At 61.5% G+C, this 56,700-nt stretch carries 48 protein-coding genes and 1 tRNA gene; 21 read left to right on the top strand and 28 right to left on the bottom strand.

Features of this window, described 5'->3' with window-relative positions; translation table 11 throughout:
* The first annotated feature begins 138 nt into the window (after positions 1–138).
* From gntU to I6L37_RS05180, 4 genes are all read left to right on the top strand, one after another.
* Positions 139–1,479, top strand: coding sequence for a gluconate transporter (gene gntU / locus I6L37_RS05195; protein ID WP_216993440.1), 1,341 nt, complete (start codon positions 139–141; stop codon positions 1,477–1,479).
* A 152-nt stretch (positions 1,480–1,631) separates the two neighbouring features.
* The gene (gene pssA / locus I6L37_RS05190; protein WP_216993439.1) at positions 1,632–2,981 is read left to right on the top strand and encodes a CDP-diacylglycerol--serine O-phosphatidyltransferase; all 1,350 of its coding nucleotides are present in this window, start codon (positions 1,632–1,634) and stop codon (positions 2,979–2,981) included.
* Between the two features lie 192 nt (positions 2,982–3,173).
* The gene (gene recG, locus I6L37_RS05185) at positions 3,174–5,243 is read left to right on the top strand and encodes an ATP-dependent DNA helicase RecG (RefSeq protein WP_216993438.1); all 2,070 of its coding nucleotides are present in this window, start codon (positions 3,174–3,176) and stop codon (positions 5,241–5,243) included.
* 142 nt (positions 5,244–5,385) lie between these two features.
* Entirely contained in the window at positions 5,386–7,464 is a 2,079-nt protein-coding gene (locus I6L37_RS05180) for an AsmA family protein (RefSeq protein WP_216993437.1), read from the top strand.
* A gap of 45 nt (positions 7,465–7,509) precedes the next feature.
* On the opposite strand, the gene I6L37_RS05175 is transcribed toward I6L37_RS05180, so the two are convergent.
* Positions 7,510–8,430, bottom strand: a complete 921-nt coding sequence (locus I6L37_RS05175) for a bifunctional GNAT family N-acetyltransferase/hotdog fold thioesterase (RefSeq protein WP_216993436.1) — start codon at positions 8,428–8,430, stop codon at positions 7,510–7,512.
* Positions 8,431–8,481: 51 nt separating this feature from the next.
* Between I6L37_RS05175 and I6L37_RS05170 the strand changes: the two genes are divergently transcribed.
* Positions 8,482–9,162, top strand: coding sequence for a spermidine synthase (locus I6L37_RS05170; protein WP_216993435.1), 681 nt, complete (start codon positions 8,482–8,484; stop codon positions 9,160–9,162).
* Here the strand turns inward: I6L37_RS05170 and dtd are convergent.
* The 4 genes from dtd to I6L37_RS05150 form a co-directional block, all read right to left on the bottom strand.
* The gene (dtd, locus tag I6L37_RS05165) at positions 9,151–9,588 is read right to left on the bottom strand and encodes a D-aminoacyl-tRNA deacylase (RefSeq protein WP_216993434.1); all 438 of its coding nucleotides are present in this window, start codon (positions 9,586–9,588) and stop codon (positions 9,151–9,153) included. The two genes, I6L37_RS05170 and dtd, sit on opposite strands and share 12 nt — an antisense overlap.
* Before the next feature lie 210 nt (positions 9,589–9,798).
* Positions 9,799–10,671 (bottom strand): virulence factor BrkB family protein, encoded by an 873-nt coding sequence (locus I6L37_RS05160; RefSeq protein WP_216993433.1) that lies wholly within the window; start codon positions 10,669–10,671, stop codon positions 9,799–9,801.
* Between the two features lie 163 nt (positions 10,672–10,834).
* Complete coding sequence (locus tag I6L37_RS05155; protein ID WP_216993432.1) at positions 10,835–12,091, bottom strand: malic enzyme-like NAD(P)-binding protein; 1,257 nt, start codon at positions 12,089–12,091, stop codon at positions 10,835–10,837.
* A gap of 179 nt (positions 12,092–12,270) precedes the next feature.
* Complete coding sequence (locus I6L37_RS05150; RefSeq protein WP_216993431.1) at positions 12,271–13,704, bottom strand: DUF2867 domain-containing protein; 1,434 nt, start codon at positions 13,702–13,704, stop codon at positions 12,271–12,273.
* 220 nt (positions 13,705–13,924) lie between these two features.
* Here I6L37_RS05150 and I6L37_RS05145 point away from each other — a divergent pair, with 220 nt between their 5' ends.
* Positions 13,925–15,010, top strand: coding sequence for a hypothetical protein (locus I6L37_RS05145; RefSeq protein WP_216994125.1), 1,086 nt, complete (start codon positions 13,925–13,927; stop codon positions 15,008–15,010).
* A gap of 63 nt (positions 15,011–15,073) precedes the next feature.
* On the opposite strand, the gene priA is transcribed toward I6L37_RS05145, so the two are convergent.
* On the bottom strand, positions 15,074–17,281 hold the full coding sequence (gene priA, locus I6L37_RS05140; RefSeq protein ID WP_216993430.1) for a primosomal protein N': 2,208 nt from the start codon (positions 17,279–17,281) through the stop codon (positions 15,074–15,076).
* A gap of 147 nt (positions 17,282–17,428) precedes the next feature.
* Between priA and rpmE the strand changes: the two genes are divergently transcribed.
* The gene (gene rpmE / locus I6L37_RS05135) at positions 17,429–17,644 is read left to right on the top strand and encodes a 50S ribosomal protein L31 (protein ID WP_005306787.1); all 216 of its coding nucleotides are present in this window, start codon (positions 17,429–17,431) and stop codon (positions 17,642–17,644) included.
* Positions 17,645–17,724: 80 nt separating this feature from the next.
* Here the strand turns inward: rpmE and I6L37_RS05130 are convergent, their stop codons facing one another.
* Positions 17,725–18,375: a chromophore lyase CpcT/CpeT gene (locus I6L37_RS05130; RefSeq protein ID WP_026456862.1), complete on the bottom strand. Its 651-nt coding sequence runs from the start codon at positions 18,373–18,375 to the stop codon at positions 17,725–17,727.
* Between the two features lie 306 nt (positions 18,376–18,681).
* Between I6L37_RS05130 and rraA the strand changes: the two genes are divergently transcribed.
* Entirely contained in the window at positions 18,682–19,167 is a 486-nt protein-coding gene (gene rraA, locus I6L37_RS05125) for a ribonuclease E activity regulator RraA (protein WP_026456861.1), read from the top strand.
* Between the two features lie 272 nt (positions 19,168–19,439).
* Here rraA and I6L37_RS05120 read toward each other — a convergent pair whose 3' ends face one another.
* From I6L37_RS05120 to I6L37_RS05110, 3 genes are all read right to left on the bottom strand, one after another.
* Positions 19,440–20,114, bottom strand: coding sequence for a 7-cyano-7-deazaguanine/7-aminomethyl-7-deazaguanine transporter (locus I6L37_RS05120; RefSeq protein ID WP_216993429.1), 675 nt, complete (start codon positions 20,112–20,114; stop codon positions 19,440–19,442).
* A 94-nt stretch (positions 20,115–20,208) separates the two neighbouring features.
* On the bottom strand, positions 20,209–20,496 hold the full coding sequence (locus tag I6L37_RS05115) for a DUF3630 family protein (protein WP_216993428.1): 288 nt from the start codon (positions 20,494–20,496) through the stop codon (positions 20,209–20,211).
* Between the two features lie 10 nt (positions 20,497–20,506).
* Entirely contained in the window at positions 20,507–21,934 is a 1,428-nt protein-coding gene (locus tag I6L37_RS05110) for a YdiU family protein (RefSeq protein WP_216993427.1), read from the bottom strand.
* 103 nt (positions 21,935–22,037) lie between these two features.
* Between I6L37_RS05110 and I6L37_RS05105 the strand changes: the two genes are divergently transcribed.
* The gene (locus tag I6L37_RS05105) at positions 22,038–22,340 is read left to right on the top strand and encodes a c-type cytochrome (protein ID WP_026456858.1); all 303 of its coding nucleotides are present in this window, start codon (positions 22,038–22,040) and stop codon (positions 22,338–22,340) included.
* Between the two features lie 91 nt (positions 22,341–22,431).
* Here I6L37_RS05105 and recQ read toward each other — a convergent pair whose 3' ends face one another.
* The gene (recQ, locus tag I6L37_RS05100) at positions 22,432–24,267 is read right to left on the bottom strand and encodes an ATP-dependent DNA helicase RecQ (RefSeq protein ID WP_201982617.1); all 1,836 of its coding nucleotides are present in this window, start codon (positions 24,265–24,267) and stop codon (positions 22,432–22,434) included.
* A gap of 132 nt (positions 24,268–24,399) precedes the next feature.
* Here recQ and I6L37_RS05095 point away from each other — a divergent pair, with 132 nt between their 5' ends.
* Together I6L37_RS05095 and I6L37_RS05090 are read left to right on the top strand one after the other, a co-directional pair.
* Positions 24,400–24,864, top strand: coding sequence for a thioesterase family protein (locus I6L37_RS05095; RefSeq protein ID WP_042027294.1), 465 nt, complete (start codon positions 24,400–24,402; stop codon positions 24,862–24,864).
* 124 nt (positions 24,865–24,988) lie between these two features.
* Complete coding sequence (locus I6L37_RS05090) at positions 24,989–25,516, top strand: hypothetical protein (protein ID WP_026457638.1); 528 nt, start codon at positions 24,989–24,991, stop codon at positions 25,514–25,516.
* A 351-nt stretch (positions 25,517–25,867) separates the two neighbouring features.
* On the opposite strand, the gene I6L37_RS05085 is transcribed toward I6L37_RS05090, so the two are convergent.
* From I6L37_RS05085 to I6L37_RS05045, 9 genes are all read right to left on the bottom strand, one after another.
* Positions 25,868–25,944: transfer RNA gene (locus tag I6L37_RS05085), tRNA-Pro, on the bottom strand.
* Positions 25,945–26,098: 154 nt separating this feature from the next.
* Positions 26,099–26,803 (bottom strand): MOSC domain-containing protein, encoded by a 705-nt coding sequence (locus I6L37_RS05080; protein ID WP_216993426.1) that lies wholly within the window; start codon positions 26,801–26,803, stop codon positions 26,099–26,101.
* 45 nt (positions 26,804–26,848) lie between these two features.
* On the bottom strand, positions 26,849–27,691 hold the full coding sequence (locus I6L37_RS05075) for an ABC transporter permease subunit (RefSeq protein ID WP_026457636.1): 843 nt from the start codon (positions 27,689–27,691) through the stop codon (positions 26,849–26,851).
* Positions 27,688–28,593, bottom strand: a complete 906-nt coding sequence (locus tag I6L37_RS05070) for an ABC transporter permease subunit (protein WP_042027291.1) — start codon at positions 28,591–28,593, stop codon at positions 27,688–27,690. Before I6L37_RS05070 ends, I6L37_RS05075 begins: the two co-directional genes overlap by 4 nt.
* Positions 28,590–29,744, bottom strand: coding sequence for a polyamine ABC transporter ATP-binding protein (gene potA / locus I6L37_RS05065; protein WP_026457327.1), 1,155 nt, complete (start codon positions 29,742–29,744; stop codon positions 28,590–28,592). The genes I6L37_RS05070 and potA overlap by 4 nt, the downstream gene beginning before the upstream one ends.
* Positions 29,745–29,822: 78 nt before the next feature.
* Positions 29,823–30,908, bottom strand: a complete 1,086-nt coding sequence (locus I6L37_RS05060; RefSeq protein ID WP_042070603.1) for a polyamine ABC transporter substrate-binding protein — start codon at positions 30,906–30,908, stop codon at positions 29,823–29,825.
* A gap of 119 nt (positions 30,909–31,027) precedes the next feature.
* Positions 31,028–32,125, bottom strand: coding sequence for a polyamine ABC transporter substrate-binding protein (locus tag I6L37_RS05055; RefSeq protein WP_082043388.1), 1,098 nt, complete (start codon positions 32,123–32,125; stop codon positions 31,028–31,030).
* 53 nt (positions 32,126–32,178) lie between these two features.
* On the bottom strand, positions 32,179–33,540 hold the full coding sequence (locus tag I6L37_RS05050) for an aspartate aminotransferase family protein (protein ID WP_061477058.1): 1,362 nt from the start codon (positions 33,538–33,540) through the stop codon (positions 32,179–32,181).
* 139 nt (positions 33,541–33,679) lie between these two features.
* Positions 33,680–35,011 (bottom strand): glutamine synthetase family protein, encoded by a 1,332-nt coding sequence (locus tag I6L37_RS05045; RefSeq protein WP_042027284.1) that lies wholly within the window; start codon positions 35,009–35,011, stop codon positions 33,680–33,682.
* Between the two features lie 465 nt (positions 35,012–35,476).
* Between I6L37_RS05045 and I6L37_RS05040 the strand changes: the two genes are divergently transcribed.
* The 6 genes from I6L37_RS05040 (at position 35,477) to yegD (ending at position 40,675) form a co-directional block, all read left to right on the top strand.
* Positions 35,477–35,863, top strand: coding sequence for a TraR/DksA C4-type zinc finger protein (locus I6L37_RS05040; RefSeq protein WP_026457164.1), 387 nt, complete (start codon positions 35,477–35,479; stop codon positions 35,861–35,863).
* A gap of 183 nt (positions 35,864–36,046) precedes the next feature.
* On the top strand, positions 36,047–36,901 hold the full coding sequence (locus I6L37_RS05035) for a hypothetical protein (protein WP_216993425.1): 855 nt from the start codon (positions 36,047–36,049) through the stop codon (positions 36,899–36,901).
* 69 nt (positions 36,902–36,970) lie between these two features.
* Positions 36,971–37,438, top strand: a complete 468-nt coding sequence (locus I6L37_RS05030) for a CreA family protein (RefSeq protein WP_026457162.1) — start codon at positions 36,971–36,973, stop codon at positions 37,436–37,438.
* A gap of 19 nt (positions 37,439–37,457) precedes the next feature.
* Positions 37,458–38,138, top strand: a complete 681-nt coding sequence (locus tag I6L37_RS05025; RefSeq protein WP_216993424.1) for an SDR family oxidoreductase — start codon at positions 37,458–37,460, stop codon at positions 38,136–38,138.
* A gap of 76 nt (positions 38,139–38,214) precedes the next feature.
* Positions 38,215–39,204, top strand: coding sequence for a 2-hydroxyacid dehydrogenase (locus I6L37_RS05020; RefSeq protein ID WP_026457160.1), 990 nt, complete (start codon positions 38,215–38,217; stop codon positions 39,202–39,204).
* Positions 39,205–39,298: 94 nt separating this feature from the next.
* Positions 39,299–40,675: a molecular chaperone gene (yegD, locus tag I6L37_RS05015; protein ID WP_216993423.1), complete on the top strand. Its 1,377-nt coding sequence runs from the start codon at positions 39,299–39,301 to the stop codon at positions 40,673–40,675.
* A 75-nt stretch (positions 40,676–40,750) separates the two neighbouring features.
* Here the strand turns inward: yegD and I6L37_RS05010 are convergent, their stop codons facing one another.
* Both I6L37_RS05010 and I6L37_RS05005 read right to left on the bottom strand, forming a co-directional pair.
* Positions 40,751–41,572, bottom strand: coding sequence for a formyl transferase (locus I6L37_RS05010; RefSeq protein WP_216993422.1), 822 nt, complete (start codon positions 41,570–41,572; stop codon positions 40,751–40,753).
* Positions 41,573–41,583: 11 nt separating this feature from the next.
* The gene (locus tag I6L37_RS05005) at positions 41,584–42,912 is read right to left on the bottom strand and encodes a DUF4910 domain-containing protein (protein WP_216993421.1); all 1,329 of its coding nucleotides are present in this window, start codon (positions 42,910–42,912) and stop codon (positions 41,584–41,586) included.
* 326 nt (positions 42,913–43,238) lie between these two features.
* On the opposite strand from I6L37_RS05005, the gene I6L37_RS05000 reads away from it, so the two are divergent.
* The 3 genes from I6L37_RS05000 (at position 43,239) to malZ (ending at position 46,409) form a co-directional block, all read left to right on the top strand.
* Entirely contained in the window at positions 43,239–43,655 is a 417-nt protein-coding gene (locus I6L37_RS05000; RefSeq protein WP_042027272.1) for an META domain-containing protein, read from the top strand.
* Positions 43,656–43,724: 69 nt separating this feature from the next.
* On the top strand, positions 43,725–44,573 hold the full coding sequence (locus I6L37_RS04995; RefSeq protein WP_042027271.1) for an HDOD domain-containing protein: 849 nt from the start codon (positions 43,725–43,727) through the stop codon (positions 44,571–44,573).
* Between the two features lie 6 nt (positions 44,574–44,579).
* Complete coding sequence (gene malZ / locus I6L37_RS04990) at positions 44,580–46,409, top strand: maltodextrin glucosidase (protein WP_216993420.1); 1,830 nt, start codon at positions 44,580–44,582, stop codon at positions 46,407–46,409.
* Between the two features lie 126 nt (positions 46,410–46,535).
* Here malZ and I6L37_RS04985 read toward each other — a convergent pair whose 3' ends face one another.
* Both I6L37_RS04985 and I6L37_RS04980 read right to left on the bottom strand, forming a co-directional pair.
* The gene (locus I6L37_RS04985) at positions 46,536–47,069 is read right to left on the bottom strand and encodes an ATP--cob(I)alamin adenosyltransferase (RefSeq protein ID WP_216993419.1); all 534 of its coding nucleotides are present in this window, start codon (positions 47,067–47,069) and stop codon (positions 46,536–46,538) included.
* 86 nt (positions 47,070–47,155) lie between these two features.
* A complete protein-coding gene (locus I6L37_RS04980) occupies positions 47,156–48,298 on the bottom strand; it encodes a DUF5610 domain-containing protein (RefSeq protein ID WP_216994124.1) in 1,143 nt (380 codons plus the stop codon).
* A 170-nt stretch (positions 48,299–48,468) separates the two neighbouring features.
* Between I6L37_RS04980 and trmA the strand changes: the two genes are divergently transcribed.
* The gene (gene trmA / locus I6L37_RS04975; protein ID WP_124238676.1) at positions 48,469–49,602 is read left to right on the top strand and encodes a tRNA (uridine(54)-C5)-methyltransferase TrmA; all 1,134 of its coding nucleotides are present in this window, start codon (positions 48,469–48,471) and stop codon (positions 49,600–49,602) included.
* A 76-nt stretch (positions 49,603–49,678) separates the two neighbouring features.
* Here the strand turns inward: trmA and mglC are convergent, their stop codons facing one another.
* From mglC to I6L37_RS04955, 4 genes are all read right to left on the bottom strand, one after another.
* A complete protein-coding gene (mglC, locus tag I6L37_RS04970) occupies positions 49,679–50,689 on the bottom strand; it encodes a galactose/methyl galactoside ABC transporter permease MglC (protein WP_026456961.1) in 1,011 nt (336 codons plus the stop codon).
* 16 nt (positions 50,690–50,705) lie between these two features.
* Entirely contained in the window at positions 50,706–52,226 is a 1,521-nt protein-coding gene (mglA, locus tag I6L37_RS04965) for a galactose/methyl galactoside ABC transporter ATP-binding protein MglA (protein ID WP_026456960.1), read from the bottom strand.
* A gap of 54 nt (positions 52,227–52,280) precedes the next feature.
* Positions 52,281–53,267, bottom strand: a complete 987-nt coding sequence (gene mglB / locus I6L37_RS04960) for a galactose/glucose ABC transporter substrate-binding protein MglB (protein WP_216993418.1) — start codon at positions 53,265–53,267, stop codon at positions 52,281–52,283.
* Between the two features lie 244 nt (positions 53,268–53,511).
* Entirely contained in the window at positions 53,512–56,571 is a 3,060-nt protein-coding gene (locus I6L37_RS04955) for a beta-galactosidase (protein ID WP_216993417.1), read from the bottom strand.
* Between the last annotated feature and the right edge of the window lie 129 nt (positions 56,572–56,700).

Raw genomic sequence — 56,700 nt, 5'->3', positions numbered from 1 at the left:
ACAGACAGTAACCCATACTCTCCGGCCTCGTGCTAAATGCCACAGACCAAAACATATCTATAAAAAAATCATGATGTTATGTTTGGCGCTGAGTCCTGCGGCATTGCCACTGAACAACTAAAAAAGGAACAGAGAACAATGTCGGATATCTCTTTGATCATGACGGCAGCCGGATCCATCGTGCTGCTGCTCTTCCTGGTGATGAAGGCCCGGTTGCACGCCGTCGTCTCCCTCATCCTGGTCTCCATGGTGGCGGGTCTGGCCGCCGGCATGAACCCGGCCGATATTGCCGCCACCATCCAGAAAGGGATGGGCGGTACTCTGGGCTTCGTGGCCGTGGTGGTGGCGCTCGGCGCCATGTTCGGCAAGGTGATGGAAGTGACCGGCGCCCTCGACCGGGTGGCACATACCCTGCTTGGCAAGTTCGGCGTCAAGCGCGCCAACTGGGCCATGGCGCTGACCGGCTTCGTCTGTGCGCTGCCGCTCTTCTTCGACGTGGCCGTGGTGCTGCTGATCGGGGTGGCGTTTGCCATCGTGCGTCGTGGCGGCGGCAGCGTGGTGAAGATCGGTATCGCCCTGCTGGCGGGTATCGCCACCTGCCAGGCCTTCCTCATTCCGGCGCCGGGCCCCATCCTGGTGGCCTCCCAGCTGGGTGCCGATTTTGGCTACATGATCCTGTTCGGCCTGATCGCCGCCGTGCCGGCACTGATCCTGGCAGGCCCGTTGTTCGGTGACTTCATCAGCAAAATCGTCGACGTGCCGCTGCCCGCCGATGCCCAGAACAGCGTCCATGACGACAGCAAGTCCCTCCCCTCCTTCGGGCTGGCCATGGGCCTCATCGGTCTGCCGCTGCTGATGATCGGTCTCAAGACCATCGTCGGGCGCTTTGTCGAGACAGGTTCCACCCTGCACGGCTGGCTGGAATTTGTCGGCCACCCCTTCACCGCCATCATGGTCGCCTGTCTGGCCGCCTTCTATCTGCTGGGCATTCGTCGCGGCATGTCCCGTGACGAGGTGATGAGTGTCTGCAACAGCGCCATCCAGCCCGCCGGCGTCATCATCCTGGTGACCGGTGCCGGTGGCGTGTTCAAGCAGGTACTGGTGGATTCCGGTGTGGGCGCGGCTCTTGGCAACATGCTGGCGGACTCAGGCCTGCCGATCGTCGCCCTGGCCTTCATCCTGGCCGCCGCGGTGCGGGTCATCCAGGGTTCTGCCACCGTGGCCATGCTGACCGCCTGCGGCCTGGTGCTGCCGATGCTGGAGCCGCTGGGTCTGAACGGTGCCCAACTGGCCGCCGTGACCATCGCCATCGGCGGTGGTGCCATCGTGCTCTCCCACGTCAACGACTCCGGTTTCTGGCTGGCCAACCGCTATCTGGGCCTCTCCGAGAAGCAGACCCTGCAGACCTGGACCGTGATGGAAACCATCATCGGCACCACAGGCGGCGTGATGGCGATGATCATCTACAGCTTCCTCTAAACGTTGCTGTCATCCCCCGGAAAAAGGCCTCCTTCGTGAGGCCTTTTTCATCTTTCTGACGATTCTTTCTTTGGCTGGAAGGGCGAGATTGCTAGAATCGCCTATTCATCGCTCCGAGTGGAACGCTTAACCCCGTGATTTCAGGTTTCTCTATGCATTCATCGGCCCATTATCGACAACTGCTTGCACGCCTGCCCCAGATCGCCGTCGCGGCGGATCAGTTTGAAGTGCTCTACAGTGCCCAGGATTTCAAGCGCCGCATTCTTGCGCTCATCGCCAGCGCTACCCGCCGCATCTATCTGGTCGCGCTCTATCTGCAGGATGACGAAGCCGGACGGGAGATCCTCGCCGCCCTCTACGCCGCCAAACAGCGCAACCCCGCCCTCGACATCAAGGTGTTCGTCGACTTCCACCGCGCCCAACGCGGCCTGATCGGCAAGGGCAAGCAGGGGGGCAACCACCTGATGTATCAGGAGATGGCCGACCGCCACGAGCACAAGATCGAAATCTACGGCGTGCCCGTCAAGGGACGCGAGCTGCTCGGTGTACTCCACCTCAAGGGCTTCGTCTTCGACGACGTGGTGCTCTACTCCGGCGCCAGCCTCAACGACATCTATCTGCACCAGCAGGATCGCTACCGCTTCGACCGTTACCACCAGATTGCCAGCCCCGATCTGGCCCGCAGCCTGGTCAACTATGTGGACGACCAGTTCGTGAAGAGCGAGGCGGTGCAGCGCCTGGATCGCACCGACATCCCCAGCGCCAAGCAGCTGAAGGGGCCAATCCGCCGCTTCAAACAGCAGCTCCGCCGCGGCCAGTACCGCTTCGAAAGCACCCCGGTCAACACCCAGGAGGTGGCGATCACGCCGCTGGCCGGTCTGGGCAAGCGGGGCAACCAACTCAACCAGATGATCCGCAACCTGGTGCGCGCCACCGAGCGGGAGATCTTCATCTGCACCCCCTACTTCAACCCGCCCAAGGAGTTAAACAAGGATATCGAGGAGCTGCTGGCTCGCGGCTGCAAGGTGACGATCGTGGTGGGCGACAAGACCGCCAACGACTTCTTCATCCCGCCGGAGGAGAAATTCTCCACCATCGGCGGCCTGCCCTATCTCTACGAGACCAACCTGCGCAAGTTCGCCGAGCGCAACCAGCATCACATCGATGATGGCCGTCTCAACCTGATGCTCTGGTGCTGCGAGCGTAACTCCTATCACCTCAAGGGGATCTTCGTGGATGACGAGTGGGCCCTGCTCACCGGCAACAATCTCAACCCCCGCGCCTGGGCGCTGGATCTGGAGAATGGCCTGCTGATCCACGATCGTCGCCATCTGCTGCGTCCCCAGTTCAACGCCGAGCGCGAGAACATCCTGACCAACACCAAGCGGATCAGTCACTTCGATCAGGTAGAGCAGATCAAGGACTATCCGGATCAGGTGCGCAAGCTGCTGGCCAGGATCCACAGGGTCAAGGCTCATCTGCTGCTCAAGCGCATCATCTGACGCGAGGCGCTACCGCCCCTTCGCAACCTGTCACAAGGCCTGCCATTCCCGGCAGGCCTTGCTCAAAAACGGCTCCAACCAGCCTCTTTCACCTGTTTCATCCCATCCTTGCCACGGCAACGCGGCTTGCGCCGCAACATCAATAGCCCCTATTATCTGGACATATTTACAGTGTTTTCGGGCATCTAATTGATGAAATTGGATAAAATTCCTCTCGATAGCCTCAAGGGTGTCGGCAGCAAGATGCTGGAGAAACTCGAGCGGCTGGGGCTGGCCACGGTGCAGGATCTGCTGTTCCACCTCCCCCTGCGCTACGAGGACCGCACCCAGGTGTGGCCCATCGGCGATCTGCCGCCCGGCCTGCACGGCGCCGTCGAGGGCGAAATCCAGGATACCCAGCTGGTGATGGGGCGCCGCCGCATGCTGGTCTGCCGCATCAGCGACGGTACCGGCACCCTGACCCTGCGCTTCTTCAATTTCACCGCCGCCCAGAAGAACAGCCTGGCTCAAGGCCGGCTGATGCGCTGCTTCGGCGAAGTGCGCCCAGGCAAGTACGGGCTGGAGATGGCCCACCCCGAGTACAAGTTGCTCGGCGACGATCAGGCGGGCCAGACCGAATCGGCCCTTACCCCCGTCTATCCCACCACCGAGGGGCTGCGCCAGCTCACCCTGCGCAACCTCACGGATCAGGCGCTGGTCCAGCTCGACCTCTACGGGGTGGAGGAGCTGCTGCCCGCCGGCCTCTACCCCCATCAGATTGAGCTGGCCGCCGCCCTGCGCCTGCTGCACCGCCCGCCCCCCTCGGTGGCGCTGCCGCTGCTGGAAAACGGCCAGCATCCGGCCCAGCAACGGCTGGTGCTGGAGGAGCTGCTGGCTCACAACCTCTCGGTGCTCAAAGTACGCGCCCAGTCGCAAACCCAGCTGGCACGGGCTCTCAAACCGGCCCCCAAGCTGGTCGAACAACTGCTCGGCGCCCTGCCGTTCAAACCGACCGGAGCCCAGAGCCGGGTGGTGGCGGAGATAGGTAAGGATCTGCAGCAGAGCCACCCCATGATGCGGCTGGTGCAGGGGGACGTGGGTTCCGGCAAGACCCTGGTGGCGGCCCTGGCCGCCCTGCAGGCCATCGGCAATGGCTGTCAGGTGGGGCTGATGGCGCCGACTGAACTCCTGGCCGAACAGCACGCCATCAACTTCGCCAAGTGGCTGGAACCGCTCGGTATCCAGGTCGGCTGGCTAGCGGGCAAGCAGAAAGGTAAGGCGCGGGAAGAGGCGCTGGCTGCCATCGCCGATGGCAGCGTCAAGATGGTGGTGGGCACCCATGCCATCTTCCAGGAGCAGGTGGTGTTCCAGCGTCTGGCGCTGGTGATCATCGATGAACAGCACAGATTCGGCGTGCACCAACGCCTCGCCCTGCGCGAAAAAGGGGAGCGGGAGGGAGTCCATCCCCATCAGCTCATCATGACCGCCACCCCCATCCCCCGCACTCTGGCGATGACCGCCTATGCCGACCTCGACACCTCGGTCATCGACGAGCTGCCGCCGGGGCGTACTCCCATCACCACGGTGGCGCTGCCGGACAGCCGCCGCCAGGACGTGATCGAGCGGGTCAGGCTCGCCTGTACCGAGGGCAAGCAGGCCTACTGGGTCTGCACCCTGATCGAGGAGTCCGAGGTGCTGGAGTGCCAGGCCGCCGAAGACACTGCCGCCGAGCTGCAAAACTTGCTGCCCGGTCTGCATATCGGCCTGGTGCACGGCCGGATGCGACCGGTCGAGAAGCAGCGGGTGATGGAGGAGTTCAAGGCGGGTATTTTGCAGTTGCTGGTCGCCACCACCGTCATCGAAGTGGGGGTGGATGTACCCAACGCCAGCCTGATGATCATCGAGAACCCTGAGCGGCTCGGGCTGGCTCAGCTGCACCAGCTGCGCGGCCGGGTCGGCCGGGGGGCGGTGGCCTCCCATTGCGTGCTGCTCTATCATGCTCCCTTGTCCAAGACGGCCCAGAGCCGGCTCGGGGTGCTGCGCGAGACCAATGACGGCTTCCTGATCGCCCAGCGCGATCTGGAACTGCGCGGCCCGGGGGAACTGCTCGGCACCCGTCAGACCGGGCTGGCCGATCTCAAGATCGCCGATCTGGTGCGCGACCAGCCGCTTATCCCCCAGGTACAGAAGATGGCGCGCTTCCTGATGGACAAGCACCCAGGTCATGTCGAACCCTTGATCCGACGCTGGATGGGACTGCGGGACCATTACTCCAACGCCTGACCCGGGGATAAGCAGAAGATGGTCAGATTGCCTGATGGACAGGCTCCCGAGTCACGTCGAACCCCTGATCCGCCGCTGGCTGGGGCTGCGGGATCACTACTCCAACGCCTGATCACGCAACAGAAACAGGAGGAAAGCACTCATGAATTCCTGGCTACGCGGCCTGCTCTACACCTTCGCCTTCCTGCTGTTGTTTGTCTGGGTCGCCCTCGGGCTGTTCGACGCCGAACGGGCCAAGGGCCCCATCGCCAGCTGGATCAGCCAGCAGACCGGGGTGCCCGTCAGCATTGGCCGGCTGGTATTCAACCCGCTCCACCCCTATACCCTGCTGGCCGAGCAGGTGCGCTACGGTGATGCGGTCACCCTCGACAAGCTCTATCTGGAGATAGAGAACATTGACTGGCTCAATCGCGACGTGCGCATCGCCCATCTCGATCTCATTCGCCCGGCCATCAAGCTGCCGCTGCCGAACCGGCTGCCAGACTTGCCGATCCGCTCCCTCACCATCGCCGACAGCACCATAGATCGCCTCAGCCTGCAGAGCGATGCCCTGACCCTGCGCGGTCTCAACGCCACCCTGAGCGACTGGGAGCTGATCGACCCGAAACGCCAACCACAGGCTAACCTGACCCTCAACATAGGCCAGCTGGAGACACCGCAATTCACCTTCGCCCGCCTCAACCTGAAGGGGCGGCTGGAAGGGGAGGTACTGTCCAGCGACAAGCTGATCACCAACCTGTTCGACGGCCTGCTGGAGACGGGTCTGGTGCTGGACTGGCCTGCCCGCAGCCTGCAACTGCGCGATCTCAAGGCACGCGGCATGCGGGTCGAGCTGGGGGATCTGGCACAACATCCCTTCCCCCTGCGCCAAGTCAGCCTGGATCGGGGCCAGTTCGACGAGGTGAGCATCAACGACATCAGGCAGGAGCTCGCCTTCAACAACTTCAGCGGCCAGCTCACCGCCTTCAACTGGCAGACGGGCAGCCAGCCGAGCGGCTATCTGGCTGGCACCCTGGGTGACATGGGGCGCGGCCTGTTCCAGCTGGAAGCCATCAAGGGCAAGCTTGCCTTCTCCCCCCAGCAGATCGAGGGCGAACTGCAGGGCAGGGCCTACGAGGGAGAGTTCAACCTGGAGCTGGCCCTCGATAGCCAGCAGCAGAAGCTGACTTTGAAAGACATGGCCCTGAGCGGCATGGACATCAGCCTGCCCCAGGGGTGGTGGCAGGATTGGCAGAGCTGGCGGCCACAGCAGATCGACATCCGCAAGCTGGCGTTTGACAAGCTCAAGGTGCTCTCCTTCGATGACAGACTGCCCCTGTCGCTGACCGGCTGGCAGCTCTACCTGACCGACTTGAGCCTGCGAGGCAACCAGCCCGGCCCCCTGTTCGGCCGCGCCCGCGTCGAGAGCAAGTGGTTCGAGCTGGTATGGGATGGTCTCAGCGCCCGCAACGGCGAGCTGGATGGGGAGCTGACCCCCAGCACCTGGCAGCTCGACAAACTCACCAGTTCGCTGCCGGATGAGGGGAGCCTCAGCCTGAATGGCCAGTGGGGACGGGAGCCGGGCCAGCTCAGCCGCCTGCAACTGAACGCCACCAGGCTGGATCTGGATCAGTGGGGCAAGATACTGCACTCCCCCGTCTCCTTCGCGGGCAAGGCGGATCTCAGCGCCGATCTGCAGGCGACGCACGGCAAGAGCGCCGGCGAGTGGCGCAGCACCCTGCAGGGGAGCTTCGCCCTCGACGCCGACGAGCCCTTCTGGGACAAGGTGAAGATAGATCCCCTGCTGGATGAGTGGTTCAAGGGGGCGACCCCGCCCACTCTCACCCCGGAGCAGCTGTGGCAAGCGATGCAGGAGGGAGATACCCCCTTCTACCGCATCAGGCTGCAAGGGAAAATTGAGAATGGCCAGCTGAGCGTCGAACAGGCGGGCGCCTCCACTATCACCCACCTGCTGGCCCTGCAGGGGGGGATCGACCTGGTCAACGAACAGTGGCAGCTGGATCTGGGCGTGCTCAACGGCAAGCGCTGCGCCGAACTGACCGGTCAGTGGCGCGGACCGCTCTCGGCGCCGACCCTGACCTGGGCCTTCCCGCAGAAACAGGCGTCATGTGGCTGGGAGGTGGGTGTACGCTATCCCGCCCAGGGTCGCAGCGCCCCGCTCTGGCGACCGGCTCCCGCGGCAAAAGCCCAGACCGGGCAGGAAGCGCCGGCAGAGCAGTAAACAACAAGGCCTCATGATGAGGCCTTGTTTGCATCGCACAACCGATTACAGCACCGGCGCCTGACCGCGCCGCTTGATGGGTTGCACCACGTACTGGCCAACGAATTCCACCGCCAGCTTGTCACCGCTGAACAGCTTGATCTTGAGACTGAACTTGGCCGACTCACCGCTTTTGAGCGGCTCCAGCACTGCGGGCATGCCCTCCCGGGCGACCCGCGCCTCCGGCTCCTCGTCGACCGGACGGTAGTACTTGATGTTGCCCTCCGCCAGCACTATGTCCCCCATCAGCCCGGCCTCCTTGAGCTGCAGCCAGATCAGGCCCCAACCCGCCAGCACGCACTGGCTGTAGATGCTGCCGGCAAACATGGTGTCGTGCACATTGAGGTTGGCCGCCAAATTGGCCTTGAGGTGGAAAGTCTGGCCGTCGTAGTGGGTAATGTGAATGCCCATCTTCTCGCTGATGGGAATCCCCCTGGACCAGCGGGTGGTGAGGTCTTGGCACCACTCGGGGCGGTACTGGATGGTCTGCATGGGGGTCAGGGACTTGATCATCTGACGGTGCGGAATGCGACCGAAGGAGACGGGCCCTTCACCCACCTCGAGAAAACCGCACCTGCGGTAGAACTCCACCGCCTCTTGGCGGGCGTTCATCACCAGCCGTTTGACCTTCTCGCTCAGGGCCAGTTGCTCGAGATCTTCCACCATGCGGGCGCCCAGCCCCTGGCCGCGATATTCCGGGCGCAGCGCCATGAAGCGGATCTGCGCCTCGTCACCGCCGACAAACAGACGGCCAACGGCAATGGGAGTACCATCGGGGGCCAGCATCAGACGATGAATGGCTACGGTATCGTATTCATCCCGCTCGGAACCGAGGGGCAGATTGAAGGGTTTACGCAGCAGTTCCCAGCGCAACTGATAATAGGCATCCAGCTCGGCTGCCGTCTGGGGGGTGACCACCCGGTACATAGTTCCATCCTTGAGTTACACTGGTCGAAAACCATCTTGCCGTGCAAATTCATGGACTTCAATCTGCAAGCGTACCAAGCCGATCACTTATTGCACCTCAGCGTCCAGCCCCGGCGCCGCCTCTCGGTGCAGGAAAATGCCCACCATCGCTGGCTCGAAATCGACGGCGTGGTGCAATCCGCCATGTCACTGAACGACCCCGCGGTCCTCTGTCTGCCCCACCAGCAGGTGATCGCCTGCCTGCTGCCACAGCAGGCCGACAACATCCTCGAGCTGGGACTGGGTGGCGGCGATCTGACGCGCCATATCCGGCGCCGCTGGCCCGCGGCCAGGCACGAATGCGTCGAGCTTGACGAGGAGGTGATCACCCTCTATCGCCAGTTTTTCCAGCATCCCGGGGAAGAAGATAACCGCGCCCCCCAGGTGCATCAGGCCGATGCCCTCACCTTCCTCGAGCAGAGCGAGGCCAGCTACGACCTGGTGCTGCTCGATCTCTTCAGCCAGGATGGCAACCCACTACAACTGTTTCAGGAGCGGATCTATCGGGCACTGGCTCCCCGCCTGAGCGGGGATCTCATCGTCAACCTGCTGCCCCGCACCCGGCTCGAGCTGAGCCAGGCCCTGCTGCTGCTGGAGCAGTGGGTCGGCCCCACCACCCCCTATCCGGTGCCCGGCTTCGTCAACGTGATCGTCCACACCCAACCGCGCCAGGGCGACGAATCAGACCTGTAGCCAGAAGGTCACCGGGCCGTCGTTGACCAGCGCCACCTTCATATCGGCGGCAAAACGCCCCGTCTCGGTCGGGATCCCCCCCGCCCGGGCCTTGGTCACGAAGTAGTCATAGAGCCGCTCAGCCTCGCTCGGATGGGCCCCGCCGGAGAAGCTCGGGCGCATCCCCTTGCCGGTATCCGCCGCCAGGGTGAACTGGGAGACCACCAGCAGGCTACCACCGGCCTGGCCCACGTTGAGGTTCATCTTGCCGTTCTCGTCGGAGAAGATCCGGTAGCCGCTCACCTTGTGCAGCAGCTTGTCGGCCTTGGCCTCGTCATCCCCCTGCTCCACCCCGAGCAGCACCAGCAGCCCCCGGCCTATGGCCCCGGTCACCTCGCCCTCTACCGTTACGCTGGCCTCGGACACCCGCTGAATCAATGCAATCACATCCCTCTCCTCTCAAAACAGAACGACCGCCCTTCGAGAAGGGCGGTCGTCGATGCTACCAATAAAACCGCCGGCAAGGCGATGGCTCAGGCCAGCTCATCATTCGCCGGCTTCTCATATTCACCGAGGCAGGCCGTGGTCTCCGCCCCCAGTACCACCAGTCAGCTGGGCTAAGGTATGCCCAGACAAACAGGATCGACATAATGCCGTTCAGCCCAACTCTTCGCTGGCTGGCTTCTCGTATTCACCGAGGCAGGCGGTGGTTTCCGCGCCAAGCAATACCACCAGCCAGCTCAGATACACCCAGACAAACAGGATCGGAATGGTCGCCAGGGCGCCATAGATGGCCTGATAGGAGGGAAAGTTGGTGATGTAGATGGCAAAGCCGCGCTTGGCCAGCTCGAACAGGGTGGCCGCCACCAGGGCACCGATAAAGGCATGCACCAGCCGCACCTTGCAATTGGGCACCACGGTATAGACCAGCAGGAAGGTGAGCACCGAGAAGAGGAACGGCAGGCTGCGCAGCAGCAGGTAGCCGGCGCCGAACAGGCTCTCTTCCGACAGGAAGCGCAGCGACAGTATGTAGGAGGAGATGGCGATGCTGGCCCCGATGAGTACGGGTCCCAGGGTCAGGATCATCCAGTACATGGCGAATGCCTGGGCCAGCGGACGGCTCTGGGTCGAGCGCCAGATGTAGTTGAGGTTCTTGTCGATGGCCGAGATCAGCATCAGGGCCACCACGATCAGGGCGCCGATCCCCACCGCCGTGGTGTTGGTGGCATTGGCCACGAAGCCGTCTATGTACTCCTTGACCATATCGCCCGCAGTGGGCACGAAGTTGTGGTAGACGAACCGCTCCATCTGCTGCTTGATGCTCTGGAATACCGGAAAAGCAGACATCATGCCGAACACCACGGCGATCATGGGCACCAGGGAGAGCAGGGTGACATAGGCGAGATAACCGGCGGTCACCGTCAGCCTGTCCTGCTGGAAGCGGCCCCAGACAAACTGGATAAAGTGGCGGCCATCGTGGCGCAAGAAGGAGAGGGCGTGGGCCAAACGGCCATGAATTTGCTGCTGCATCTTGATTCTCGTAAGCGTCGTCATGCAGACATTGTGTCAGAGGGGAGCGCTGTTTGACCACCTCTGCGCCCGGATTGACCTGTCAACACAGGCCCCCTTCACTCCCTCAGCCCAATCCTGCTTATAAAAAAACGGCCCCGATGACGGGGCCGTTTGCGCTGACTCAAGAGAGCATATAGTCGGTGGGCAGTTCGGTGCGGGCGACGCCGGATTCCACCGCTGCCAACGCCACAGCGCGGGCAACGCGCGGTAACAGACGGGCATCCATCGGCTTGGGAATGACGTAATCCTTGCCGAAGGTGAGCTCGCTCACGCCGGCGGCAGTCAACACCTCGGCCGGTACCGGCTCCTTGGCCAGACCGCGAATAGCCTCGACCGCCGCAATCTTCATGGCGTCGTTGATGCGGCTGGCACGGGCGTCCAGGGCGCCACGGAAGATGAAGGGGAAGCAGAGCACGTTGTTGATCTGGTTCGGATAATCGGAGCGGCCTGTGCCCATGATGAGGTCATCGCGCACCGAGTGGGCCAGGGCGGGCTTGATCTCGGGATCCGGGTTGGAGCAGGCGAAGATCACCGGGTTGGGGGCCATCAGGGCTACCGCCTCGGCGGGCAGCACGTCCGGGCCGGAGACGCCGACGAATACGTCAGCCCCGTCGATCACCTCCATCAGGGTACGCAGCGGGGTGTCGTTGGCGAAGCGCTGCTTGTACTGGTTCAGATCGGTGCGACCGGTGTGGATGACGCCCTGACGGTCCAGCATGAAGATGTTGTGCGGCTTGGCGCCACACTTGATCAACAGCTCCATGCAGGCGGTGGCGGCGGCTCCCGCCCCCATGCAGACGATGCGGCTACTGCCAATCTCCTTGCCCTGCACTTCCAGCGCATTGAGCAGGCCGGCGGCGGTGACGATGGCGGTACCGTGCTGATCATCGTGGAATACCGGGATGTCGCAGCGCTCGATCAGCGCCTGCTCGATCTCGAAACACTCGGGAGCCTTGATATCTTCCAGGTTGATGCCGCCGAAGGTATCGGCAATGGCGGCGACCGTGTCGATGAACTGCTGGCTGGTTTCGTGCTTCACCTCGATGTCGATGGCGTCGATACCGGCAAAGCGCTTGAACAGCAGGGCCTTGCCCTCCATTACCGGCTTGGAAGCCAACGGACCCAGATTGCCCAGCCCCAGGATCGCGGTGCCGTTGGAGATGACGGCCACCAGGTTACCCTTGCCGGTATAACGGTAGGCATCGGCCGGGTTGGCGGCAATCTCGCGTACCGGCTCTGCCACGCCCGGGCTGTAGGCCAGCGCCAGATCGCGGGCGGTCTCGGCGGGCTTGGTGAGGGCGATGGCAATTTTGCCCGGTACGGGCTGGGCGTGGTAATCGAGTGCTTGTTGACGAAGATCGTGACGCTGATCGGACATGGGTGACCCCGATACGGATGTGAATGAGTGGTGCATTGGCTCGCCGATGGCGAGGGCTGGGGATCATAAAGAAAACCGGCGGGCTTTCACAGAGGAAAGTATCGCCATCATGGCGCCAACAAGCCAGTAATCAGCATGTCATACCAGTCAATAATACCCATTTAGTTATAGATATGGTTTCAATCCATGACGGGTATCCCCGCCATCGCCTCCGCCTCCCGGGCAATCGCCTCCGTCATCCCCTGAAAGATGAAGAGGTGGAACGGCAGCATGGCGAGCCAGTAGGTCAGTCCCCAGGCCCCCTGTGGATGCCAGTGGGCCGTCACCTTGAGCCGGGTCAGGCCAGATTCCTCCGGCAGTATGTTGAACTCAAGCCGCCCGACACCGGGCGCCTTCATGTTGAACAGCAGATCCAGCCTGCGTCCCTCGTCCACCCCGAGGATCTGCCAGGAGTCCAGCATGTCCCCCTTCACGAAACGATCCGGATTGGTGCGACCACGGGTCAGGGCCGGGCCACCGATCAGGTGATCCATCCATTCGCGCACCACCCACAGCTGGTTCATGTAGAAGTAGCGCTTCTCGCCCCCCAGCTGTTGCAACACCTGCCACACCACCTCGGGGGCGGCGAGGCAGATGGCCTCCCCGCTGGCGGTGCGGTCATAGAAGCCGTACTCGGGATGGCGCCAGCGCAGGCCGAGCGGCGTCTCCTCCCCCTGCTGTTCGGCCCCGAGCCGCTGTTCCAGCGCCAGGCTCTCCGTCAACGCCTCGTCGAAGCTGAGCAGAGTCTGTGGCAGCAGGGCCCGCAACGGGCCGTCATCCGCCGGGATGTCGTGCTTGAGGCCGCCCACCAGCGCCTTGGCCACCGGCTGCGGTACCGAGGTAACAAATTGCAGCCACCAGGCGGAGAGGCGCGGGCTCAGAAACGGCAGCGGCACTATTGGGCAGCGCTTGCCGATGTGGGCGGCAAACTTCTGCAACTGCTGCTGATAGCTGAGCAGCTCGGGGCCGGCGGCGTTGAAGATCTGGCCGTCCACCCCCTCTGCCTCCACCAGCCCGCCCAAATAGTGCAGCAGGTTGGAAAGCGCAATGGGGGGCGTGCGCGAGCGCACCCACTTGGGGGTCACCATCAGCGGCAGGTTGAACACCAGATCCCGCATCACCTCAAACGCCGCCGAGCCGGGCCCTATGATGATGCCGGCACGCAGCTCTACCGTCGGCACGCTGGCGGCGCGGAACAGATCGCCGCAATGGCGGCGGGAGTTGAGGTGGCGGCTGTTGCACCGCTCCGGCTGAATGGCGCCGAGATAGATGATGCGGCGCACCCCGGCGGCTCGCGCGGCGGCGGCGAAGTTCTTCACCCCCTGCTGCTCCAGCCGGTGAAAATCAGCCCCCGCCCCCATGGCGTGCACCAGATAGAAGACGGTATCTATGCCTGCCAGCGCCGATGGTAGGGTCACGGGTTTGAGACTGTCGGCAAGACGAAACTCTACCCCGGGTGGCAACCGGCAGGGACGACGCGCCCCGGCAACCACCCTGTAGCCCAGCGTTTGCAGATGGGGCACCAAATAAGAACCTATATAGCCCGCCGCCCCCATCACCAGACAATCACGCATCACCACCTCCGTCCCGCTCAATTCAGACGCCGCCCAGCCGTCAGCAGAGCTGATACAGGGCGCCATCTCCATACCCGCATGCGGGCCTCACCATCATGCTGTCTGACGGCCACTTTGCAACATCAAGATAACAGAGTCGCCGCTTAGTGCGATTCGGTGTTAATCCCTCTTCTGCATGCGGTCGATAAATGACCAGGTGGATAGCGCCGAGGGCACAGGGATGCGCATCGATCACTACGACCTCCAGGGGGAGGTGCAATACCAGCAGCAGCAGGCGCAGGCCCGCAAGGTACGCAACCTGGGGCCCGCGGCCGCGGCTATCAACCCGGCAGACACGCAAACGCCCCCCACCACCAGCGAGGCGCGCACCAGCCTCATGCTGACACAGACCAACTCCCTGACACGGCAAGGAACCAGCCGCGCCGCCACCAGTCAGCCGCAGGCCACCCCCACTACAGCGCTGGCCAAACCCGCCGAAACCGGCAAGCGCGAGGAACAGGACGGCATCCCCAACGACGGGCTCGACAACCGCCAGCGCCTCATCAAGCTGATGATCGAAGCCATGGTCGGCCACGAGATCGAGGTGCCCGACCCTATCCAGCAGAGCCATCAGGAGGGGGTAGCTGCCACTCAAAGAGGGTCAACCGGCCAGGCTGCCAGTCAGGATCAAGTAGTGGAGGTGACCGACACCCTGCTGCAACAGGAACAACTCAAGGTGATCGCATCGGCCAGCGTCCAGACCAACGATGGCCAGACCCTGCAGCTGGATCTGGGCTTTGTACTCGACTGGCGTCAGCTGGAGGTGAGCCAGCGCCGCACCACCCTGAATGCCCTCAAGGATCCGCTGGTGCTCAGCCTGGACGGCAAGATAGCCGACCTGACCGACACCCGGGTCAATTTCGACATCGATCAGGATGGCAAGGCGGACAGCCTGCCGGGGCTGAGCGAGGGAAGTGGCTTCGTGGCGCTGGATCGCAACGGCAACGGCACCATAGATGACGGAGGCGAGCTGTTTGGCGCCCGCTCCGGCAACGGCTTCGGTGAGCTGGCGACCCTGGATGAAGATGGCAACGGGGTGCTGGATGGGCGGGACAGCCAGTTCTCGGCGCTGCAGTTCTGGCAGCCGGAACAGGCCCCTATCGCTCTGGTGGAGCTGGGGATCGGCGCCATCCTGCTGCGCCCCCTCGACACCCCCTTCAACCACCTCGGCGAGGGTGGCAGTCAGGGGGTATTGCGCCAGTCCGGCCTCTATGTGACCGAACAAGGCAAGGGGGGCTGGGTACAGCAGATCGATCTGAGGGTCTGAACCCGGATGCAAGATCGCAAGTTTGGCCACTGACGAGACGTGCCAGTGACCGCTTGAATCGGCTTAGCTAAGCTCGGTGGGATCGATATCCAGACTCCAGCGCACCTTCTTGGTCTCGGGCCAGCCCTCCAGCTCCTTCACCGCCCAATCCAGCAGCTGGGCCAGGGTTGCCCGGCTGGGCCCCTGTACCAGCAACTGCATGCGGAACTTGCCCGCCTTGCGCTCCATGAAGCCGCTGATGGGCCCGAGCACCTGCAGATGGGGATAACGGGCGCTGCGTAGCGTCTCGGCGAGACGGCTGAGGAACAGTTGCACCTCGTCACGGCCGTTGGCCTCGGCCCGAAACAGCCCCTGATAGCTGAACGGCGGCAGCCCCAGCAGGCGACGCTCCTTGAGCGCCGTATCGGCAAAGTGGCCATAGCCATTCTGGGTCAGATCCTGCAGCAGGGCGTGCTCCGGGTGATGGCTCTGCAATACCACCAGACCCGGCTTGCTGGCACGACCGGCACGACCCGCCACCTGGGTATAGAGCTGGGCCAGTTTCTCGGCGGCGCGAAAGTCGGCGGAAAACAGGGCGCCATCCACATCCAGCAGCCCGACCAGCGTGACGTCCGGAAAGTGATGGCCCTTGGCCAGCATCTGGGTACCGATCAGGATCTTGTACTTGCCCGCCTTGATGTCACCGAGATGGGTCTCCAGCTCCCCCTTGCGGCGGGTGTTGTCCCGATCGATGCGCACCACAGGATATTGCGGAAAAACCGTGGTGAGCAGCTGCTCAAGCTGCTCGGTGCCGACACCTGAGCCGATCAGTTCGCTGCTGCCACACTCGGGACAATGGTGGGGTAAAGGACGAATACTGTCGCAGTGATGACAGTGCAGCCGTCGTCCAGCCTGGTGCCAAGTGAACCAGGCATCGCACCGCTCGCAGGCGGCGCTCCAGCCACATTGATGGCAGATAAGGGCCGGCGCATAGCCGCGGCGATTGAGAAACAGCATCACCTGGTTGCCGGCCGCCAAATGCTCCGCCATCAGCTGCTCAAGCTGGGGCGAAAGCCCGGCCTGCAGCCGCACGTTCTTGATGTCCAGGATCACCTGGCGAGCAGTCTGGGCGTTACCGGCGCGGCGGGTCAGGCTGAGGTGGTGATACTTGCCGCTGCGGGCGTTGTGCAGCGTCTCCAGCGAGGGGGTGGCCGAACCGAGCAGGATCGGAATGCCGGCACGATGGGCCCGCATCACGGCGAGATCCCGGGCGTGGTAGCGAAAGCCGTCCTGCTGCTTGAAGGAGCCGTCGTGCTCCTCGTCGATGATGATGATGCCGAGGTGCTTGAACGGGGTGAACACGGCGGAGCGGGTACCGATCAGGATGGCGGCCCCCCCGTCGCGGCAGGCGAGCCAGGCATCTAGACGCTCCCTGTCGTTCATGGCGGAGTTCATCGCCACCACGGGCACGTTGAAGCGGCGGCGAAAGCGATTGATGGTCTGCGGGGTGAGGCCGATCTCCGGCACCATCACCAACGCCTGCTTGCCCGCCTTGAGCAGGGGTTCGAGGATGCTCAAATAGACTTCGGTCTTGCCGGAGCCGGTGATGCCATCCAGCAAAAAGGCGCCGAACTTGTCGCTCTGGCTGGTGACGGCGGAGACTGCCAGCGCCTGCTCGCCGTTGAGGCGCAGCCCCTCGCCCGGCTCAAAACGGGCGGCCCAGTCACCGTCGTGGCTCGGCTCCAGGCTGCGCTTCTCCAGCAGCCCCTTCTTCTCCAGCGCAGTGAGGGCAGCGCTCTGGATCTCCTCCTGCTTGAGGGCGGAGGGGGTCTGCGGCCCCTTGCGCAGCAGGGCGAGGGCCTGCTGCTGCTTGGCAGCCCGCTTGAGCTCGTTGAGATCGACTGCCATACCGGCCTCGGTCGCAAACCAGAACTCCAGCTCCCGATAGGCGGCGGGCTCTCCCTTGCGCACCAGCACCGGTAGAGCGTGGGGCAATACCTCGCCCAGCGGATGCTGGTAATAGCTGGCGCTCCAGGCCATCAGTGCCAGTATGTCCGGCCCCAGCACCGGCGTCGCATCGAGTACGCGCTTGATGGGCTTGAGCTTGCTGCGAGGCACCTGGCTCTCGGCCGGGTGATCCACCACCAGACCAACCAGAGTCTGGGGGCCGAAAGGGATCTCGACCCGGCAACCGGGTTCGGGCAGAGGCAGGGGGGAGAGATAGTCGAAATGACGGCGTAACGGCACCGGCACAGCCACACGAACCAGATCCAGCGTTTGGGAAGAATTCACCAGGGGTTGCCTATTTTTTCTGCGAAGCCACTTGCCTGATCTCAGGCATTTCCTATATTATTCGCAGCCTTTGAAACTGTGTTCAACAATCGTGTGGTGTCCGACAAGAGATCGGATGGCGACACGGCCTATTAATTGAGGTTGTCCATGAAAGCTGGTATCCATCCTGACTACGTAGCCATCACCGCCAAGTGCTCTTGCGGTAACGTCATCAACACTTTCTCTACCGTTGGTAAAGATCTGAACCTGGACGTGTGCTCCGAGTGCCACCCGTTCTACACCGGCAAGCAGAAAGAAGTTTCTAGCGGCGGCCGCGTAGACAAGTTCAACAAGCGTTTCGGTGCGATGACCACCAAGAAGTAATCTTACTTCTGAAGAATTCTGAAAAAGGCGCCCGATGGGCGCCTTTTTTACATCCCAAATTCACCCACCCGATAATCGGATCATTGTCCCCGTTCCTCGCTTCGGCGCAGATAGACGTATCCCTCTCCCGGACTGCCCCAGCGCGCCTTGCCTTTCAGATCATATGCCCGATCCAGCAGCCTGACGCTGTTCGGCCCAATCCAGATATGCTGTACCAGGGTCGCGGCCCCGCCAAAGTTGGTGGCGCAGTGACCGACCCGGGTATGGCCGGCATATTCGCCGGCGGAGGTGCGCGCCAGCCAGATCTCGCACCCCTGACGCAAGGAGAGCTGTTGCGGGGTCAGAGAATCGAGCAAGGCAGGGTTGTGCCAGGCACCGGCAAAATCGGTCGCCATCGGCATGGTCAGCTCGGCCATCAGGATGCGTCCGTCAGGAGCAGGCGAGAAGCGGTAGATGCGCTGGCGAAAAGGGCGCACCGCACGCTGGGTCAGATATTGCTCGGCATATACCCAGCGATAGCCCTGACGGCCGCGCCAGATCTCCATCAGCCGCAGCTCGGCGCTGGTAAAGCGGCTATCATAGCTGGCCTGCTCCTTGCTCGAGAACTCTCCGCTGAACCAGGAAAGCAAGGGCTCCATGCTCGACGTGGGCGAACCATTCCCGGGGGATGTTCCTGCCAACGCCAGACAGGAGCAGAGCAGCCCGAGCACGGCCGCCAGCAACTTTGCCATCGAATCCTTCCGAATCATCATAGTGGCGGCGATTATATGAGCGAATCCCGTCAATAACAGCCATCAGGATCAAATCCTGGCCACTCTGGGGCAAAAACCTTGTGGGAAGAGACATACGGAGATGATGAAAATCCCCTTCCTCGCCAATCTTGACCGACCAGACAAGAAAGCGACACCGGCTGGCAACATGGTGCAGGTGCTGGCACAAAAGCGGGAGCGTGCCGACCTGTTCAAGGAATATTCATTGAAATGCCGGGCTCACTCCTTATACTGGATCCACCTGTTTCCGGCGGTGGATTTGACACAATGGAATACAACACTTCAGAACTGTGCGACATCTATCAGGATATGGTGGATGTGCTCGAACCCATGCTCTGCTCCTTCGGCGGCCGCGCCTCTTTCGGCGGTGTCATCACCACGGTCAAATGCTTCGAATCGAACGGCCTGATCCGTGAAATCGTCAAGGAAAACGGCGTCGGCCGCGTATTGCTGATCGATGGCGGCGGCTCCATGCGCCGCGCCCTGATCGACAGCGAGATCGCCACCACGGCTGCCGAGAACGAATGGGAAGGGATCGTCTGCTACGGCTGCGTGCGCGAAGTCGACATCCTGGAAGATCTGGATATCGGCATTCAGGCACTGGCGGCCATTCCCGTGGGTGCCGACAGCAAGGATGTGGGTGAAACTGATCTACCGGTCAACTTCGGTGGTGTCACCTTCCTGCCGGATGACCATCTCTACGCGGATACGACCGGGGTGATCCTCTCCCCCGAGGCGCTCGATATCGAGTAAGCCGCAACCAGAGTGACAACGGGAGCCAAGGCTCCCGTTTTTTATGGCCGCTCTTCGCCAGACGCAGACAAAAAAAGAGGGCCAGTAAAAACTGGCCCTTTAACTGGAAGCAATGTGAGCAATGTCGTGCCTTCACAAGAAGTCCATCACGTTGGAACAAATGAAGTCTTTCCCGGAAAACAAGTTAACAATAATCATTCTCATTTAACTGTGCAACCCTTATTTGCCAAAAAAGCAAAAAAATTGACCACCGCTAAGGGTGGTCAATTTCGTCAGGCTTGTCGTGTGGCCGTCTGCAGGCTGGCCAATCCAGCCTCGCCCACCAGCTTACGGCTGAGGTAACGCAGCAATACACCATAGAGCGGAACGAACAACCCCAGGCTTATCAGCAGCTTGAATACATAGTCCACGGTCGCGATCTCGACCCAGTGTTCAGCCATGAAGGGGTCCGTGCTGCGCCAGAAGGCGATGCTGAAGAAAGTGATAGTATCCACCAGATTGCCAAACAGGGTGGAGGCAGCCGGCGCAATCCACCAGTGCTTGAGCAGCCGCAACCGGTTGAACACCACCACGTCCATGAACTGCCCCACCAGATAGGCCATAAAGCTGGCCAGGGCGATGCGTGCCACAAACAGGTTGAACTCGGCCAGATGGCTGACCCCCTGGAAGCTCCCTTCAAAGAAGAGCACCGAGAGCACATAGGAGATAGCCAGCGCGGGCAACAGCACGGTCTGGATGATCTTGCGCGCCAGGCCGGCACCGAAGATCCGCACCGTCAGATCGGTAGCCAAAAAGATAAACGGGAAGCTGAACGCACCCCAGGTAGTGTGAAAGCCGAAGATGGTGATCGGCAGCTGCACCAGATAGTTGCTGCTGGCAATGATCAGGATGTGGAACAACGAGAGGCGCACCAGCGCCGTCTGGTGCTGAGCAGGGGTCAGATTCATATTGTGACCTTTTTGGTTAATGGGGTTAGGGAACCCATACCGCCACCATTGGCGATAATTGAGGGGCGGCATTATACCGCCCCCTATCGATAGTTCAATCTTTATGCTGTTCAGCAAGCCAGAACAGCACCTCCTGATCGGCCGGGTGAACCGCGGTCAGCCAGCAACCGCTGTAGTGTTCATATTCGAGTCGCAACCGGCTGCCTTCAAATTCCAGCAGCCAGCTGTGGCGGTCTGCCCCCCATTCCCGTTCGATCACAACCAGCTCCCACGCGGCCAGCAACGACTCGGCACGGGCTGGAAAGTTGTCCCACTCAAGCCCATCACACGCCAGCATCACCACGCCGGCGTCCGTATCTGTCTGTGTAATGCGCCAGTTCATCCCTTGCCTCTCAACTGCTGCACGACAGCTCGCCACCGCAATACCAGCTGGCAATCGGCGTGGCGAGCTCCTCATATTCAGGGTGTTCATCATAGGGATTTTGCAAGGCGGCAAACAGCCGCTCAAACGGCATCATATCCCCTCGCTCTGCAGCCTCTATCACCTGCTGGGCCAGGGCATTGCGCAGCACATATTTCGGATTGACCGCATCCATCTTCGTCTTGCGGACAGCGTCCTCGCTCCCCTCCCAGGCTAGGCGCTCACGATAGTCCGTCAACCACCCCTGCCAAGCGGCAGGATCCGGCAACAAGGCCAGCAGGGAGGCGGGCCACTCCCCCTGTCGGGTCAGTTCGCCCAGCCGACGTAGGAACAGGTGGTAGTCCACCTTGTGTGCCGCCAGCAGTCGGAACAGCTCGCGAAACAACGCCGGATCATCGTCCTCCCACACCACCAGCCCAAGCTTGGCCCGCATCAGCTCGGAGTAGTGCAGCATCAACTGGTGTTCATACTGGGCCAGGGCCGACGCCAGGGCGTCTCCCTCGACATGACCCGCCAGCGCCTGGGCCAGCTTTTGCAGGTTCCAGTAGCCGACCGCCGGCTGCTGATCCAGGGCGTAGCGACCGCCCGGATCCGAGTGGTTGCAGACGAAGTCCGGCACATAGGTGTCGATGAAGCCGTAGGGGCCATAGTCCAGAGTCAGTCCGAGCAGCGACATATTGTCGGTGTTGAGCACCCCGTGGCAGAACCCCGCAGCCTGCCACTTGGCGATGAGCCGCGCGGTGCGGCGCACCACCTCGGCAAACAGCTCTGCTCCGTCGCTCAGCTCGGGGAAGTGGTGGCGAAGGAGATAATCGATCAGCAAGGGGATCTTCTCCCCCTGCCCGCTCCAGGCGAAATACTCGATGTGGCCGAAGCGCAGGTGGCTCGGGGCGGTACGCAGCACGGTCGCCCCCGTCTCCACCTGTTCCCGGTAAACGGGCTCCTGACTGCCCACCAGCACCAGCGCCCGGGTAGTCGGGATGCCGAGAGCATGAAGCGCCTCGGAGGCCAGATACTCGCGAATGCTGGAGCGCAGCACGGCACGACCATCGCCAAAGCGGGAGAAGGGTGTCTTGCCCGCCCCTTTCAGATGCAGATCCCAGCGCTGGCCATCCGGCGCCAGTTGTTCTCCCAACAACAGTGCCCGTCCGTCACCAAGGCGCGGGCTGTAACCGCCGAACTGGTGGCCGGCATAGACCTGGGCGACCGGCTGCATACCGGGCAGGGGCTGACCCAGGCCGCAGCAAGCCAGCCAGTCTGCCTCGCTCACCTCGTCCAGTCCCAGTTCACCAAGCAGCGAACGGTTGAGGTGCAGCAGTCTTGCATCCTGCAGTGGCTGGGGCGCCACGGGCTCGCAGGCCCAAGGCAGTTCGGTGGCAAAAGTGTTGATCAACTTCATGGTGATGCGGGTCGTCCCTGCGTATGCTCGTGTCACTCTTTATACCGCCCCCGGCCATTTCCGGCTAACAGGCGATCGCGTATTTCATATCAAGGAGAAGAAGATGCAGAAATGGGTGTATGCCCTGCCTTTGCTGGCTCTGGCCTGGGGACACAACGCCAGGGCGGCGGATATCGAGGCTGGCAAGGCCAAGGCTGCGGTGTGCGCCGCCTGCCACGGCGTCGCAGGCAAGGCGAGCGTGCCGGTTTATCCTCACCTGGCGGGCCAACAGGAGGCCTATCTGTTGAAACAGCTGAAAGCCTTCAAGGATGGCAGTCGCAAGGAGCCACTGATGGTTCCCTTCATGGCCCCGCTCAGCGAGGCGGACATGGAAAACCTGGCGGCCTATTACGCCAGCCTGAAATAATTCACGGCGTCCGGATAATGGGCGCCTTCCCCCTGATGTGCCCCCTCCCGGCCTGAGTCTGCCGCAGTCGATGATGCTTCGCTAATCAACCCTAGCGCCGGCAGTAGTCGATTATCAGGTCCATAAAGGCTTCACCGAAGCGCTCCAGCTTACGATGGCCGACGCCGTTGATCGCCAGCATTTCGTCTTCCGTCATCGGCATGAGCTGTGCCATCTCCACCAGGGTCGCATCGTTGAACACCACGTAGGGCGGCACCTCTTCATCCTCGGCGATCTGTTTGCGCAGGGCGCGCAGCTCCTTGAACAGCCGCTTGTCGTAGTTGGCGTTGTCGAGCAGGCCGTTGCGCTTCTCCTTGCGACTGGAGATGGGCTGCAGGCGGGGTACCGCCAGTTCCAGCTTCACCTCGCCGCGCAGCACGGGGCGGGCCGCCTCGGTCAGCTGCAACACCAGGTTGCGGGTGATGTTCTGGGTCAGCAGGCCTTTGTGGATCAGCTGGCGGATCACGCTCATCCAGTACTCGTGGCTCTGATCCTTGCCGATGCCGTAGGTCGAGAGCTTGTCGTGGCCGTGATCCTTGATGCGCTGATTGAGCGAGCCGCGAAGCACCTCCACCACATAGCCTACCCCGAAGTTCTGGCCCACCCGCCAGACGCAGGAGAGTGCCTTCTGGGCGTCTTCGGTGCCGTCATAGCTCTTGGGCGGATCGAGGCAGATGTCGCAGTTGCCGCACGGCTTGTCGTTGTACTCACCGAAGTAGTTGAGCAGCACCTGGCGCCGGCAGGTCTGCGCCTCGGCAAAGGCCGCCATCACGTTGAGCTTGTACTGCTCCACCTGCAGCTGCTGAGGATTCTCGATGTTGTCGAGCAGGCGGCGCACCCGGCCGATGTCGGCGGGATCGTAGAGCAGCAGCGCCTCGGCGGGGGTGCCATCGCGGCCGGCACGGCCGGTCTCCTGATAGTAGGATTCGATGTTCTTGGGGATGTCGTAGTGCACCACGAAGCGCACGTTTGGCTTGTCAATGCCCATGCCGAACGCCACTGTCGCCACCACTATCTCGATGTCATCCTTGAGGAAGGCCTCCTGGGTCTGCTGGCGCAGCTCGAGTGGCAGGCCGGCATGATAGGGAGCTGCCTTGCAGCCGTGACGGGAGAGCCGCTCGGCCACCTCCTCCACCCGGTTGCGGCTGGAGCAGTAGACTATGCCGCAGTTGCCCTTCTGGCTCTGCACGTAGCGCAGCAGCTGCTCGGCCGCCTTGAACTTCTCCACCAGACTGTAGCGGATGTTGGGCCGGTCGAAGCTGGCGGTGTGGATAAAGGGATCGTTGAGCTCCAGCCGGTGCAGCATGTCGCTACGGGTCGCCTCGTCGGCAGTGGCGGTCAGCGCCACCACGGGCACCTGGGGAAACCACTGCTTGAGCCGCCCGAGCGCCGCATATTCCGGCCGAAAATCGTGCCCCCACTGGGAGACGCAATGGGCCTCGTCGATGGCGAACAGACCGAGCGGCAGTTCGGCCAGCCGGTCCATGAACTCGTGCTGCAGCAAGCGCTCTGGGGAAACATAAACCAGTTTGATCTCGCCGCGGCGCATGGCGGCAAAGTTCTGGATCATCTCCTCCCGGCTCAGGGCCGAGTTGATGTAGGCCGCCGCCACGCCGTTGGCACGCAGGGTGTCGACCTGATCCTTCATCAACGAGATGAGGGGTGAGACCACCACCCCGAGCCCCGGTCGCAGCAGCGCCGGGATCTGGTAGCAGAGCGATTTGCCGCCGCCGGTGGGCTTGAGCACCAGGGCATCGCGCCCCGCCACTATCTGCTCGATGATCTCGAGCTGGCCCGGCCGAAATTGCTGATAGCCGAAGACCGCTTGCAGCAGGGCTAGCGGTGTCTCTGGCTGAGGGTCAGGCAGGGTTTCGGCAATCGCGGTCATGGGCTCTCCTTTGGGGTCGCCATTCTAAAGCAGCCGCCGCCCACAATAAACCTGCCATTGCGACTGTTAAGGAAGTGTTGCAGACTGGCTGGAGTTTTTACTCGGCTTTGCTGACAGGGATCGGGATCAAGGATGAAACAGATGCTCAAGAAGATGGCGCTCAGTGGCATTGCCAACCTGTTCGCCGAGAAGATGCCGTTCAACAAGCTGATCGGCATGCAGGTGACCCACTACGACTTCGACAAGGTGGAGCTGCGCATCAGGATGGACGAGAAGCTCATCGGCAACCCCTTCCACAACATTTTGCACGGCGGCGTCACCGCCAGCCTGCTGGATGTGGCGGGCGGCATGATAGTCGCCGCCTCCTGCATCGACGAGCTGGAGGATTTCTCCCCCAGCTACCTCAAGGAGCGCTTCTCCCGCCTCGGCACCATCGATCTGCGGGTGGACTATCTGCGGCCGGGGCGCGGCAACGAGTTCATCGCCACCGCCCACATCATCCGAGCCGGCAGCAAGGTCGCCGTTGCCCGCATGGAGCTGCACAACGAGGAGGGGACCCATATCGCCTTCGGAACCGGTACCTATCTGGTTGGATGAGCCCGCTTAATGCATAAAAACCACTCTGTTAATCCACTTTTAATCATTAGATTCCTTACCCCCTCCGCCCGATAAAGAGCCATACTGAGATCCGGGATTGTTTGCAGAGGGAGGATTGCAGGCGATGAGTGCGAAACTGGCGACCACACCATCCAGAGCCTTGTTAATGCGTATCGAGTCCATGCTCGACGAGGTGCAGACACCCGAGTGTCGTCACTGGCTGGAACAGGAGCTTGAGGGCTATGCGCTCTCCTCGCCCCTGCCTTGGTATCGCATCGTTCCCTGTCGGCAACGCGGTCACTTTTTGGATCTGAAGACGGGAAAATATTTGACCTGTCATATCAACAGTCAAACGCTATGCCAACGCGATCTGGCCCAAATTCAGTTCATCTATGCCCGTGAACCCGCCGCCCACTATTTGCTGCAACGCAATTCCGGTATTGAGCCCTGGCCAGAACAGCTGCTGGAAGATTATCAGGAGCAGCTGATCCCCGGCCATCTATGCCTGCAAGCCTGGCATGAGCCCGTGATTTCATTACGTGCACAACTGATGGAGGGAATCGAACATTTCATTAGTGAGTACCCCAAGCACGCGGCCTTGCAACCTCAGCACAGCTTCAAGGCATTGCGGCATCAGCACTGGCATATCTGAGTAAGCGCCTGGCGCGCAAGGAGGGCACGATAGACAAGACCCATAGCGAGATTGCCACAATCTGAGAGTGCCGGAGTCAGGATCAGACTCCACCCATGGGCCACCGGGCGGTGGCCCTTTTCATGCCTGCTGCAATCCCCCTCAGCACTCGTCCACTTCTTGTGACCGCAAAATACAGTCATGACTCAACCATCATCGGCAGTGCTCAGCCCGGGAATGCCCCAGATATTCCGGATGCGGAACTAGATGGCCCAAGCTACGTCAGGAAAGAGAAGCTGCCGGCTGGCAGAGAGAAGAAAAGCGGAGAGTATAAATGCGAAAAGGCCGCTCATTGAGCGGCCTTTTCAAATTTGGTCGGTGTGAGAGGATTCGAACCTCCGACCCCTTCGTCCCGAACGAAGTGCGCTACCAAGCTGCGCTACACACCGATGTCTGCGGGACGGGAATTTACCGAAAGCCCCGACACGACACAAGCCTTTTTTGCATTAAAAGGGAAAAAAACTGCCGTTCGCTCAACTATTCAGCGTTTTACGCGCGTGTTTACCGGAATGCAGCCAGGTGATGACATTCCGGCAACCAGACTCAAGGCAACTGCAGCGATTCGGGCCCCAGTAAACGGGGTCGCCAGTCAGCCACCATCCCGTGCTCCAGCCAGCTGGCCGCATTCTGACGCCAGTTGGGCGACAGCGCCGGGTTCTCCAGCAACAGCAGTAGATCGGCTTCGTTGCGTATCTGATTGAACAGGATGTCGGCGGTGCGCTTCACCGTCAGCTCTGGATAGGGCCTGTCCACCAGCTCCAGCGTCTGATCCGGTGCGACCATGCCCTCCTCCAGCACCCGCAGCAACCAGCCACAGCGGCCACTGAGCTGCATCACCTGGGACATCTGACCGTAGCCAAAACGCTGGTTGAGTTTGAAACAGGGCGATCTGGGCTGACTTATCTGGATCAGCGCCTCGCCGAGTCGATAGACGTCGCCGATGCAGGCCTGTGCTTCGGTCAGCCCGACACCGGAGAGATTCTCGCCAAAGGCGGCGGGTTGCCATGGCGTTTCGGGTGCAGGCAAGCCCAGCGCGGTTTGCCAGGTCTGCCACCAGGGGTAGTGATCGGCGGGATAGTAGTGCAGCGCCCGATCCGGGCCGCCATGATGACGTTGATCGCTTTGCTCATCCCCCTCCAGTCCAAGCTGGCCGCAAAACAGCGGCGCCGTGGCGGGGTGTTTGTGGATGGCTGTCGTGAGACCGGGCACCAGTTCGGCGCCACGGCCGGTAAAGAGAGAGATCCGCATACTCATCCTCCGAATTGACGAGAGTAGGCGGATCTTAACACGAGGTCAGGCGACAGCCTGCATCTGGGCTGTCATGGCGATCTCGGCGCGGCGGCGTTTCTCCGCCTTGGCCATCAGATACCAACTGCCAAAGGTAAACAGGGATACCGACAGCAGGATCAGGCTGGCCACCGCGTTGATCTCGGGTTTCACACCGAGACGCACCGCCGAGAAGACCTCCATCGGCAACGTGGTCGAGCCCGGGCCGGAGACAAAGCTCGCCAGCACCAGGTCATCCAGCGACAGGGCAAACGACATCATGCCGCCCGCCGCCAGCGAGGGGGCGATCATCGGGATGGTGATCAGGAAGAACACCTTCCAGGGCTTGGCCCCCAGATCCATGGCCGCCTCCTCGATGGAGAGATCCAGTTCCCGCAACCTGGCCGACACCACGATCGCCACATAGGCGGTACAGAAGGTGGTGTGGGCAATCCAGATGGTCACCATGCCCCGCTCGGCGGGCCAGCCCACCAGCTGGGCCATGGCCACGAACAACAGCAGCAGGGAGAGACCGGTGATCACCTCGGGCATCACCAACGGCGCCGTCACCATGCCGCCGAACATGGTCCGGCCGCGGAAGTGAGGGATCCGGGTCAGCACAAAGGCCGCCACCGTCCCCAGCGCCACCGCCGCAATCGCGGTGTAGAAGGCGATCTCCAGCGAGCGCAGCACTGAGCCTATCAGCTGCTTGTTGTCCAGCAGGCCGAAGTACCACTTCAGCGACCAGCCACCCCATACGGTCACCAGCTTGGAGGCGTTGAAGGAGTAGATCACCATGATGACCATGGGCAGGTAGATGAACAGCAGCCCCAGCCACAGCATCAATTTGGCAAAACCGAAGCGCTTCATGCTTTACCCTCCAGCTCTTTGGCCTGGTTGCGGTTGAACAGGATAATGGGGACGATCAGCACCGCCAGCATCACCACCGCCAGGGCAGAGGCCACCGGCCAGTCGCGGTTGTTGAAGAACTCCTGCCACAGCACTTTACCAATCATCAGAGTCTCGGGGCCGCCAAGCAGTTCCGGAATCACAAACTCGCCCACCACAGGGATGAACACCAGCATGCAGCCGGCGATGATGCCGTTCTTGGAGAGCGGTACCGTGATCTGCCAGAAACGGGTGAGGTTGCGAGCACCGAGGTCAGACGCTGCCTCCAGCAAGCTCTGGTCATGCTTGACCAGGTTGGCATAGAGCGGCAGCACCATGAACGGCAGGTAGGAGTAAACGATGCCGATGTAGACCGCCAGGTTGGTGTTGAGGATCTGCAGCGGCTCGTCAATGAGGCCTATCCCCATCAGCAAGCTGTTGAGCAGGCCATTGTTGCTGAGGATGCCCATCCAGGCGTAGACCCGGATCAGGATCGCGGTCCAGGTCGGCATCATGATGAGCAGCAGCAGAACAGTCTGGGTCTCCTTGTTGGCCCGCGCGATGGCATAGGCCATCGGATAACCGATCAGCAGACAGAGCAGGGTGCTGATGAAGGCCATCTTGAGGGAGCCGAGATAGGCCGCGATATAGAGCTCATCTTCCCGCAGCAGCAGATAGTTGCCCATGTTGAGCAGTATGGTGAGCTGGTTGTCGGCCCAGCTCACCACATCGGTGTAAGGCGGGATCGCCACATCTGCTTCGGCGAAGCTTATCTTCACTACGATGATGAAGGGCAGCAGGAAGAACAGGAACAGCCAGAAGAACGGGATGCCGATCACCAACTGGCGCCCGCCCAATATCTTCAGTCGTTTCAATGCATTCATGATTGCAGCACCACGCCGCTGTCATCTTCCCAGTAGAGGAACACCTGGTCATCCCAGGTCGGCCGCTTGCCGTGGCGTTCGGCATTGGCGATGAAAGCCTGAACGATCTTGCCCGAGGGCAGCTGGATGTAATAGACGGAGTGGCCGCCCAGATAGGCGATGTCATAGACCTCGCCCTTGGTCCAGTTGAAATCGGGGTGCTCGATCTCGACCGGTTTTTGCAGGCTCATCAGCAGCTTCTCCGGCCGCAGGGCATAGGTCACCTTCTTGTTCTCGGCGCGGGAGCTGATACCGTGGCCCACATAAATGGGCTGCTCCAGATCCGCACAGGCGATGGTGGCGTGGTCCTGCTCATCCTCCACCAGCATGCCGTCAAACAGGTTGACGTTACCGATGAACTCGCACACCAGCCGGCTGGCCGGGGTCTCGTAGATGTCCATCGGGCTGCCGATCTGCTCGATGCAACCGAGATGCATGATGGCGATCCGCTCGGCCATGGTCATGGCCTCTTCCTGATCGTGGGTCACCATGACACAGGTCACGCCGACCCGCTCGATGATCTCCACCAGCTCCAGCTGCATCTGGGAACGCAGCTTCTTGTCCAGTGCCCCCATGGGTTCGTCCAGCAACAGCAGCTTGGGGCGCTTGGCCAGGGAGCGAGCCAGAGCTACCCGCTGCCGCTGACCACCGGAGAGCTGGTGCGGCTTGCGGCGAGCATACTGGGTCATCTGCACCAGCTTGAGCATCTCCTCCACCCGGGCATCGATCTCGGCCCTGGGCAGGCCATCCTGCTTGAGGCCGAAGGCGATGTTCTGCGCCACCGTCATGTGGGGGAACAGGGCATAGGACTGGAACATCATGTTGATGGGACGCTCGTAGGGCGGCATATCGGTGATGTCGACCCCGTCGAGGAACAGACGTCCCTCGGTGGGGCGCTCGAACCCGGCCAGCATCCGCAACAGGGTGGATTTACCCGAACCGGACCCTCCGAGCAGGGCGAAGATTTCGCCCTTGTGGATGTTGAGCGACACATTGTCGACCGCCAGCGTTTCATCGAACTGCTTGCTGACCCGATCGATCTTGACCAGCACTTCTTTGCGCTGCTGACTGCCCTCGAGGGCTTTCTTGTAGGCACTGGAGGCTATCGCCATTACCAAACTCCCAAGCGTGACACCGACCAGAGGGTCGATTCATAAAAGCGATCTGGCGCCCCAGAGCGGGCACCAAGGTTAGGTTCCGGACTTGATCTTCGTCCAACTCCGGGTCATTTGGCGCTGTACCGCACGTGGATGTGCCTCCTGCACAAACAGATGCTCCAGCACCGCTTGAGGCGGGTAGACCCGCTCATCCTTGCGCACCTCCTCATCCATGAACTCTCCGGCCTTGGCGTTGGGGTTCGCATAGCCCACATAGTTGCTGATCTTGGCGATCACCTCGGGCCGCAGGACATAGTTGATGAGGGCGTGGGCTTCTTTGACATTGTGGGCATCCGCAGGGATGGCCATCATGTCGAACCAGAGGTTGGCTCCCTCCTTCGGAATGCTGTAGGCGATATTCACCCCTTTGCCCGCTTCCTCGGCTCTCGCCGCCGCCTGCAGGATGTCGCCGGAGAAACCGGCCGCCACGCAGATGTCGCCATTGGCCAGATCGCCGATGTACTTGGAGGAGTGGAAGTAGGCCACATAGGGCCGCACCTTCAACAGCTGGGCCTCGGCCTTCTTGATGTCGGCCGGTTCGTGGCTGTTGGGATCGAGTCCGAGGTAGTTGAGGACGGCGGGGATCATCTCGTCGGCGGAGTCGAGAAACGCGACTCCGCAACGGGAGAGTTTTGCCATGTTTTCCGGTTCAAAGATGGTGGCCCAGGAGTCAATCTTGTCGACCCCCAGCACCGCCTTGATCTTGTCGACGTTGTAGCCGATGCCATTGGTTCCCCACAGATAGGGCACCGCGTATTGCTGACCCGGATCCACCTTGTCGAGCTGGCCGAGCAGCACGGGGTCCAGGTTGGCCAGATTGGGCAGCTGGGATTTGTCCAGTTTCTGGAACGCCCCCGCCTGGATCTGCTTGGCCAGGAAATTGTTGGAGGGCACCACCAGGTCGTACCCGGTCCGCCCCGTCAGCAGCTTGCCCTCAAGGGTCTCGTTGGAGTCAAACACGTCATAGACGGTCTTGATCCCGGTCGCCTGCTGGAAATCGCTGAGGGTCGTCTCGCCGATATAATCGGACCAGTTGTAAAAGTGCACCACAGGGGCTGCCTGGGCCACATTCGCCAGCCCCATGGTCAGGGCAAGGGTGATCAACTTGGTAGTATGCACTGTGTCAGTTCTCCTGTTTTGTGGTATTCCGGCTGCGCATCCCTTCGCGCGGCCCATCCCGAAGGGATGGCATCACAATCCTCCCGGCCGAACTGCGGACCGGGAGGAGCACTCGTCACTTACTTGCCGGACTTGATCTTGGTCCAGCTGCGGGTCATGGTCCGCTGCACCTTGGCCGGCAGATCCGGGAAGGTGTAGATCTTCTGCAGGGTCGCCGCATCGGGGTAGACACCCGGATCGGTGCGGATCGCCTCATCCACCAGCGGAGTGGCAGCCTTATTGCCGTTCGGGGCCTGGATCTGGTTGGTGATGTTGGCGATCACCTCCGGCTTCATCAGGTAGTTGATGAAGGTATGGGCAGATTCGACGTTCTTGGCATCGGCCGGAATGGCGATCATGTCAAAGAAGCTGCCAGCGCCTTCCTTCGGAATGATGTAGGTCAGCGCGACACCATTTTTGGCCTCGGCAGCACGTGCTTTGGACTGTTGCAGGTCCATGGAGTAACCGACCGCCACACACAGGTTGCCGTTGGCCAGATCCGAAATGTACTTGGAGGAGTGGAAATAAGCGGTATAGGGGCGAATGGAGAGGAACAGCTCCTCGGCCTTCTTCAGCTCGGCCGGCTTCTGGCTATCCGGCTTGAAGCCCAGGTATTGCAGGGCCGCGGGCAGCATTTCGGTCGGCGAGTCGAGGAAGGAAACACCGCACTCCTTGAGCTTGGCCATGTTTTCCGGCTTGAACACCAGATCCCAGGAATCCACCGGGGCTTTGTCACCCAGTACGGCCTTCACCTTCTCGGGGTTGTAGGCAAAGCCGATAGTGCCCCACAGATAGGGGATGGAGTACTGGTTGCCCGGATCGCTAGGCTCGAGCGCCTTGAGCAGGTTGTCATCCAGATTTTGCCAGTTGGGGAGCTTGGACTTGTCCAGCTTCTGGAACACGCCCGCCCTGATCTGCTTGGCCAGGAAGGGGTTGGACGGCACCACGATATCGTAGCCAGACTTGCCTGCCAGCAGCTTGGCTTCCAATACCTCGTTGCTGTCGAACACGTCATAGACCACCTTGATGCCCGTCTCCTTCTGGAAGTTATCCAGGGTATCCGAGGCGATGTAGTCGCTCCAGTTGTAGACGTGCAACACCTTCTCTTCAGCCATTGCTCCGGCGCTTGCCATGACCAACGCCACAGAGGCAGCGATCACTCCCGTTTTGAAAGACATCATCCTTGTCTCCTAAGCAAATTGTATGCGCATGCCAACCTGCCTGGCACCAGCTATCCCTTCAGCTTTGCAGCAGTCAGATCCAGACTGAGCCTTGCCAGTTTGACCAATTCATCAACCTGTTCCTCGGTGATGACCAAGGGGGGCGATATGATCATGGTATCGCCGACCGCCCTCATCACCAAGCCATTGTTAAAGCAGAATTCCCGACACGTCATTCCGGCATTTGCCTCGGCCGGAAAACGCTGGTTGGTCTGCTTGTCCCGGACAATTTCCAGCGCGGCCACCAGGCCTTTGCCGCGAGTTTCGCCCACCAGAGGATGGTCGGCCAGCTCGCTCCAGCGACGCTGCAAATAGGGGCCGATAGTATCATGCACTCGCTTAACTATGCTCTCGTTTTGCATAAGCTGGATGTTGGCTACCGCCACGGCGCAGGCCACCGGGTGACCCGAGTAGGTGAAGCCGTGGTTGAACTCACCCCCCTCCTCCACCAGCACCTTGGCGACCCGATCGCTCACCATCACGGCACCCAGCGGCAGATAGCCGGAGGTGATCCCCTTGGCCAGGCACATCAGATCCGGTTTGATGCCAAACCCTTCGCTAGCAAACCAGTGGCCGGTGCGACCAAACCCGCAGATCACTTCATCAGCGATGAGCAGGATGCCGTACTGATCGCAGATGCGCTGGATCTCGGGCCAGTAGCTGTCGGGCGGAATGATGACGCCGCCGGCCCCCTGGATCGGTTCGCCGATGAAGGCGGCCACCTTGTCCACTCCCAGCTCCAGGATCTTTTTCTCCAGCTGGCGGGCACGCTCCAGGCCGAACTCGTGGGCACTCATCCCCTGCCCCTCGCCAAAGTGATAGGGCTGATCGATGTGCACTATGCCGGGGATGGGCAAGCCACCCTGGGCATGCATGCCCTTCATGCCGCCAAGGCTCGCCCCCGCCACGGTGGAGCCGTGATAGGCGTTGTGGCGGCTGATGATCACCTGCTTGTCGGGCTGCCCCTTGCTGGCCCAGTAGTGACGTACCATACGCAGCACGGTGTCGTTGCATTCGGAGCCCGAGCCGGTGAAGAAGACGTGATTGAGATGGGCCGGCGTCACCTCGGTCAGCAGAGTGGCCAGCTCGATCACCGGCGGGTGTGCAGTCTGGAAGAAGAGGTTGTAGTAGGGCAGCTGCTGCATCTGGCGGGTGGCGGCATCCACCAGCTCCTGGCGGCCATAACCCATGTTGACGCACCACAAACCCGCCATGCCGTCGAGGATGCGCTTGCCGTCGGAGTCCTCCAGATAGACGCCATCGGCCTTGGTGATGATGCGGCTGCCCTTCTTGTTCAGGGCCTGAAAATCGGTAAAGGGGTGCAGGTGGTGGCTGGCATCCAGTTGCTGCCACTCACGGGTGGTGTGCTGCATTTCTTGCTCCTCGGTTCCTTCGACTCAAGCGGTTTGTTTCATGAATCGAGAGGCTGCTGGCGCGCTGCCAGCACTCTCGATATGAGCGGGGAGGTTCAGCCTCCCCACAGGGGGGATGCGTGACGGGCACGCATCCGGGTCACACGTTCAGCAGCAGGAATTCCCGTTCCCAGCGGCTGATCACCCCGAAGTAGGTCTCGTATTCCTTGCGCTTGACCGCCACGAAGGCGCGGGTGAAGCGCTCGCCCAGCATCTCCTTGATCGGCTCGCACTGCTCGAGATGGCTGAGCGCCTCCTCCAGCGAGCGGGGCAGGCTGTAGGGCAGCTCGTAGGCGCTCGACTTCATCTCGGGCAACGGGTCCAGCTTCTCCATCATGCCGAGATAGCCGCAGGCCAGGGTGGCGGCCAGCGCCAGATAGGGGTTGGCATCGGCACCGGCGAAGCGGTTTTCCACCCGGCGGGCATTGGGCTCGGAGAAGGGTACCCGCAACCCGCAGGTGCGGTTCTCCACCCCCCACTGCACGTTGCGCGGCGCGCTCTCTCCGAAGGTAAGGCGGCGGTAGGAGTTGACGTTCGGTGCCAGCAGGGCGGTCACCGCCGGGGTGTATTTCTGCAGCCCGGCGATGAAGTGCATGAACAGCTCGGAGTGGCCACCGCTCTCGGTGCCGAACAGGTTGCGGCCGTCCATGTCCTCCAGACTCTGGTGGATGTGCATGGCGGAGCCGGGCTCATTGCTCATCGGCTTGGCCATAAAGGTGGCGTAGATGCCGTGGCGGTGGGCCGCTTCCCGCATGGTGCGCTTGAACAGGAACACCTGGTCGGCGAGATCGATAGCATCCCCGTGCAGGAAATTGATCTCCATCTGGGCGGCGCCGGATTCGTGGATCAGGGTATCCACCTCCAGCTCCTGGGCCTCGCAGTAGTCGTACATGTCCTCGAAGATGGGGTCGAATTCGTTGACCGCATCGATGCTGAACGATTGGCGGGCGGTCTCCGGGCGACCGTTGCGTCCCACCGGAGGCACCAGGGGATAGTCGGGATCTTCGTTGCGGGTCACCAGGTAGAATTCCAGCTCGGGTGCCACCACCGGCTTCCAGCCCTGCTTCTCGTAGAATGACAAAACCCGGCGCAGTACCGAGCGGGGGGCGATGTCGATCAGCTTGCCATTGACGTCGAAGCAGTCGTGGATCACCTGGGCGGTCGGCTCCAGTGCCCAGGGCACGAAGCGGATGGTGTTGGGATCGGGATAGAGCTGCATGTCCCGCTCCAGCGGGTCGATCATGCTGTCATCGTCCGGGTATTCGCCGGTTACCGTCTGGGTGAAGATGACCTCGGGCAGGCGCATGCCCCCCTCGCGTAAAAACTTGTTGGCTGGGATGATCTTGCCCCGGGCGTTGCCGGTGAAATCCGGAAACAGGCACTCCACCTCCGTGATGCGATTGTTCTCCATCCAGCCTTTGATACTGTCCATGTTAAACCCCGACTTTCGATTGTCATTGGCAAGGGTGTCTAATATATGGAACACCCTTGTTATCAAATTGTAATCAGCATCACCATAAAAGCCCGCCATCAAGGGCAATGTCAAGGTGAACTGTTTAAAAAAATATAAATATCGGTGCATATAATGACCAAGACGACACCAAATACTAAACACTTCATCCCGGACTCAGCTCATTGCAAAGCCAGTGCCAGCAGGGGTTTCAGGACGCGACAGAACCCGGCCGAACAGTGGTCCGAATGGGCTTTTCTTTGCAAGGGCGCACAATCCTTGTCCCATTTGCTTTGCTTGGCTGCATTTTTTTGGTACAAGGCCCGCCCTGATTTGCACTCTCTTGCACGATTCGGGTGCAAATCAGACACAAGGGCTTGGTCTGCAGGCAGACAGCCCCCATAAACAGGGATAATTGGGTTAGTAAACTGACTGGTAGTAAATCGTATGTGTGATTTCATGACTGAAGACCAACTGGCCTTTTACAAGGGGCAGATCGAGCAACAGATCGTCGAGCTCGAGGAACGCCTCAACTCCCAGGCCAGCCAGGCCATCGCCACCGATACCAACGAGATGGCTGATGAAATTGACCGTGCCAGCATCGAGGAGGCCCGCCGTCTGGAGCTGAACCGCATCGAGCACGACAAACTGCACCTGCGCAAACTGCGTGGCGCGTTGAAGCGCATCAGCGAAGGAGATTTCGGCTACTGCGAATCCTGCGGTGACGAGATCTCTCTCAAGCGGTTGCAGGCTCGTCCAGAATCCCGTTTCTGCGTCGAGTGCCAGAGCACCAAGGAATTCAACGACACTCACGTATTCCGCCGCGTCGCCTGATCTCTGTAGACCGTCGCGATCCGCGGTGAATCGCGGGCAGGCTGCACGGCCCAAGGTATCCGGTTCATCTCGATGAACCGCGAGCCTGACGGCGAACACGCCTTGCTCATGACTTCGCCACAAGATCGCGGAGAAGTTCTGATAGACTCCGGGCTAGCCCCGGATTCTAGAGGAGAACAGAGAGTGAAATGGCTCATCAAGCTGTGCTTGTGTCTGCCCCTGCTGGCACAAGCACAGGTTCTGCAGGTCAAGATCCCCAGCCGGCCCATCAACAGCCTGGATCAGGAGTACCAGATCAAGCTGCTGGAACTGGCCCTGACCCGCTCCGGACAACCCTTTCGCATCGACCCCGTCGAACTCGATCTCAACCAGTTCACCCTGCAGCAGCAGCTGGTCAAGGGCAAGAAGATCAATGTGTTCTGGATGGGTACCTCCAGTGCTCTCGAATCCGCCCTCATCGCCATCCCGATCCCGCTGTTTCGCGGGCTGGAAGGGCTTCGCCTCTCGTTCATCCACCAGGATGCCCAGGAGAAGTTCAACCAGATCAACACCCTGGCCGATCTCAAGCAGATGAAGGCATTGCAGGGGGTCGGCTGGGCCGACAACAGGATCCTGGAAAATGCCGGCATCCCCACCTATTCGGGTCGCTACAGCAACCTGTTCCGCCTCATCAATGACGGTGACAAGGTGGACTTCTTCCCCCGCAGCCTGGTGGAGATCTTCGCCGAACATAGCGAACTGGCCGAGCAATACCCCCGCCTCGCCATCGAGCAGCACCTGCTGCTGCGCTACCCCTTCGCCCAGTTCTTCTTCGTCAGTCCCAACAATCCCAAGCTGGCCAAGGCGATTCAGACCGGGTTGGAGCGAGCCTACGCCGACGGTAGCTTCATGAAGTTCTTCAATGAGAACCCCAGGATCCGCGAGGCGCTGGCCAGCGCCAACCTGGATCAGCGGGTCACCATCAAGCTGGATAATCCGGACATGACCCCCTTGCTCCAACGCATTCCGGCCCAATATTGGCAATATCCGCCCCGCTAAGGGGGCGTTTGTCGCAAGCGGCCACCCCAACGCCGGGTTGGCCACTCTCCACCGCGCCCAGGAGTTGATATGCAAAAGACCAAGATGAGCCTGCTGCTGGCGGGTTGCCTGCTGGCCATGCCGGCCCTCGCCGACAAGGCCGATCCCGTCGGCGAGGTAAGCACCTCGTTCAAGCTGCTCGGCCCCAACCACAAGATCCTGGTGGAGGCGTTCGATGACCCCAGGATCGACGGCGTCGCCTGCTATCTGGCGCGTCCCAAGACCGGCGGCGTCAAGGGCGGACTGGGGCTGGCGGAAGATCCGTCCCACGCCTCCCTCTCCTGCCACCAGATCGGCCCCATCACCCTGCCCGAGAAGCTGAAGGCGGGAGAAGAGGTTTTCGACGTCAGCACCTCCCTGGTGTTCAAGGAGCAGAAGGTGGTGCGCTTTTACGACCAGAAGCGCAATGCGCTGGTCTATCTCACCTACAGCACCAAGCTGGTGGACGGCTCCTACAAGAGCGCCGTCAGCGCTGTGCCCATCATGCCCTGGGGCTGATCCCCGCAAGGAGGCAAGCATGTACGAAACCGTTCTGATCACCGGCGCCACCAGCGGCATCGGCCACGCCCTGGTGCACGACCTGTGCGCACGCGGCTACCGGGTCTATGCCACCGGCAGGAACGAAGCCGCCCTGGCCGAGCTGATGGCCGCCACCGGCTGTCTCGGCAGCAGCGCCGATCTCACCGATCCCCCGCAGGCCATGGCCCTCTATCAGCGGGCTCGCGAAGCGCTGGGGCGGGTCGATGTGCTGATCAACAACGCCGGCGCCAACCCGCGCAAGGCGCCGATCGCCGACACCACGCTGGAAGAGTTCGAGCTGCAGTACGCCCTCAACCTGCGCGCCCCCTATCTGCTCGGACGCGAGGCCCTGCGCGAGATGATCCCGCGCGGCAACGGTTACATCATCAACGTGGTGAGCACCTGCGCCCTGCGCCACCCCACCCCCATGGGCATCTACAGCACCATGAAGAGCGGCCTGGCGAGCCTGAGCCAGGTGATGATGAAGGAGGCCCAGCCCCACGGCATCAAGGTCTCGACCCTCTACCCGGGCGGCGTCGATACCCCGTTTCGGGCCGAGGCCAAGCCTCACTACATGCAACCCGCCAGTGTGGCCACCACCATCACCACCCTGCTCGGTCTGCCGGCGGACGTGATCGTCCACGAGATGACCTTCCGGCCGCCGTTCGAGCTGGAGTGAGTACGTCATGCGGGCATGGTGATCAGGATCACGGTTTGTAGTAACGTGACGCCATCAACCGATACGGAGTTCCAACATGAAAGTCGCCGTTTTCAGCAGCAAGAGCTATGACAAAGAGCATTTCAACCAGGCCAACAGCCAGTACGGCTTCAACCTGGAGTTTTTTGATGTTCGCCTGGAGGCCAAGACGGCCCGACTGGCTCACGGCTTCCCGGTCGTCTGCCTGTTCGTCAACGACGATGCGGATCGCGAAGTCCTGACCGAGCTGGCCGCCAACGGCACCAAGGTCATCGCCCTGCGCTGCGCCGGTTACAACAATGTGGATCTGGCTGCCGCCAAGGAGCTGGGGATGAAGGTAGTGCGGGTACCGGCCTATTCACCGGAGGCGGTAGCCGAGCACGCGGTGGGGCTGATGATGACCCTCAACCGCCGTATCCATAAGGCCTATCAGCGCACCCGCGACGCCAACTTCTCGCTGGAGGGGCTGGTCGGCTTCAACATGCATGGCCGCACCGCCGGCATCATAGGCACCGGCAAGATTGGCATCGCCACCCTGCGCATTCTCAAGGGCTTCGGCATGCGGCTGCTGGTAAGCGATCCGTACCAGAACCAGGCGGCGCTCGATCTGGGGGCCGAGTACGTGGATCTCGACACCCTGTTCCGCCAGTCCGACGTCATCAGCCTGCACTGCCCGTTGTTCAAGGAGAACTACCACCTGCTGAACAAGGAGGCGTTCGACAAGATGAAGGACGGGGTGATGATCATCAACACCAGCCGGGGCGGCCTGCTCGACTCCAACGCCGCCATCGAGGCACTCAAGACCGCCCGCATCGGCGCCCTGGGGCTGGACGTCTACGAGGAAGAGGAAGATCTCTTCTTCGCCGACAAGTCCAACGAGGTGATCACCGATGACGTGTTCCGCCGTCTGTCGGCCTGCCACAACGTGTTGTTCACCGGCCACCAGGCCTTCCTGACCCGCGAGGCGCTGCACGCCATCGCCGATACCACCCTCAGCAACATCCGGGCGCTCGACGGCCAGGGTCGCTGCGACAACGAGGTGGAGTAAGGGATAACCCCTTTGTTCACCCTGCGCCGGGTTGTGAGACCCGGCGCCATCGGGTAGGCTAGCCCCCCTTTTTTATTCAGGAGTCTGGCTGCCTATGTTTATCGGATTTGATTACGGTACCTCCAACTGTGCCGTTGCCGTGATGGAGCAAGGCAGCCCCAGGCTGCTCAATCTCGGCGCCTCCCGCTATCTCCCCTCCACCCTGCACGCCCCCCATCGGGATGCCATCGCGGGTCTGCTGGCCGAGGGGCTGGCCCCGACCCGTCAGGCGAAATACCTCAAGCTGCGCGGCCCCGTGGTGACCCGGGCCCAGAGCGTGCGCCGCCAGATGCGGGAAGAGGGGCTGATCGACGAGCTCAGCTTCGGCACTACGGCGCTGGAGCGCTATCTGGAGGAGCCGGACGAGGGCTATTACATCAAGTCGCCGAAATCCTTCCTCGGTGCCTACGGCCTCAAGGCACCGCAGATCGCCCTGTTCGAAGACATCGTCTGCGCCATGATGCTGCACGTTCGCCAGCAGGCGGAACAGCAGACCGGAGCCCCCATCCGCCAGGCGGTGATCGGCCGCCCGGTCAACTTCCAGGGGCTGGCGGGGGAAGAAAGCAACCGCCAGGCCATCGCCATCCTGAGCGAGGCGGCCCGCCTCGCCGGGTTCGAGCAGGTGGAGTTTCTCTACGAACCGGTAGCGGCCGGTTTTGAATTCGAGGCGCGTCTGACCGAAGACTCCGTGGTACTGGTGGTGGATATCGGCGGCGGAACCACAGACTGCTCCATGCTGCGCATGGGCCCGAGTTACCGTGACCAGCTGGATCGCAGCGGCGATCTGCTCGGCCACAGCGGCCAGCGCATCGGCGGCAACGACTTCGACATCCGCCTGACGGTGGAAGGCATGATGCCACTGCTCGGCATGCACGAGACCCTCAAGACCGGCAAGCCGCTGCCCCACCCCCTGTTCTGGGACGCGGCCGCCATCAACGACGTCAGCGCCCAGAGCCGCTTCTACAGCCTGGATACCGCCCGCCAGCTGCAGGATCTGCAGCTCGACAGCCAGCCCGGCAGCAAGCTCTCTCGCCTTGCCAATCTGCGGGCCCACAAGCTGAGCCACCAGCTGGTGTGGCGCGCCGAGCAGGGCAAGATCGCCCTATCGGAGCAGGATCTGAACCGCCAGTCCCTGGACGAGCTGGAGAAAGGGCTGGCAGCCGAGCTCAATCGCGAGCAGCTGGCCTGCGCCTCGGCGCCGCTGCTGGAGAAGATCGGCGAGCTGATGGATGAGGCCATCGCCGCCGCCGGTGTACAGCCGGATCGCATCTTCGTCACCGGCGGCAGCGCCCGCTCGCCGCTGATCGCCAGCTTTATCCGCCATAAGCTCCCGGCTATTCCGCTGGAAGGGGGCGATGACTTCGGCTCGGTCGCCTCCGGTCTGGCCCGTTACGCCGAGCGGTTGTTCGCTTCGGCGAACCAGGGGGAATAACCGCTCCGGCTCAGGAGGAGTGCCACAAAACAACAGGGAGGCCATTGGCCTCCCTGTTGTTTATCTTGCGACCCCTCAGAACTGAGAGCTGGTCATGTCGAGGCCATCGACGCAAAGCAATCTGGCCGGCGGCATGGCGATGCCGGAATCGAGGCAGTAGTCGACTATCTTGTCCTCGAACTGGCCGTATACCACCTCCAGATGCTGGGGTTGCCACATGCGAGCCGTCCAGATACGCCCCGTGCTGGTGGCGGCGATGCCTGACACGGGTTGCTCCCGGGCCAGCAGGGTTCCCAGCACAGCGGGCAGCGTATCGCAAAACTCCCTGACAGCTCGGCAGGCCAGATCATGCAGCCGATCGCCACGTCGCGGTGTGACAGCCGTCTGGTAGAGGATATTGCCGCCATCAATGGCCTCGGTCGTCTCGTGCAGGGTCATCCCCGTCATCTGGGGCTCCAGCATGTAGCTGGGCCAGAAGTGGGTGATGCAGCCACGGTACCAGGGCGAGAGGCCGCCGTGCACATTCCACGCCATGCCGTCAAAGCAGTTCAGCAACTCGGGGGAGAGTTTGTGGCAACCGTAGGAGAGCAGCAGTGTCGGCTGCAACTGGCTGATCCTGCGGATCATCTCGGGCCCGTTCAGCTCGTCATGCCCGATGCCGATGGCCGCATCCAGCGGCGCCCCCTGGGCGGCAAAATAGTGCTGCTCGCACTCGTCACGCAGGCGGAAGTGGTGTTGCCAGAGTGCGGCCAGGCGCCCGTTCAGATGAGCCGGTGGCGCCGGGGTGAAGTATTCCCGCCGTTCGGCGAACCAGGTCACCGGCAGGCCGCTGGCCATAACCTGGCGCGCTAGGTAGCGGTGGCGGGGGTGATCCCCGGTAATCAGGACTATCGACATGTTTTCTCCTGTCAGCGGCACTGTGGGGCAGTAAACCGGATAAGCTCAGCCTCTTCCAGCAAGGGTACCACGGCCAGCAGGGTGGCCAGCGGCATCCTGGCACGACGGGCCATCTGCAGCAGCGTGTGCCGACCGTCGGCCAGATTCAGGATCCACTGCATCGCCATCAGCTGGGTACGGCCATCCAGCAGCTGATCGCTCGACTTGCTGTAGCTCGCAGGCGAATTCAGGTTGGGGTAGAGCCCCCGTTTGCCGAGCTGGGGTTCACCGTAGGGGTTGGTACGCTCGAATACCCCGGCATTCTCGTGCTGCAACAGCAGTTGTTCGAGCTGATCGATGGCCTCGTTCAGACGGGAGATCTGCATGAACTCCTTGGTATCACCGCTGGTATGGTATTCGGCAAAGTTGCCGTAGACGGTGCGGGCCGCTTGCGCCACCGGCAGGTCAAAGCCCGGCGAGCAGTACTGGCGCTCGTCCGACCCATGGCAGGGGGTGAACTCGCGGACCGCCCAGCGCTCGGGCTGTTCGCTGGCCAGCTGGCGTACCAGCTGGTTGAGCAGGCACTCCTCCTGCCTCGCCAGCTTGACGGAGAGGGCACTGGCCGGCCCTCCCAGACAGGTCAGCACCAGACCACCGATGCAGTGGGACTTCAGGTGCTCGCCATAACGATGCAGGTAGCAGAGGCTCCCTATGGTCTCGGGCGCCAGCACGAAGCGGTAGCTGAACCGTCGCTTCGGCCAGCGAGCCAGCCTGTGGTACAAGCCGAGCAGCACCAGGGGGCCGCTCAGCTCGTTGTTCGCCATGCTGGGGTGACACAGATAGCTCGACAGCAGAAACTCCTGCCGGCTCTCGCCGCCCAGCAGGGCCGTGCCGTAATTGATCTCGCCGGCCTGGAACCGGCTGTCGATGCGCACCTGATAGTCACCGGGAGCCAGCTGCGCCAGCTCGTTGTGGGTGAGGCAGAACCCCCAGTTCGGCTGGTAATAGGAGGTGACGTAGGGGATCAGATCCGGCAGATGCGGCAGGGTATGAAGCCGGGGGCGCAACGCCTCGAGCGAATAGCGCCCCTCAACCGGCGCCGAATAATTGACCACCCTCAGGTTGTGATCGGCAAAATCGGCCACCACGCGGCCATCTGGCGCAGTCAGCGTCGCCGAATCGATATGCCATTCGTGCGGGACAGTCCAATCGAAGACCTGGGTGCCGGAGGGCGTGCTCTCCAGCTGCAATGGCATCTGCTCGGCAAAGATGGCCAGACTCTCGCGCAGCCCCGCCCCCGAGATGCTGCGACAGATGGGAAACAGGCGGTCAAACAGTGAGTCCAGCTGCTCGGTGGTCATTTTATATGTTTCATCAAGGCGTTAATCGTTGCGGCACTTTATCACACCCGGCATTGATGGCACCAAATGACCGACGGGTGCACGTTCCCAAACGCCGCTGATCATCTGTTGTCTGCATGGGGAGCTGGCATTCTGTTGTCTGTTGCCCGACCGGCTGTTTACCCAGCAGATCTGGCACATTGCCGGCAAAAAGCAGATAGATGTCGCTATTTAACGACACAGGGGCGAAATGGCGGCGACAGAAGCGGTCGGCTTGCTCTCCTCTGCCCCTGCTGCAAACGGTCCCGACAGGATATGCTTGTCGCTCCCCCCAACGGAGCCTTGATATGTCCAGATTGCCCGCCCTGCTGATCCCCCTTTTCATGCTCGCCGGATGCAGCTCGACTGCCTTTGTCCAGCAGGATCTGCAACATCATCACTGGGTGCTGAGCAAGCTGGATGGCCAACCGGTCGCGTCGGTGCGCGACAATCCCCCCGACCTCGAGATCGGCGAGCACTTCACCGTCAACGGCATCGCAGGTTGCAACCGTTACTTCGGTCAGGGCCATCTGAAAAAAGACAAGTTGTGGGTCACCAGCCTCGGCAGCACGGTCAGGGCCTGCACGCCGCCCCTCGATGCCATCGAACAGGCGGTGCTCACCACCCTGACCGAAGGGGCGCGTCTGAGCGGCGACAGCCAAACCCTGATCCTGCAGGGCAAGCAGCACCGTTTGGAATACCAATTGCGCGACTGGGTGTTTTGACGCTCAAAAGCCGCATCACAAACAGGAACATGTTGCCCGGCTGTGGCACAATATGAGGCAGAATTCGCAATGGAGGCTGCCTCAGCCATGTCGATGGACCGTCTGTTTGACAAGATCAAGCAACTCCCCACCATACCCAAACTGCTGCACGAGTTGATGCAGAGTTTCAACGATGACAACGCCCGCATCGACCTGATTGCGGCCAAGATCGCCATGGATCAGGTGATCAGCGTCAAGGTGTTGAGGATGGCCAACTCGGCCGCCCTGCGCCGTGGCAACGAAGTGACTTCGGTCGAGCAGGCGGTGATCCGCCTTGGCTTCAACCGCTTGCGCTCCATCGTGGTTGCCTCCGGCATCATAGGCAGCTTCAAGACACCCCCCAGTTTTGACAAGAACAAGTTCTGGACCGAGACCTTCCAGGTGGCCACCATCGCCAGGACGCTGGCCAAAGAGGCCAATGTGCTGGATCCCGAAACCGCCTTCACCTGCGCGCTGATCCACAACATTGGCGAGTTGCTCATCCAGAGCACCCTGCCGGAAGAGGCCGAACTCATCAATCTGGCGATCCAGAAGGGGAGCAGCCGGGTCGAGGCCCAGCGGGAGATGCTTGGATTTGACTACGCCCAGCTCGGAGCCGAGCTGGCACGGCGCTGGAACCTGTCGGAGAGCTTCGTCGAGGCCATCTCCCAGCAGCTGGATCCCCTCTCCCACGATCCGATCAGCAAGGAGGCGGTGCTGATCCGCCTCGCCGTGTTTATCTCTTTCGCCTGGAATGCGGGGGTGCCTGCCCAGGCCATCATAGCCCGCTTCCCCAAACCGTTGGCCGACCAGCTTGGGCTGGACCCCAAGTCGTTGGCAAACCAGCTCGAAACGCTACACGAACAGGGCAACGCCCTTGCCGAGCTTCTGACTCAATAAGTGATCATGACCCATCCGTTTCTGTTTCATCCCCAGGTAGCGCCCTGGTTCAAAGAGAGCGCCGATGCACTGCAACTCACCCTGTTCAGCGAACTGGACGCCCCCATCCGCGAGGTGTGGCTTCGCCACGAGCCGGACAACGAGGAGTACCTGATCGCCATGACCCCTGTCTCCACCCGGGACAGGCTGCAGGTGTGGCAAGTGACCCTGCCGCTGACCAGAGGCCAGGATATCCATCTCTACTGCTTCAAGTGCCTCACCGACGAGGAGCAGTGGTGGCTGCACGGCGCCGGCGTCAGCTCGGCCATGCCGCCGCGGGAACAGCATTTTCGCTTCAACAGCCTGCACCAGCCGCCGGCCTGGGTGCAGGATCAGGTGTTCTACCAGATCTTCCCCGACCGCTTCTGCAACGGTGATCCGTCGCTTAGCGTCAAGCATCACGAGTACGAATATCGTGGCAAGGCGGTCATCAGCAAGGCCTGGGGCGAGCCGGTCAGCCGCCACGACGAGGGGCACGGCGCCTGCGAATTCTATGGCGGCGATCTGGCGGGCATCGATGCCAAGCTGCACTACCTGCAGTCCCTCGGGGTGACGGCGCTCTACCTCAACCCCATCTTCGATTCACCGAGCAACCACAAGTACGACACCCAGGACTATTTCAAGGTCGACCCGCATCTGGGCACCAACGCCCAGTTCGCCGAGCTGACCCGCAACCTGCACCAGCGCGGCATGAAGATCATCCTGGATGCGGTGGTCAACCACACCTCCACCGAGCACCCCTGGTTCTGCCCGCCGCTGGGGGCCCAGAGCAACCCGGATTCGCCATGGCGCAGCTTTTATACCTTTGATGGCGATGGGGATTACGTCAGCTGGAAGGGCATTCGCAGCCTGCCCAAGCTCGATTTCTCCAGCGAGCAGGTACAGGACGCCGTCTACCGGGCCGATGACGCCATCCTGCGCTACTGGATGCGTGCCCCCTACCAGATCGACGGCTGGCGCTTCGATGTCATCCACATGCTGGGTGAGCGGGGCACAGCCGAGGGCAACAGCGGCCATGTGCGTGCCATTCGCGGCGCGGTGAAGCAGGAGAACCCGGACGCCTACGTGCTCGGCGAACACTTCTTCGAGGCGAGCCAGTGGCTGCAGGGTGATCAGGAAGACGGTGCCATGAATTACTATGGCTTCGCCCACCCGATCCGCGCCTTCCTGGCCGGCCAGGACATCGCCTATCACCCCATCAAGATCAGCGCCGAGGAGCTGGATCGCTGGCTCAGGCTGGCGCGGGCCCACATCCCGTTCAAAAACCAGCTGGCCCAGTTCAACCTGCTGGACAGCCACGACACCGCCCGCTTCCTCCACCTGCTGGGAGAGGACAAACAGCGGATGCGGCTCGCCGCCACCTTGCTGCTCACCTATATCGGTGTGCCCTCCATCTACTACGGTGACGAGGTGGGGCTCTCCGGTGGCAACGACCCGGATTGCCGTCGCTGCTTCCCGTGGGAGACCACCGCCTGGGATCATGTGCTGCACGACCACTACCGCCGCCTGATCCAGATCCGCCGCCAGCGCCCCTCCCTGCGCCGTGGCGATATCCAGACCCTCTACGCCGGCCCCCACAGCTATGTGTTCGCCCGCACCCTGCAAAGCGATCAGGTGGTGGTGGCCTGCAACCGTCATCCCACCGAGCCGCGCACCATCAGCTTGCCCCTGTGGCAGACCGCCAGCCCGGCCAGCCGCTTCACCGATGCCTTCAACGGCGACAAGTTCGAAGTGGTGCAGGGAGAGCTGCAACTGACCGTCCCCGCCAATTCGGCCAGGGTGCTGCTTTCCAGCTGAGAGTGACGCTCTCCAGTTGAGAATAAAAACCGGAGCCCAGTGCTCCGGTTTTTCGTTTGTGCAATCGGCGCTGGCTGGCAACCCCGCCCATGGCTGCGGGCAGCGCCCTATGACGGCCCGACCGTATCAGTAGTTGATGCTGACGTAGGGTACTTCCGGCACCTGCCACAGCTGCTTGAGGCAGACGGTGAGCACAAAGAAGAAGTTGGCCAGCAGGTTGGCGAAGCGATAGAGGATGGGGTCGAATGCGACGCCACTCTCTTCCAGCCGCACCAGCAGTCGCACCACCTTCTTGCTGCCACAGCGGCACAGATGCAGGATCGGGATGGGTTGCGGCCCCTGGGGCAGCACGAAACCGGTGACCCGGCCACGGCTCGCCTCGTTATAGTGATCGTAACGCCCCTTGAGCCAGTCCAGATCCTCCTCGAAGATGCCGAGCTTGCCGCGCACCGAACCGTTGAGGTTGTAGATAAGCCGTTGCAACGCTGCGAGATCCGCCAGCATGGGCCGAATATCGGCATCCGGTGCAAGGTGTGACAACACGGCGCCCACCTGACAGCAGAGCTCGTCGGTGGCGATTTCAAAATCACATTTGAGCGACGTTTCGAAAATAAAGGGGTAGCAGAGCTCGCGCTTGTCTCTGGGCTTCTTGGGGTTCATGGGACGACCGGATTGAAGAAAAGGCCAGTTTGCCAGCCCCCGGCGGGCGTGGCAAACGGCTGATTATTAAGGAGTGAGGCCGGCTATCAGCCGTACTGGCTGTCGGTCCCGGTCGCGGGCTGGAACTGGCCAATCATCCGCAACGCCTCCAGCATGCGCTGGTTGAAACTGGTGAAGCTGCTGACCTGGGCCGGGTCCTCCTCCCCTCTGGCGGCCAGCACGGCGGGCACCAGCGCCTGTTGCTGGGAGGCGGGCAACAGGGTATCCGCCTGCTGCTGCACCTGATCAAGTTTGGGCAGGTAGTCGGCCAGCGGTTTGAGCATCTCCTGCAGGGAGTGAGCCCCCTGATAGGTCTGGCTCAGCTTGACGCTCTGCTTGAGTTTGAGCGAGTAGGAGGCCAACTGGCTGTCATCCAGTTGCAGCTCGCCCGCTTTCTTGAGCAGATCGTCGAAGTTGCCTGAGAAGAAGCTCCCCGCCAGATCGTCGATCCCCTTGACCAGTTTGCCGATAGAGTCCATCTCTTCGCTGCTGAGATCCCCTTCCAGGGAGAAGCTGAAGCTCTGGCTCGACTTGAGGCTGAACTGGCTGCCCCCCTCACCCTGCCTGGACTTCATCTGCCAGCTGTCGTTGAAACGCAGCAGCACCTTGTCGCCATCCTTGGTTTCGATCTCCAGAATGCCCTGCTGGCGGCTGGCCATCTCGATCGCGGCCCGCTCGGTGGGGGAGACCTTGCCGAAGAACTCCCGTTCAAACTCCTCGAGCCCGTCCTGGATCAGCTTGTAGCTCTGCTCGATGCCGGTCTTGATGTCCTCGTTGTCGGTAGCCAGATCCCCCAGCTGCTGCTTGGCCGCGTTGAAGCCCATGTCGACCCCCTTGCGGGCCTGCTCCATCATCTTGGTCAGCTCGTCGTCGGACTTGCCATCGGCACGAGCCGCCCCCAGCCGGCCGGTGACGAACTGCAGCACGTTGTCGGCCACCGACTGGAAGTCGAACAGGGTCTCTGGGGTGATCTCCTCCGGCGCCTTCGTCTTGGGCGCCTGATAGTGCTGGCCGTTGATCTCCAGGGAGAATTGCAGCGCCTGCTGGATCAGCACCTGAGCCCACTTCGGCGGCTGGTGCAGGGAGACCTCCTCCCCGCTCTGATTCTGCTTTGCCTGTGCCTGTTGAGGCGATTTGGGAGAAACACCCACTCCCTTGGGTTGGGCCGCGCCCACGCCATCGATTTGCATCATGTGTCCTCCCATCATGCCTGTAGATCGGATATCGGCCCGATTGCACACTTCTTGACCACAAAATACTGGACAATCCAGAGCGGCCTTTTAAAATCGGGCCCCTTTGGGTGGCCTGTTGCCTTCCCCCGTTTTCGTTCCGGCCCGGCCGGTGTGCATATGAGGTATCTATGACCCAATCCCAACGGGCTTCCGCTGACTCCCAGCCCCTGCGGACTCCTGCCGACTACCAGGCCCAGCTCGACGAAAAATGCGAGCGACTCACCCGACTGTTCGCCGGCTACCCGCTCCCAAAGCTGGAGGTGCATGCCTCGCCCGCCGAATATTACCGGATGCGCGCCGAATTTCGCATCTGGCACGAGGGGGATGACCTCTTCCACTGCATGTATGCACCGGCAACCAGAGAGATCATCCGGGTCGACCAGTTCCCCACCGCCAGCCGCCTCATCAACCAGCTGATGCCTGTGTTGCTGGAGGGGCTGCGCCCGCAGCCGGTGCTGCGCCGCAAGCTGTTCCAGATCGACTATCTCTCGACCCAGTCCGGCCAGATCGTTGTCAGCCTGCTCTACCATCGCAAGCTCGAGGCCGAGTGGCAGCAGGCCGCCGAGGCATTGCAGGCCGACCTGCGCGCCAAGGGGTTTGATCTGCAGCTGATTGGCCGCGCCCACAAGCAGAAGATTTGCCTGGGCAACGATTTCGTCGTCGAGCAGCTGAACGTCGCCGGCCGCCAGCTCACCTACAAGCAGGTGGAGAACAGCTTCACCCAGCCCAACGCCGCCATCAACGAGCAGATGCTGGGCTGGGCGCTGGACGTGACCCGAGGCAGCGAGGGCGACCTGCTGGAGCTCTACTGCGGCAACGGCAACTTCTCCATCGCCCTGGCCCAGAATTTCCGCAAGGTGCTGGCCACCGAGATCGCCAAACCAAGCGTGGATTCAGCCCAGTACAACATCGCCGCCAACGGCGTCGACAACCTGATCATCCTGCGCATGTCCGCCGAGGAGTTCACCATGGCGATGCGCGGCGAACGGGAGTTCAACCGCCTCAAGGGGGTCGACCTCTCTGCTTACCAGTGCAACACCATCTTCGTCGACCCGCCCCGCGCCGGTCTCGACGATGCCACCGTCAAGCTGGTGCAGGATTACGACAACATCCTCTACATCTCCTGTAACCCCGAGACCCTGCAGGCCAACATGCAGGTGCTCGGCGAGACCCACGAGATCGCCCGCTTCGCCCTGTTCGACCAGTTCCCCTGGACACACCACATGGAAGCCGGGGTCTATTTGAAGCGCAAGGCTGGTTAAGCCGAAAGAAACATATAAAAAACAGGGCCGAATGGCCCTGTTTTTTTATTGCCGTACTGCCTGCAGGCAGTTGCCATTACTTCTTCTTGGCGTACTTCATGGAGTCCAGCGCAACCGCCAGAATGATGATGCCGCCCTTGATGATGAACTGCCAGTAGGGGCTGACGCCGATATAGGTCAGACCGTAGTTGATCAGGGTGAAGATGAGTACCCCGGTGATCACCCCGGCCACGGTACCCACGCCACCAGCAAACGACACCCCGCCCACCACGCAGGCAGCGATGGCGTCCAGCTCGTACATGAAGCCCAGGTTGTTGGTGGCACTGCCGATCCGCCCCGCTTCCAGCATGCCGCCGAAGGCGTAGAAGACACCGGCCAGGGCATAGATCATCACCAGGTTGACCGCCACGTTGACGCCAGACACCTTGGCCGCTTCCGGGTTGCCACCGATGGCGAAGATGTTCTTGCCAAAGCGGGTCTTGTTCCACAGCACCCAGACGAACACGCTGGCGATGGCCGCGTAGAAGGTCAGGTAGGAGAGCTTGAAGCCGCCTATCCGGATAAAGCCCTGGGCAAAGCTGGAGAAGCGGGGATCGAAGCCGGCTACCGGTGAAGCGCCTACCGAATCGAAATAGAGGGAGTTGATACCGTAGACGATGATCATGGTCCCCAGGGTGGTAATGAAGGGGGTCACGTTCAGGTAGGCCACGATCAGGCCATTGATGAGGCCAATCAGGGCCCCGACGGCGCACACCAGCAGGATCACCACCGGGATGGGCACCTCGCCCAGGGTCGGGAAGACCTTGTTGACGTTGGTCAGCGCCTGCAGCATGGTCGCCGCGATGAGCGCCGCCAGGCCCACCTGGCGACCGGCCGACAGGTCAGTCCCCTGGGTGATGATGATGCCTGCCACCCCGAGGGCGATGATGACCCGCACCGAGGACTGGGTCAGGATGTTGCTGAGGTTGGTGAGGCTCAGGAACGAGGGTTCCTTGATGACGATGATCATCAGCAGCACCAGCAGCACCACATAGATGCCGTTCTCCTTGAGCGCCTGCATCAGGTTGAAATTTTTTGCCGACTCCATAAATGTCTTCCTGTCTCTAGAGGTACAGAGATGCCAGACGCAATATCTCGCTCTGGTCAGTTTCTTTGGTATTGACGATCCCGGCGACCCGGCCATTGCTCATCACCAGGATGCGGTCGGTGATCCCGAGCAATTCCGGCATCTCGGACGAGATGATGATGATGCCCTTGTCCTTCTTCGCCAGCTCCAGAATGAGCTGGTAGATCTCGAACTTGGCCCCTACATCGATGCCGCGGGTCGGCTCGTCCAGCATCAGGATCTCCGGCTGGGTCAGCAGCCAGCGACCGATGATCACCTTCTGCTGGTTGCCTCCCGAGAGGGAGCCGATCTGGGTCTGCTGGGTCGGTGTCTTGACCCGCATGGAGTCGATGACCCACTGGGTGTCGCTCTTCATCTTCTGGTCGCTGAGCAGCCCCATGGAGCCCTTGTAGTTGTCCATGTTGGCGATCAGGGAGTTGAAGGCGATGTCGAGACGGGAATAAATGCCGGTGGAACGACGCTCTTCCGTAACCAGGGCGAAACCGTTGCGAATCGCCTCGTGGGCGTTGTGGTTCGCGATCTCCTTGCCATGAAGCCGGATGCTACCCTCGACATGCTCACGGATGCCGAACAGGGTTTCGACGATGTCGGTACGCTTGGCCCCCACCAGACCGGCAATGCCAAGGATCTCCCCCTTGTGCAGGTTGAAGGTGATGTCCTGGATGGAGGGCTGGTTCTTCGCCGTCAGGTGCTCGACCTCGAGGATCACCTCTTTCGGCTGGTTGGTTTTCTCCGGGAAGCGCTGGGTGAGCTCGCGACCGACCATCATGCCGATGATCTGATCCATGGTCATCCCCTTGAGGGGCTGGGTCGCCACCCACTGGCCATCCCGCAATATGGTGATCTCGTCACAGAGCTGGAAGATCTCTTCCATCTTGTGGGAGATGTAGACGATGCCGCACCCCTTCTCCTTGAGCTTGTTGATGATCTTGAAGAGGTGATTGACCTCTTTCTCGGTCAGGGAGGAGGTGGGTTCGTCCATGATGACGATCTTGGCATCGTAGGAGAACGCCTTGGCGATCTCGATCATCTGCATCTGGGAGACCGACAGGGTCGCGACCTTGACCCTGGGGTCGATGTCGATATCCAGCTCGTCGAAGATCTGCTTGGTGTCGTCATACATCTTGTCGTGGTCGATGAACCACCCCCTGGTGGGGTAGCGACCGAGCCACATGTTGTCCATCACGGAGCGTTGCAGCACCAGGTTCAGCTCCTGATGCACCATGGAGACACCGTTCTCCAGCGCCTCCTTGGAGGAGGTGAAGTTGATCTCCTGCCCCTTGAAGAAGATCTTGCCCTGATCCTTCTCGTAGATGCCGAACAGGCACTTGAGCAGCGTGGATTTCCCCGCCCCGTTTTCGCCCATCAACGCATGCACAGAATGAGGACGGACCCGTAAATTGACATTATCGAGTGCCTTGACGCCAGGAAAGCTCTTACTGACGTCAATCATCTCCAACAGCCATTCTGATTGTTGCTGTGTTGTCATATCAGCCATCACATCTGGTTGAAACAGAGGGCAAGGGGATCTCCCTTGCCCTGAAGGGGAGGATTACTGGAACTGGGACAGGTTGTCTTTATCGACACCGACGTAGGGAACACGGACGACCTTGTCGACAATGTTCCAGCTGGTACCTTCACCAGCAGGTTTGCCTTCGGCCAGGTTCTTGGTCAGATCGAAGGTGGCCTTGGCCTGGTTGGTCGCATCGTTCAGCACGGTACCGGCCATGGCACCGCTCTTGACCAGCGCCAGGGCCTCCGGCAGCGCATCGACACCAAACACCGGAATGGCGGTCTTACCCTGAGCCTTGAGGGATTCAACAGCGCCCATTGCCATGCCGTCGTTGTTGGCGATGACCACTTCGATCTTGTCGGCGTTGGGGCCGGAGATCCAGGCATCCATCTTGTCTTTCGCCATGGCGGTATCCCACATACCGGTATCCATGTGCAGCTGCTGGGTCTTGATGCCACCCTCGTTCAGGGTCTTGACCACGTAGGTGGTGCGGGCTTCCGCATCCGGGTGGCCCGGTTCGCCTTTCAGCAGCACGAACTGGATGACGCCATCCTTGTTCAGATCCCAGGCCGGATTGGCTTTCCAGTGCTTGGCAATCAGCTGCCCCTGGATAATGCCGGACTCCTTGGAGTCGGTACCTACGTAATAAGCCTTGTCATAGCTGGCCAGGTCGGTGGCGTTCGGTTCCTTGTTGTAGAACACCACAGGCACATCTTCACCACGGGCCTTCTCGATCACCACGGGGGCCGCCGCCGGGTCAACAAGGTTGATGGCCAGGGCCTTCACCCCCTTGGCCAGCAGCACGTCGATCTGATCGTTCTGCTTGGACTGATCGTTCTGGGAGTCATTCATCAACAGCTCCACGTCCGGATTGGCTGCAGCCTCCTTCTCGATGGCCTTGCGTACGACCGACATGAAGTTGTCGTCGTATTTGTAAACGGTGACCCCGATCCGGGTTTCGGCATGGGCAGTGGCACCGGCCATCAGGCCCATCAACAGGGCGGCAACTGTGGTGAGTTTTTTCATTATGTGTGCTCCGATGTATCTATCTGTGTTGTAGGGTGGCGAGCAATTGAGCAAGCGCCAGTAAATGTAATCGGTTTGTTGTGATTCCTTCTGTGATCCTCACAACGAAATGGAAACGATTACACTTTGTTACATTGAAATCTTTTTGTTATTTTTCAAATACATAAATTCAAGAACAATCTTTGAGACTCAATCAATCCTGGTCTGTTGAGGCTAGTCGTTGTGGCCAGGTTGTCAAAACGGCTCACATCAGGGTGCAACGCCAGTGGTAGCGGCGTGCCGTCAACTGGTACTCGGGCCGCACGCTCTGGCTCCAGGAATCATCCCCGCCGACCCCCATGTGGGCGCCATCGAGGCAGACATGGATCCCCTCTTCTGCCACCAGATCGCTCTGGTGACGCGCGGCGGCGAGCTGCTGCTGGCTGAAGCGGCTGACGCTGAAATGGAAGGTCCCCGTCACCCTCACCTCCCCCAGCTGTAACCAGCGGCTGTCGCAACGCAACCCGTTGTCGGAAGGGAAGATGTAAGGGGTGTGCATGGCGGCCAGCGGCGCACTCCAGTGCCCCAGATCCGCTCCCAGCAGACGATCCGGATAGTTCTCGTGGGGGCCGCGTCCCAACCACTCAACCCGCCCCGGCACACCGACCAGGTGCAGCAGCAGGCCGATACGAGGCAGGGAGGGGAGTGCAGGCGCCAGCTCCGTCTCTATCTCGAGGGTCATGGCCCCCTCGCTGGTGAAGCCGTGTCGCCACTGGCTGACCACCAGCAATTGCCCGTCGTAGAAATAGCCGTGGCACACCCGGATCTCGCCCTCTGCCGCCACCATGCCGAGGCAACGGTGCTGCCAGTGGGTCAGGCCGCAGGCCTGCCAGCGGGCGATCCAGGAGTCGGGATCCGCGTGGTCCGCCTCGCTGGTGCCGATATCGTTGTCGAGCGGCGCCCGGTAGAAGTGATCCCCGATCGGCGCCAGCAACTGCTCCTGCCCCCCCTTCAGCCAGCTAATGATGCGGCCGCTCGCTCTGTCCAGCCGCCACTGGTTGTCACCACCGCAGGCAAGCCATCCCTCGGGGGATTCAGTCAGGGTTGCCGGAGTGACTGGAGCCGGTAGCGCCAAGGGGGCAAGCAACATAAATTGCTGACGGGCCACCTCATGGCCCGCCCCGGACCAAGAAGTGACGGCAGGCTGAACGATGGCCAGATCGAGCCAGACCAGAGCGCCAGGCGTGAATTCCGGCAAGGTATCGACCAGCGTCAGCTCGCACCGGCCCAGGGGCGCCAGTGCGAGGGTGATCTCTCCCTCAAGCAGCACGCGCCCGTTTTCGCACAGCTGCCAGCGCAGCCACTCGTTGTCGGTTGCACGGAACAGATATTCACTCTCGATCTGCACCCGCAGCGGCGCATGCCCCACCAGCTCAAACCGGAATGGCTGCTGGGCCCGTTTTGCCTCGAACAGACCAGGATGGGGCGTGCGATCGGGAAACAGCAGGCCGTTGCAGCAGAACTGGCGATCGTTTTGCACCTCCCCGAAGTCACCGCCGTAGCCCCAGTAGTGGCGACCGTCGGTCGTGTATTTGTCAAGCCCCTGATCGACCCAGTCCCAGACAAAGCCGCCCTGCAGTCTCGGATGCTCGCGAAACGCCTGCCAGTAGTGGGCAAAGCCCCCCAGGCTGTTGCCCATGGCATGGGCGTATTCGCACAGGATCAGCGGCCGGGTCTCGCCGGGCAGACCAATCCACTTGGCCAGTGCCCACTTGGGCACCGCCAGGAAGGGTTGATCCTGATGAGTGCGGGCATACATGGGGCAGATGATGTCGGTGGCCGGGGTATCGGCCCCGCCCCCCTCATACTGCACCGGACGGCTCGGATCGCTGCGCTTGATCCAGCCATACATGGCATCGTGGGCCGGGCCATAGCCGGACTCGTTGCCCAGCGACCAGATGATGATGCAGGGGTGATTGAAATCACGGGCCACCATGCGGGTGGCACGCTCCAGGAAGGCGTTGCTCCAGGCGGGATCTCGCGCCAGCCGCCCCATGGGGGTCATACCGTGGGTCTCCAGATTCGCCTCGTCCACTACATAGAGCCCCAGCCTGTCACACAACCGGTAGAGCGCCGGATGATTGGGGTAGTGGGAGCAACGCAGGGCATTGAAGTTATGCTGCTTCATCAGCCGCAGATCCTGCTCCATGGTGGCAAGATCGATGGCATAGCCCCTGGCGGGATGGTGCTCGTGACGGTTGGCGCCACGAAGGAGCAGCGGCTGACCGTTGACCCGCAGCAAGCCGTCACGGATCTCCACCACCCGAAAGCCCACGTCGCAGGCCTCGCTCTCGATGGGCTGGCCCTGCTCATCCAGCAGAGTCAGGGTCAGGCGATAAAGGTGGGGGGTCTCGGCGCTCCACTTGCGCGGCGCCGCCAGCGCCAGCCACAACTCGGCGCGATCGTCATAAGCCCCTTTCTCGTCAATGGTTTGAGTGCCGATCTGCTGGTGTAGGGTTGCTACCCGCTCACTGCCGTCATAGAGATTGGCCACCACCGACAACCCGGCGGCATTGGCCGCCTGCAGTTCAATCTTGAGGCTCCCATCCCGATAGCAAGCATCGAGCCCGGGTGTGACCCGCATGTCCATCAGATGACGGACCGGCTTATGAAGCAGGCTGACGGAGCGGAAGATCCCCGACAGCCACCACATGTCCTGATCTTCCAGATAGGCACCGTCCGACCAGCGCAGCACCAGCACCGCCAGCCGGTTTTTGCCCGCTCGCAGACAGGGGGTCAGATCGAATTCGGCGGGCAGTCGGCTGTCCTGGGAGTAGCCGACCCAGTGTTCATTGCAGAAGAGATGAAAAGCGCTGCTTACCCCGTCGAGAATGATGCGGCTCTGACCGCTGGCCAACCAGTCGACGGGCAACTCGAACTCACGGGAGTAACAGCCGGTCGGATTGTCGGCCGGTACTCTGGGGGGATCGCAGGGAAACGGATACTTGATGTTGGTGTAGATGGGACCGTCGGTCAGCGGGCGATTCCCAGGGTAGGCTGCATCCAGCTGCCAGTTGCCGGGCACCAGAATGGGGCAGGCATCCGCCAGATCGCCCTTTAGCCAGGCCTCCGGCACCAGTTCGGGGGCCGCGAAAAAGGAGAAACGCCACTCGCCATCCAGTGACAATCTGGAGAGCGAGGCCCTGTCGAGCCGGGCATCTTCCTCGTTGCGCCAGCTGAACAAGGGGGTGTGGGCAGGCAAGCGATTCACCGAGGTAATCGCCTGGCTCTGCCAATCCTGACGCGCCACTATCTCCCTGAGCATTCAGATACTCTCCACCGATACGAAAACGTATTCAGTTTAGAGAAGTCCGACGCAGGGAACGGCGATCTCGCTCACAGCAATGTAAACGATTACACTGATTTTGTTAAGTAAAACGGGGTAAAAACAATT

Source organism: Aeromonas sp. FDAARGOS 1407 (assembly GCF_019048725.1).
GTDB lineage: Bacteria > Pseudomonadota > Gammaproteobacteria > Enterobacterales > Aeromonadaceae > Aeromonas > Aeromonas enteropelogenes.
Note: the sequence above shows the minus strand (reverse complement) of the source record. Positions and strands in the feature narration are given on the sequence as shown.

What these genes read in the sequence shown, in the direction of transcription:
- gntU (WP_216993440.1), top strand. Translation starts at nt 139, where the DNA reads ATGTCGGATATCTCTTTGATCATGACGGCAGCCGGATCCATCGTGCTG.
- pssA (WP_216993439.1), top strand. Translation starts at nt 1,632, where the DNA reads ATGCATTCATCGGCCCATTATCGACAACTGCTTGCACGCCTGCCCCAG.
- recG (WP_216993438.1), top strand. Translation starts at nt 3,174, where the DNA reads ATGAAATTGGATAAAATTCCTCTCGATAGCCTCAAGGGTGTCGGCAGC.
- I6L37_RS05180 (WP_216993437.1), top strand. Translation starts at nt 5,386, where the DNA reads ATGAATTCCTGGCTACGCGGCCTGCTCTACACCTTCGCCTTCCTGCTG.
- I6L37_RS05175 (WP_216993436.1), bottom strand. Translation starts at nt 8,430, where the DNA reads ATGTACCGGGTGGTCACCCCCCAGACGGCAGCCGAGCTGGATGCCTAT.
- I6L37_RS05170 (WP_216993435.1), top strand. Translation starts at nt 8,482, where the DNA reads ATGGACTTCAATCTGCAAGCGTACCAAGCCGATCACTTATTGCACCTC.
- I6L37_RS05160 (WP_216993433.1), bottom strand. Translation starts at nt 10,671, where the DNA reads ATGCAGCAGCAAATTCATGGCCGTTTGGCCCACGCCCTCTCCTTCTTG.
- I6L37_RS05155 (WP_216993432.1), bottom strand. Translation starts at nt 12,091, where the DNA reads ATGTCCGATCAGCGTCACGATCTTCGTCAACAAGCACTCGATTACCAC.
- I6L37_RS05150 (WP_216993431.1), bottom strand. Translation starts at nt 13,704, where the DNA reads ATGCGTGATTGTCTGGTGATGGGGGCGGCGGGCTATATAGGTTCTTAT.
- I6L37_RS05145 (WP_216994125.1), top strand. Translation starts at nt 13,925, where the DNA reads ATGCGCATCGATCACTACGACCTCCAGGGGGAGGTGCAATACCAGCAG.
- rpmE (WP_005306787.1), top strand. Translation starts at nt 17,429, where the DNA reads ATGAAAGCTGGTATCCATCCTGACTACGTAGCCATCACCGCCAAGTGC.
- I6L37_RS05130 (WP_026456862.1), bottom strand. Translation starts at nt 18,375, where the DNA reads ATGGCAAAGTTGCTGGCGGCCGTGCTCGGGCTGCTCTGCTCCTGTCTG.
- rraA (WP_026456861.1), top strand. Translation starts at nt 18,682, where the DNA reads ATGGAATACAACACTTCAGAACTGTGCGACATCTATCAGGATATGGTG.
- I6L37_RS05120 (WP_216993429.1), bottom strand. Translation starts at nt 20,114, where the DNA reads ATGAATCTGACCCCTGCTCAGCACCAGACGGCGCTGGTGCGCCTCTCG.
- I6L37_RS05115 (WP_216993428.1), bottom strand. Translation starts at nt 20,496, where the DNA reads ATGAACTGGCGCATTACACAGACAGATACGGACGCCGGCGTGGTGATG.
- I6L37_RS05110 (WP_216993427.1), bottom strand. Translation starts at nt 21,934, where the DNA reads ATGAAGTTGATCAACACTTTTGCCACCGAACTGCCTTGGGCCTGCGAG.
- I6L37_RS05105 (WP_026456858.1), top strand. Translation starts at nt 22,038, where the DNA reads ATGCAGAAATGGGTGTATGCCCTGCCTTTGCTGGCTCTGGCCTGGGGA.
- recQ (WP_201982617.1), bottom strand. Translation starts at nt 24,267, where the DNA reads ATGACCGCGATTGCCGAAACCCTGCCTGACCCTCAGCCAGAGACACCG.
- I6L37_RS05095 (WP_042027294.1), top strand. Translation starts at nt 24,400, where the DNA reads ATGAAACAGATGCTCAAGAAGATGGCGCTCAGTGGCATTGCCAACCTG.
- I6L37_RS05090 (WP_026457638.1), top strand. Translation starts at nt 24,989, where the DNA reads ATGAGTGCGAAACTGGCGACCACACCATCCAGAGCCTTGTTAATGCGT.
- I6L37_RS05080 (WP_216993426.1), bottom strand. Translation starts at nt 26,803, where the DNA reads ATGCGGATCTCTCTCTTTACCGGCCGTGGCGCCGAACTGGTGCCCGGT.
- I6L37_RS05075 (WP_026457636.1), bottom strand. Translation starts at nt 27,691, where the DNA reads ATGAAGCGCTTCGGTTTTGCCAAATTGATGCTGTGGCTGGGGCTGCTG.
- I6L37_RS05070 (WP_042027291.1), bottom strand. Translation starts at nt 28,593, where the DNA reads ATGAATGCATTGAAACGACTGAAGATATTGGGCGGGCGCCAGTTGGTG.
- potA (WP_026457327.1), bottom strand. Translation starts at nt 29,744, where the DNA reads ATGGCGATAGCCTCCAGTGCCTACAAGAAAGCCCTCGAGGGCAGTCAG.
- I6L37_RS05055 (WP_082043388.1), bottom strand. Translation starts at nt 32,125, where the DNA reads ATGTCTTTCAAAACGGGAGTGATCGCTGCCTCTGTGGCGTTGGTCATG.
- I6L37_RS05050 (WP_061477058.1), bottom strand. Translation starts at nt 33,540, where the DNA reads ATGCAGCACACCACCCGTGAGTGGCAGCAACTGGATGCCAGCCACCAC.
- I6L37_RS05045 (WP_042027284.1), bottom strand. Translation starts at nt 35,011, where the DNA reads ATGGACAGTATCAAAGGCTGGATGGAGAACAATCGCATCACGGAGGTG.
- I6L37_RS05040 (WP_026457164.1), top strand. Translation starts at nt 35,477, where the DNA reads ATGTGTGATTTCATGACTGAAGACCAACTGGCCTTTTACAAGGGGCAG.
- I6L37_RS05030 (WP_026457162.1), top strand. Translation starts at nt 36,971, where the DNA reads ATGCAAAAGACCAAGATGAGCCTGCTGCTGGCGGGTTGCCTGCTGGCC.
- I6L37_RS05025 (WP_216993424.1), top strand. Translation starts at nt 37,458, where the DNA reads ATGTACGAAACCGTTCTGATCACCGGCGCCACCAGCGGCATCGGCCAC.
- I6L37_RS05020 (WP_026457160.1), top strand. Translation starts at nt 38,215, where the DNA reads ATGAAAGTCGCCGTTTTCAGCAGCAAGAGCTATGACAAAGAGCATTTC.
- yegD (WP_216993423.1), top strand. Translation starts at nt 39,299, where the DNA reads ATGTTTATCGGATTTGATTACGGTACCTCCAACTGTGCCGTTGCCGTG.
- I6L37_RS05010 (WP_216993422.1), bottom strand. Translation starts at nt 41,572, where the DNA reads ATGTCGATAGTCCTGATTACCGGGGATCACCCCCGCCACCGCTACCTA.
- I6L37_RS05005 (WP_216993421.1), bottom strand. Translation starts at nt 42,912, where the DNA reads ATGACCACCGAGCAGCTGGACTCACTGTTTGACCGCCTGTTTCCCATC.
- I6L37_RS05000 (WP_042027272.1), top strand. Translation starts at nt 43,239, where the DNA reads ATGTCCAGATTGCCCGCCCTGCTGATCCCCCTTTTCATGCTCGCCGGA.
- I6L37_RS04995 (WP_042027271.1), top strand. Translation starts at nt 43,725, where the DNA reads ATGGAGGCTGCCTCAGCCATGTCGATGGACCGTCTGTTTGACAAGATC.
- malZ (WP_216993420.1), top strand. Translation starts at nt 44,580, where the DNA reads ATGACCCATCCGTTTCTGTTTCATCCCCAGGTAGCGCCCTGGTTCAAA.
- I6L37_RS04985 (WP_216993419.1), bottom strand. Translation starts at nt 47,069, where the DNA reads ATGAACCCCAAGAAGCCCAGAGACAAGCGCGAGCTCTGCTACCCCTTT.
- I6L37_RS04980 (WP_216994124.1), bottom strand. Translation starts at nt 48,298, where the DNA reads ATGCAAATCGATGGCGTGGGCGCGGCCCAACCCAAGGGAGTGGGTGTT.
- trmA (WP_124238676.1), top strand. Translation starts at nt 48,469, where the DNA reads ATGACCCAATCCCAACGGGCTTCCGCTGACTCCCAGCCCCTGCGGACT.
- mglC (WP_026456961.1), bottom strand. Translation starts at nt 50,689, where the DNA reads ATGGAGTCGGCAAAAAATTTCAACCTGATGCAGGCGCTCAAGGAGAAC.
- mglA (WP_026456960.1), bottom strand. Translation starts at nt 52,226, where the DNA reads ATGGCTGATATGACAACACAGCAACAATCAGAATGGCTGTTGGAGATG.
- mglB (WP_216993418.1), bottom strand. Translation starts at nt 53,267, where the DNA reads ATGAAAAAACTCACCACAGTTGCCGCCCTGTTGATGGGCCTGATGGCC.
- I6L37_RS04955 (WP_216993417.1), bottom strand. Translation starts at nt 56,571, where the DNA reads ATGCTCAGGGAGATAGTGGCGCGTCAGGATTGGCAGAGCCAGGCGATT.